This is a genomic window from Mesorhizobium sp. 01N446, assembly GCF_056399285.1.
Genome location: NZ_JBFTRA010000001.1, coordinates 56003 through 113127, shown reverse-complemented (window position 1 = coordinate 113127; position 57125 = coordinate 56003). Strand labels below are relative to the sequence as shown.

Here is a 57125-nt window from a genome sequence, read left to right as displayed (position 1 = left end):
TGAACTTGACCTCGCCGGTCGACAGCGCCATTCCCTTGCCGGGTTCGCCGAGCCAGCCGAGGTAGAAGCCGGTCAACTGCCACAAGGCGTCCAGACCGAGGCATCCTGGCATGATCGGATTGCCGATGAAATGGCAGGCAAAGAACCAAAGATCCGGCTTGATGTCGAACTCCGCACGGATAAAGCCCTTGTCGAAGGCACCGCCGGTCTCGCTGATCTCGGTGATACGGTCGAACATCAGCATCGGCGGGTAGGGCAGTTGGGCATTGCCCTCTCCGAACAACTCGCCGCGGGCGCAGGCCAGCAATTCTTCGTAGTCGTAGCTGGATTTACCCGCCATCAATCTCGTCCCCATATCGTCCGGGCGGTAGCGCGCCCTTGTCGTTGGTGTCCTAACACAATCTGTTTCAGGCCGGAAACCGGCGTTTGCGCTTAACCCGCAAGTCCGCCCGGGTCAATGCGCGCTATTGATCGCATTCGGCCGACAGAATATATGTCAACAGGGATCCGGTTTCGGCAGACATTCATTTTTTTGCCATTCTGGGCGTGTCTTGAAGCGGGACTGTTGGCTTGGAAGACCAGATGGACCGGGGCTGCCGGAAGGAAAATGTCGCTGTGGACAAGCGGGTGCGTGAAGCCGGCCTGAGGCCGACACGGCAGCGTATTGCGCTGGCCGACCTGCTTTTTGCCAAGGGCGATCGCCATCTCTCGGCCGAGGAACTGCACGAGGAAGCGCTGGCCGCCGGCGTGCCGGTGTCGCTGGCCACGGTCTACAACGCGCTCCACCAGTTCACCCAGGCAGGGCTGCTGCGCATCCTCGCCGTCGAAGGCGCCAAGACCTATTTCGACACCAACACCTCCGACCACCATCATTTCTACGTCGAAGGCGAAAACCGGATTTTCGACATCGCCAACGGTCCGGTGACGGTCACCAACCTGCCGGATCCGCCCGAGGGCATGGAAATCGCCAATGTCGACATCGTCGTGAGGCTGCGCCCCAAGCGGCAGGAATGACCGGCGAGAGCCCGGAATGGTCGGCAATGCCAGAATAATACATCAGGGATGAAGCCCCTCGACCTGATAGTCCGGCTCGAATGGGCTGTCGTAGCGGCCGCCGCGATCGTCTTCTACGCCTGGTCAGGCGGTTCCTGGTGGCTTTTCGGATTGCTCATCCTGGCGCCGGACCTGTCGATGTTCGGCTACCTCGGCGGGCCGCGCATCGGCGCCATCGCTTACAACGCCTTGCATATCCTCATCGTACCGGTGCTGCTGCTGCTCGTCGGGTATTTGTCAGGTCATGCGGTCGCGATCGCGGTCGCACTGATCTGGATCGCCCACATCGCCATAGACCGCGCACTGGGCTATGGGCTGAAGCTGTCAACCGGTTTTCAGGACACCCACCTTGGCCGTATCGGGCACAAGCGGGACGACCTCAGTCCTTGACCCGCTCGCCGGGATAGGCGCCCCAGACCGCGGCCTGGGCGAGCCAGCCGGTGTGGCCGTCAAGCGTCATTTCGCACCATTGGCCGTCACAGGACTTGATCGTGCCCATGACGCCCGGCTCGACGATCGCCACCACGTTGGCATCCTTGTTGGGGCTTTTCATAAGGTTGATCTGGGCGCCCTTGCCGCGCTGCCACGGCGCGATGATGGCGGTGCGCCGGCCTGAGAGCATCGACTGGTTGATCCAGCCTTCCGAACCGTCCGCATCGCGGACGCGGCGCCAGGTATCGAATTCCTGGATGACCTCCATCGGCAGGCCGGCCTTCACATACATCCAATTGACGGAGTAGTTGGCGCCCGGACCGACGCGCGAGTTGACGCGCGCCGGCTTCAGGCTGACGAATCGCGGCAGCGGCAGGCCGCTTGGGCCGAGCGTGACGACACCCTGGGCGGGTGCGGCCGCGCCCTGCGCCGCGGCGAGCGGGGAATAGAGGAGAGCGCCGAGAAATGCTGCGCTGAGGGCCAGGCGAAGCGACGCGAAACCAGACACTTTCGTTCCTTTCGGCGCCGGCCCGGTGGCCTCGGCGCCCCTTTTTCTTTGTCTTCGGCGGCACCGCTTGTTACATGGGTAAAATCGGCTACCGCGACCGGCTTTCAGTTTCGCCGGTCTTGGTTAAAGAGGTCTCAACGAGGGAAACAATGGCAGGCAAAAAGAAGCCTCTCGTGGTCATCACGCGAAAGCTGCCCGACCCGGTCGAGACCCGCATGCGCGAGTTGTTCGACGCCAGGCTGAATGTCGAGGACCGGCCGATGACGCAGCCGGAACTGGTCGCCGCGGTCAAGGAAGCCGACGTGCTGGTGCCGACGGTGACCGATCACATCGACGCGGCGCTGATCGCCCAGGCCGGCGAAAATCTCAAGCTGATCGCCAATTTCGGCAACGGCGTCGACAAGATCGACGTGGAGGCGGCGGCCAAGAAGGGCATCACCGTCACCAACACGCCCAATGTGCTGACCGAAGACACCGCCGACATGACCATGGCGCTGATGCTGGCGGTGCCACGCCGGCTGGCGGAAGGCGCCAACGTGCTCACCGGCGACAAGAAATGGGCCGGCTGGTCGCCGACCTGGATGCTTGGCCGCCGCATCTGGGGCAAACGGCTCGGCATTGTCGGCATGGGCCGCATCGGCACGGCCGTCGCCAGGCGAGCCAAGGCCTTCGGCCTTTCCATCCACTATCACAACCGCCATCGCGTTCTGCCGGCGGTCGAGGACGGGCTGGAGGCGACCTATTGGGAGAGCCTCGACCAGATGCTGGCCCGCATGGACATCATCTCCGTCAATTGTCCGTCGACGCCCGCGACCTTCCATCTTCTGTCGGCGCGGCGGTTGGCGCTGCTGCAGCCGACGGCCTATGTCGTCAACACCGCGCGTGGCGACATCATCGACGAGGAAGCGCTGGTCAAGCTGATCCAGGACGGCAAGATCGCCGGCGCCGGCCTCGACGTCTACGAGCACGAGCCGGCGCTCAATGCCAAGCTGCTCAAGCTCGCCGCCAGGCATAAGGTCGTGCTTTTGCCGCATATGGGCTCGGCGACGCTCGAGGGCCGCATCGATATGGGCGAGAAGGTCATCATCAACATCAGGGCCTTCGTCGACGGTCACCGCCCGCCGGACCGCGTGCTGCCGCTCAGAACCTGACCGCATCGCGGCGGCGCTTCCCGTTCATTCTTCAAATGCAAGCCAAGGCTTACGAAAGAGCCTTGCGCATGGTGATCGATGTCGGCCTGGCGTAGCCTTCATGCGCCGTCCGCCCGGTCTCCTGAAAGCCGAGACGGGCAAAGGCGGCGTGATTGGCGGTGAGCTCGATCCGTGTCTGCAGTTCCAGCGCCGCCTTGCCGCGGTCGAGCGCGAGAATTTCGACCGCCCGCATCAGCCTTCGGCCGATGCCTTGCCCTTGGCAGTCCGGGGCGACGGCGAGCTTGCCGACGTAGAGATCGTCAGCCCTCTCCTGGGCAAAGACGCAGCCGACGATCCTGTCGCCGTCGAGAGCCACGAAACCGGTCTCGCGCCGGGCCTTGTCGTGCAATGTGTCTGGCGTGAGCAGGTGAGCCGAGGACGGCGGGTCGATGACGCCGTCCATGAAGGCGAAGGCATGCATGATCAGGGCGAGCACCTCATCCCAGCGGCCGAAATCGGCAGGAATGCGGTCGATCGAGAGGGGCATGGTCCGCTCCAAGATCAGCGCCTGGCGTAGCGGATCGTCTCGAAGCGCGCGGCGAGCGCGTCATAGAGCAGCAGCCGGCCGACCAGCGGCTCGCCGATGCCGGTGATCAGCTTGATCGCCTCCATCGCCTGCAGCGTGCCGACGACACCGGTCAGCGCGCCAAGTACCCCAGCCTCGGCACAGGACGGCACCAGGCCCGGCGGTGGCGCTTCGGGAAAGAGATCGCGATAGCTAGGGTTCGGCTTGCCATCCTTGCCGACCTCGAAAGGCTTCAGCACCGTCACCGAGCCGTCGAAGCGGCCGACGGCGGCATGCACAAGGGGTTTACGCGCGCTCGCGCAGGCGTCAGCCACCGTATAACGGGTTTCGAAATTGTCGGAACCGTCGACCACCATGTCATAGCGGGCGACGAGGGCAGGGGCGTTGTCCGCGCTCAGCCGGAAGGTGTGCGTCTCGACCGCGGTGTTGGGATTGATGCGGGCGATTGCCGCCCTGGCGCTTTCGGTTTTCAGCGTGCCGACCGTATCGGTGGCGTGGATGACCTGGCGCTGCAAATTGGAAAGCGACACGGTGTCGTCGTCGACAATGCCGAGCGTGCCGACGCCGGCCGCCGCAAGATATTCGAGCACCGGCGCACCCAACCCGCCGGCGCCGATCACCAGGACGCGCGCCTGCTTGAGCTTCTGCTGGCCCGCGCCGCCAACCTCCGGCAGCACGATGTGGCGGGCATAGCGTTCGATCTCGTCGGCGGTGAGCGCAGTGGTCATGTCGCGACCATACAGCGGCCGAAAAACCTTGTCAGGCGTCTTCGGTTGGCCCAACCGTGCCGTGGTCGACGGTCAGGAATTGCGCACGCCCCTTCAGGCTGGAGAACAGCGCGGCATCGGTTCCCGTCATGAAGGCCTGGCAGTTCAACTCCTCGAGGATCGAAAACAGTGCCGCCCGCCGGCCGCCGTCTAGGTGTGCTGCGATTTCGTCAAGCAGCAGGATCGGCGTCAGGCCGGACATCTCGCCGGTCAGCCGCGCGTGCGAGAGCACGATGCCCACCAGCAAGGCCTTCTGCTCGCCGGTCGAGCAGAGCTCGGCCGGCATCGCCTTGGGCCGGTGCCGCACCAGGAGATCGGAACGATGCGGACCTTCGAGCGTTCGTCCGGCGGCGCGATCGCGATCACGGCCAGAGGCAAGCGCGCGGCGGAACCGCTCTTCGACATCGACTGCCGGTGCATTGGAAACCTCGGCTTCCAGATCGCCCGAAAGGCTGATGTCGGCCTGCGGGAACGGTCCCGTGTCGGGCAACCTGTCGATCATGGCGGCGAGCAGACGCACAAGTTCGGCGCGCGCCGCCGCAATGGCGACGCCGGTTTCGGCCATCTGCGTCTCGATCGCCTCGAACCAGCGATCATCGCGAGTCCCATCCGTAAGCAGGCGATTACGGCCACGCATCGCCTTCTCATAATCGAGGGCACGTTGGCCGTGGCCGGGATCGATCGCCAGCACCAGCCGGTCGAGAAAGCGCCGACGATCCGCGGCCGGCCCGGTGAACAGCGCGTCCATGGCCGGCGTCAGCCACACCACGCGCAGCCATTCCAGCATGTCTTCAGCCGATCGGGCAGTCGCGCCGTTGATGCGAACCCGCCGGCCGCCTTCGCCCTCGCCAACCGAAATGCCGGTGCCGATCTCGACCTGGCCGTCGGGTCCGTCAAGCCGGGCATGCAGGGCAAAGCCGCCATCGCCGCCTTCGCGCGCGACATCGGCGTAAGGGGCACGGCGCAGGCCACGCCCGGGCGTCAGAAAGGAAATGGCTTCGAGGAGGTTGGTCTTGCCGGCGCCATTGTCGCCGGAAAACACCACGGCGCCCGGCGCAAGATCGATCGCCAGCGCCGCATAGTTGCGGAAATTAGTAAGTGTTAGCTTACTTATATGCGTCTGTGCCGGCAACCGCTATCCGCCTGTAGAAGTGCCGCAACCATCGCTTCGTAGCCGGCCGGTCCTGTCACGGGCCTGATCGATACCCGCGCGGGCTATACTCGCATCGGCATCAGCACGTAAAGCGCGGTCTCGTCGGCCATGTCGTGGATCAGCGTCGGCGAACCGGCATCGGCCAGCATGAATTTGGCTTCCGTGCCGGTCAGTTGCGCGGCGACGTCGAGCAGATACTTGGCATTGAAGCCGATCTCGATCGGGTCAGACGAATAGTCGGCCGCCAGTTCCTCGGTGGCGCTGCCGGAATCCGGATTGTTGACCGCAAGCGTCACCTGGCCTTCGCTGATCGAAAGCTTCACAGCGCGGCCGCGTTCGGAGGAAATGGTCGAGACGCGATCGACCGCCGCGGCAAAGCTCTGGCGGTCGAGGATCAGCTTCTTGTCGTTGCCGGTGGGAATGACCCGCTGGTAATCGGGGAAGGTGCCGTCGATCAGCTTCGAGGTCAGGACCACGCTGCCGATGGTGAAGCGGATCTTGGTATCGGACAGTTCGGTGGTCACGGCGACATCCGGATCGTCGACCAGCTTCTGCAGTTCGCTCACCGTCTTGCGCGGAATGATGATGCCCGGCATGCCCTCGGAGCCCGCTGGCGCGTCGATTTCGGCGCGCGCCAGGCGGTGGCCGTCGGTCGCCACCGAGCGCAGCTTCAGCTTGCCGCCGACTTCATGCGTGTGCAGGTAGATACCGTTGAGATAATAGCGCGTCTCCTCGGTGGAAATGGCGAACTGCGTCTTCTCGATCAGGCCCTTGAGGGCAACCGAGTCGAGCCGGAAAATATGCGAGAAGGATCCGGCTGAAAGCTCGGGGAAGTCGGATTGCGGCAGACACTGCAGCCGGAAGCTCGAGCGGCCCGACGTCACCGTCATGGCGTTGCCGTCCTCATCGGTCTTCAGCATCACCTCGGCGCCGTCCGAGAGCTTGCGCACGATGTCGTAGAGCAGATGCGCTGGAACCGTCGTTGCCCCGCCACGCTCCACCTTGGCGGGCGTCGCTTCCGTCACCTCCAGGTCGAGGTCGGTCGCCTTCATTTCGAGGCTGGCGCCCTCGGCGCTCAGCAGCACATTGGACAGGATCGGTATCGTGTTGCGCCGTTCGACCACTCGGTGGACGTGGTTGAGCGACTTCAGGAGATTTGACCGTTCCAGGATAACACGCATGACGAAACAGGCTCGCTTGAAAGGATGAGCGGGTCTCCGGCTGGCGGCGCCCCGCGAAAGGTCTGAACAGGCTCAGAATCTGCGTAAACTGACAGGAAAAAGCCAGCAAACGCAAGCCCGCGCCACCGGTTCGGGCCGGCTGCGCAGGCTTTCTGGGGATAAAGGCTGCGAAGACCGCCGGCCAGGGTGCCGAATCCGGAATCCGGACCGTCACGAGGCTTGGTTTTGACGCAATTTCCAAGGGAAAGCGCTACGCGCTCTCCCCTGAAAACCGTTTCACGCTTTTCGCGGAATTCCATGCCGCGAGCCCATTTCGAGCTCACGGCCGGGTAGGCAAGCCATTGAATTCCAGTGCGGTTCCGGCTTGCCTGTACCTGACCGGTCAGGCCTGGTCGTTGATCAGCCGTCGCAGCAGCTCAAGTTCCTGTGCCAGCGTGTTGTCGTTGCCGGAGAGATCCTCGATCTTGCGCACGGCGTGCAGCACCGTGGTGTGGTCACGACCGCCGAAACGCCGTCCGATTTCGGGCAGGGAACGCGGCGTCATCACCTTCGACAGATACATGGCGACCTGCCGTGGCTTGACGATGGTGCGCGTGCGCCGATTGGACAGCAATTCCGTCTTCGACACGTTGTAGTGGCGCGCCACGATGCGCTGGATATCCTCGATGCGGACCCGCTTCGGCTCACCCGTGCGATAGATGTGGCCGAGGATCTCGTCGATGCGGTCGATGGTGATCTGCGGCTCGAACGACTGCCGGAACAGCAGCTGGTTGAACGCGCCCTCCAGTTCGCGTCCGCTGCCGGTCACGGTGCGGGCGACGTGATTGAGGATCTCGTCGGAGATGTCGAGCGATGCATCGTCGATCCTGGCCGTGGCCAGGCGCAGTTTGAGCATGCCGAGACGCATGGCGAAATCAGGCGCCGACATTTCAAGCGCGACGCCGCCATTGAGGCGCGAGCGGACGCGCGGCTCGAGCGATTCCAGCTCGGACGGCGGCCGATCGGCGGCGACGACGACCTGCTTGGCGCTGTCGAGCAGCATGTTGATCAAATGGCAGAATTCATGCTGGATCGACTTGCCCTGCAGGAACTGCATGTCGTCGATGATCAACAGGTCGATATCGCGCAGCTGTTCCTTGAGCGTCAGCGCGTTGTTGTCGCGGATCGCCGTGGCGAAGCGCCACATGAAATATTCCGCGGTGAGATAGACGACGCGGGATTTGGGGTTCTGCTTCAGCGATTCCGCCGCGATGGCCTGCAGCAGGTGGGTCTTGCCGAGCCCGACGGTCGCGTGCAGGAAAAGCGGATTGAAGCGCACGGCGCTTGACTGCGATTCCGCCACGGCCTTGGCGGCGGCGAAGGCCACCCGGTTCGACGGCCCCTCGATGAAGGAGCCGAACGTGTAGCGCGGGTCAAGCGGTGAACCCAGCACATTGTGGCGGAACTCGCTCTCGACCGCCGCACCCGGGCGCGGCACTGGGGGGCGTTCCACCCTGCCGGGGCTCACGGTGCCGGCGGCCAGCGCCGTCTGCGTCTGTCGTGTCATCTTGCGCGCCGGCGCCAACTCCGGCTCGGCATGGCTGCGCCCCTGACGGGTGGCCGTGCGCACCACGATCTCGATCTTGAGGAGATCGGCATCCTCCTGCTTCCACAGTTCGGAGATGAGATCGAGATAATGGCCATTGATCCACGAGCGCAGGAACGCGGTGGGCACCGAGATGCGGACAATGCCCTTGGACGCTTCCGCGACCTTCATGCGGCCGAACCAGCTCGAATAGACTTCAGCCCCCAGACGCGCCTTCAACTGGGTCTTGACCCGGTCGAACTTCTGTTCCGCGTCGCTGGAGACCGCCATCTCGTTCGCTCCGATCAAAGTTCCAGGAAATGGGAGGTCGCCCGTAAGCTCCCTTTCGATGCCGCTCTGCATGATCGAGTTCCTTGTCTTTCTGTACCTGTTTTTCCGCCGGGGATGCGCCTCCTGCATCCTTGTTTCCAGCGACTGTGTCTTCGCCACGATGCCCGTTGCCGCCGCCGGCAATGAACGTCGCCCACTATTCGGAGGGAACCGGTGCCGGCCCATGGAAGCCAGTCCGCGTTGGGTATGTCAGGGCAATACAACATCGTCCGGCGAAAAACGCCGGCGCGCTGTCAACCTGCCATGTGTCGTTACGCCAGTCCCCTACCGTATCGAAAAAGAGCAAACCAAAGCCGTCCGCGAACTTGATCCGCGTCGCAAATCCCGCCAATTTAAGCTGGCTGCGTCAGGCTGGGTTAGGGCCAGAGACCCGTCCCTTTCGATAGATCGACATTACCGAAATCGCTGTGGATAGGGCAAGGCCACGTCTAACGGATTTTTAAGGAATCTGGTTACCTCGCGCCCCTTCGGACGTCATGCCGTTACGGCATATTTTGACAAAGCCATTGTGATTCAAACCCTTTTCCGGCGAATATGAAAAAGCCGGGCCGGCGCGAAATATTCTGAAATAATTCGCTTGACAGGCAGTTGTCCTCCCGTCCTCTCGGGGGTCTGTGGACAGGCTGTGGATGACCATGGCTAAGTGGCTGAAAAATATCGCTTATTTGTGATAGTTGAGAATTTCTGAGGCGGCATTTTTTGAGCATATCAACCGTCAGCGGGCATGCATGTGCCGGCAAAGCATTTCGAAGCTTGGAATCCGCCTTGGGCGCCGTTTCCGAGCATTCTTTTTAAGTACTTGCCGGCAAACGAAAAAAACCCGGCACGATCGGCCGGGTTTTAGAGAAGCTAGTCTGTAAAGGCGATGTCAGGCCGACAGCACCTTGAGCCGTGCGGCCAGACGCGACACCTTGCGGGACGCTGTGTTCTTGTGGATGACGCCCTTGGTCGCGGCGCGCATCAATTCCGGCTCGGCGGCCTTGAAGGCGGCCTGCGCGGCAGCCTTGTCACCGGAGGCGAGCGCCTCCTCGACCTGGCGGACGTAGGTGCGCACGCGCGAGCGGCGGTTCTTGTTGATCGCCGCGCGGCGGGCGATCTTGCGCGTTGCCTTTTTGGCCGAGGATGTGTTGGCCATGATGCCTCTCTTCTGATCTGGTCGGCGCATGCGGCGTGCCGCAGGGCGCAAAAAACAAACGGGCAGCCACAGGGCCGCCTCGGTTGGTGCGGCTTATAGTTCAGCTTTTCCGGCGCGTCAACGCTGCCTGGCGTTCTTTTTGGCCGACGCCACAGGGTTTCGGTCGCGTGCCGGCAACGCCCTACCGATTGGCGAAATTCGGCTTCCGCTTTTCGGCGAAGGCGGCCATGCCTTCCTTCTGGTCTTCGAGCGCGAAAAGCGAGTGGAACAGACGACGTTCGAACCGCAATCCCTCGGCCAGCGTCGTCTCGTAGGAACGGTTGACGGCTTCCTTCGCCATCATCACCGATGGCAGCGAGAAATCGGCGATCTTGGCCGCTGCCTTGACCGCCTCTTCGACAAGCTCGGCGGCAGGCACGACCCGCGACACCAGGCCCGAGCGCTCGGCTTCCGCTGCATCCATCATCCGTCCGGTCAGGCACATGTCCATCGCCTTCGACTTGCCGACGAACCGGGTCAGGCGTTGCGACCCGCCCATGCCGGGAATGACGCCGAGTGTGATTTCGGGCTGGCCGAATTTGGCGGTGTCGGCGGCAATGATGAAGTCGCACATCATCGCCAGCTCGCATCCGCCGCCCAGCGCATAGCCAGCCACCGCCGCAATGATCGGCTTTCGAGTGCGTGTGAACTCTTCCCAACCTGCGAAGAAGTCTTGGCTATAGGCGTCCACATAGGAGATCGCCTGCATCTCCTTGATGTCGGCACCAGCGGCGAAGGCCTTGTCGGAACCGGTAAGAACCATGGCGCCGATGCCGGGATCAGCGCCGAAACCGTTCACGGCTGCGACGAGTTCAGCAAGGATCTGGGAATTCAGCGCATTGAGCGCCTTTGGCCGGTTCAGCGTGACCAGCCCGACCTTGCCGCGCGTCTCGGTGATGATCGTTTCATAAGCCATGGCTGCTTCTCCTCGCTCGACCCCGGTCCATCTTTTTGTTTTGACGCAATTCCCAAGGGAAAGCGTTATGCGCTTTTCCCGGGAAAACCGTTCCCACTTTTCCTGGAATTGCTCTAACTCAGCTCTGACAGGTCCGGCAATAGAAGGTGGAGCGTCCGCTCTGCACGACGCGCTCGATATGGCCGCCGCAGCCGGGCTTCGGGCAGGGCTCGCCCTCGCGGTCGTAGACGGCGAAGGAATGCTGGAAATAGCCCAGCGATCCGTCGGTGTGCACGTAGTCACGCAGCGACGACCCGCCGGCGGCGATGGCATCCGATATGACCGAGCGGATCGCCTCGGCCAGGCGTTCGCTTTGTTGTCTGGCCTTCTTGCCGGGCTTGGCGATGGTGCCCGCCTCGCGCAGGGGCGACAGGCCGGCGCGCCAAAGCGCCTCCGACACATAAATATTGCCAAGCCCCGCGATCAGCTTCTGGTCAAGCAGCGCTGCCTTCAGCGGCGATCCGCGGCCTTTCAGCAACGAGGCGAGCAGCACGCCGTCCAGCGTGTTGCCCGTGGGCTCGACGCCCAGTCCGGCCAGCATCGGATGCGTTTCCGGCGATCCTTCCGCAAACAGCATGAAACCGAAGCGGCGCGGGTCGTTGAAGATCACGCGGGACCGGGCGCCGTTAGCGGCGACGACATCGAACACGACATGGTCGTGCGCCGTGCTTTTCGAGCGCTCGTGGTGGAACACGCCGGGTGTCCCGCCGTCGTCGTCGGTCTCGATGCGAAACGAGCCCGACATGCCGAGATGGCAGATCAGCGCCGGGCCGTCCTGCACATGCATGGTCAGATATTTGGCCCGGCGGCCAAGCGCCGTTATGGTCCTGCCGGTCAGCCTTTCCGAAAAGCGTTCGGGAAAGGGAAACCGGAGGTCTGGACGTCGCGCCTCGACCTTGGCCAGACGGGCACCTTCCAGGACCGGCTGCAGGCCACGCCGGACCGTTTCGACTTCGGGCAATTCAGGCATGGCCGCCAATCATCGCATGGAAAGAAGTACCGTGGCGGCCGGGCGCCAGCCCGAGGTGTTCGGCGACGGTTTCGCCGATATCGGCGAATGTCGTTCTCAGTCCGATATCGCCACCTGCCAGACCCGGTCCCATGCCGATCACCGGGATGCGCTCACGCGTGTGATCGGTCCCTCGCCAGGTCGGATCGTTGCCGTGGTCGGCCGTCAGCATGAGAAGGTCGCCCTGTCGCAGCTTCGCGAATGCTTCCGGCAGCCGCCGGTCGAAGGCCTCCAGCGCGGCGGCATAGCCGGCGACATCGCGGCGATGGCCGAATTCAGTGTCGAAATCGACGAAATTGGCGAAAACGAGATCGCCTTCGCCGGCATCGTCCATCGCACCGAGCGCCTTGTCGAACATGGCCATGTTGCCGGCGGCCTTGCGCACTTCCGAAATCCCGCGATGGGCGAAGATGTCGCCGATCTTGCCGACAGCGATGACGCGGCTTCCCCGCGCCGTCAGCCGGTCGAGCAAGGTTGGCTCCGGCGGCGGCACCGCATAGTCATGGCGATTGTAGGTCCGCTGGAAGGTGGCGGCGGTCTCGCCGACGAACGGCCGCGCGATCACGCGCCCGATTCTGAGCGGATCGACCAGCCGGCGCACCACCTGGCAGAATTCATATAGCCGCTCGAGCCCGAAATGGACTTCGTGGGCGGCGATCTGCAGGACCGAGTCGACGGAGGTGTAACAGATCGGCTTGCCGGTGCGGATGTGTTCCTCGCCGAACCGTTCGATGATCTCGGTGCCCGGCGCATGGCAGTTGCCGAGAATGCCTGGCACCTCGCCCTCGCGGATCATCGCCGCGGTCAGATCAGCCGGAAAGGCGGGAACCGTATCGGGAAAGTAACCCCAGTCGAAAAGCACCGGCAGCCCCGCGATCTCCCAGTGGCCGGACGGGGTGTCCTTGCCGCTCGAAACTTCCTGCGCCGCGCCATGGAAGGCATTGGCGGCCAGATCCGTCCCGAAATGGGCAAAACCCAATCCTGTCGCCGTCTCGGCCGCCTTGCCAAGCCCGAGCGATGCCATGTGCGGGACGAACAGCGGCCCTTGTCGAAGCCGTTCGCGGTCCGCGCGCCCTTCGGCGCAAGCTTCGGCTATATGCGCGAGTGTGTTGGCGCCGGCGTCGCCATAGCGTTCGGCGTCGACCGCGCCACCGATGCCGAAAGAGTCCAGGACGAAGAGAAAAGCACGCGCCATCGGGTCATTGTTGCCAGTTTGGACGCCCAGACATAGGGTTCCATGGCGGCATTGGCAATTCGGAAACCAAACGGCAACGGCTTGGCGCGATAGTCCAGTGCATGTCGCCCAAAAGTGCGCAGCGGTTTTGGGGCAACGACACGCACAAGCCAAGAGTGCATGTCGCCCAAAAGTGCGCAGCGGTTTTGGGGCAACGAGATGCACGAGCTGAGAGCCCCATGTCGTCTAGAATTGCGTAGCGGCTTTGGGACAACGACAGGCACAATCAGAGATACAAAGCGTCACGAAGCACCGGGCTTGGGCATGGATCGAAGGAAACGCAGGACGGTCTTGTCATGAACGCCACGCTGAAGGCCTGTGCTGCCCTTGTGGTCATGCACGGCGCGCTCTTCTGTGATCCGGCGCGGGCCGACTGGCGCGATGATATCGGCACATTCCGCATCGGCATCGTCGCCGAGCCTGGCGCCGGCAACACCGTTCCGGGGCTGGCGCTGTTGACGCAGTCCTTTACCAATGCGCTTGGCATGAAGGTGGAGTTCGTCGTTGCGCGCGATTACGCTGCACTGATCGAGGCGCAGGCCAACGCCCGGATCGAGTACGCCATCTATTCGGCCACGGCCTATGCGACGGCGCTGCAGCGTTGTGGATGCATCGAGCCGCTTGTCGCTCCCGTCGATTCCGATGGTGCGGCCGGCATCCGCTCCGTGCTGTTGACCCGGGACGGCAAGTTGTCCGGCCTGGCGGCGATGGAGACGCACCGGATCGCCATGCCGCCGCCGGACAGCGTCGGAGGCTCGCTCTTGCCTCTGGCGGAACTGGCCGCCGAACACGTCAAGATCGCCGAAGATGCGCCGTTTCTGATCCATGCCGGCTCGGCATCCGCGGCGGAAACCATGCTCGTCGACGGTCAGGCCGACGCCTCGTTCGGCTGGGTGAGGGCCGCGGCCGACGGCCAGTCGCTGCTATCCGGCGGCACGCAGGCCAGGCTTGAAGCGGCCGGCCTTTCGCCGTCTGCCGTCCAAGTGGTCTGGATGTCGAGCTTGCTGAGATACGGTCCCCATGCCGTGCGCAGCGATCTCGACCCGGAAGCCAAACGCCGGCTGAGCGTGTTCCTCACCAATCTCAAATCGACGACGCCGGACGTCTACGATCTGCTGGAATCGAAACACTCCGGCGGCTTTCTGACCGTGGGCCTAAAGGACTATGCGACGGCGGTGGCTATCGTGCGCCTGCTGTCCGCCGATGGTGGCCAGAGGTAGAAGTCTTCAGCAATCGCTGCAGGGGATGGTCAGGCTTCTGCGCGGGCGCAGATAGTAGGTCTCACCCATCGGGATCGTGGCGGTGAGGGATTTGGTCAGTCCAAGCTTTTGTTGGGTGTCCGTCGTCCAGCCGATAATCGGCGCGTAGGCCAGATTGCTCTCGACACGGATAAGGAAGGTGCCGGCGACCCTCAGCGTTGCCGGAACCGTGGTGGTTGCGGGCAGGGTGGTGGCGATGCTGTAGACGCCATTGACCACCTTGCGCGACCAAACCACGTTCACCCTGGGCGGCGTATCGGTGGTGACCTGTATTGCCGTGATGGTGATGTTCGGCGTCGAGCGATTGTAGGGCTGAATGGTCGAGGTGCCGATTTTCATGATGGCGTCGAGATCCGCCTTGACGATGGTCGGCTGCTGGGTGACGAGATCGGCAACCATGCTGCCGATGCGGCTGACCTTCTTGCTGGTCTCGATGGCCTGCGAAGCCTCCATGGTCATGAAGTACATGACCAGCAGGATCGGAACGATAAGCGCGAACTCGACCGCCGCGACCCCCTTGCGATTGGACCAGAATCCGATCGTCCTGCTCCAGGACTCCGCAATTTTCAGATGTGCCCCCGCACGCATCATGGCATTTGCCTTTTTTCTTGCTGGTCGTTGCGAACTCAATTGTCGAACGGCTCGTTCTGCCAGGTCACCGATGCAAAATGCAGCGTCCTGCCGCCATTCAGATTGGCCATCGACTTGGCCATCAGATCGGTCATGACAGGCCATGCGTAGAAGACCCGCAGCATATTCTTCGATTCCGCCAGGCCAGGCGTGTTTGCGAAATCCTGTGAGTTCGTGCCTTGCATCAGCACGACTTTGCCGCCCTGGATCTTGAAGGTCGCGGTGGCCGCGTCCGCGAAAGTCGGATACTCGCGAAGATCCACGAGCAGTTGTTGCGGGCAATCCGTGGAGGAGACGATGATCTGCAGCCTGCCGCAGATCAGGGTCGTCAATTTGCCCCCCGCGACATCGGCCGGCCGCAACTGGCCGGTGCGCAACTGGCGAGCGACGTCGTCGGTGATGTTGGCCATCACCTCCTGCCCGGCAAACGAGATGCAGCTTTCAAGGATGGCGAATACGAGGAGGGCGAACGGCAATGCAAGTATCGCGAATTCGATGGCCGTGCTGCCACGGCGATTGCGAACGAAGCGCGTCAGAAACCCGGTGCGCTCCGCCTTGTGCTGACCTGTCGACCTGACTTCGTTGCCCATGCCCTGTTCCTGCCACCCCTGGACGGTTCCGACAGGGTGTATTAGCGCAAACCAATTGAGGCCCGGTTTGAATGATCGTTAAAGTCGGCGCCGGCGCCTTAACCGGCCGGTAACCTGGACGGCCGCCGGGGGCGCAGCCTATTTGCTTGCGCTCATCTCGGCCTCGGAGGATTTTTCAGCCTCGCTCTTGTAGGAGCTTTCGCAATAGGGCGTGCAGGACATGGTCTGCACCTCGGCACGCCGGTAAATGCGAACCGTCGAGGCAGCCTGCCGCACGACGGTAACCTGCGCGTCGACGATCGGGCTGCCCTCCTGGTCGAGGACGACGAGATTGGTGACACCGAAACCCTTGCCGGTGAGCACGATCGTCGAGGCGTCCTGGACGGAGGCATCGGCGATTGCCGGGTTGCCGACGACGATCGTATCTGCCGGGCGCGACAATTTAACGATCTTGGCCTGATTCATCGTGACTTCGATATCGGCGGCGGCCATGGCCGGCGTGATCACGCTCGTGGCGGCAAGAAGCACGGCAATCAGGATTGAAGATCTCTGCACGGCCATCGATGCGCTCCCGCAAGCAAACTGTTCAACGGAACATGAACGAGATTGGTGAACCAACGGTTAAGTCGGCTTGCCTGCGCCGGATGTAGCAGTCGGCGTGGCCGCCCGCATGGCCGGATCCGGGCCGGTCGCAGGCTTTCCTGAGGCCCTTGCCTTTTGCCGCATCGGCTTGCGAAACAGTACATTAGCCAGCGCTTAGCGTCGAGTTAACCACGCATTCCGTTCGAGCCGGGAAAGGAATCGGTAAGGCTGTTTATTAAGCCGATCGAAAGAGCTTCTCCCTAGATTGGCAGCATCCGATCAACCATCACAGAAGTTGACGGAAGTGCTGTAACACGTGGAGTAGGAGCTCTCGAATGTCTAACCTTTTTGCACGTTTCGTGAAGGACGAATCCGGCGCGACCGCTATCGAATATGGTCTGATCGCCGCCCTCATCGCGCTCGCCATCATCACCGGCGCCGGCGCTCTCGGCAATGCAATCAACGCCAAGTTCTCCACCATCGGAAACACCCTGAACTCAAGCGGCAGCTAATCGGCTTACTGCTGAACGTTCAGATTGTCTTTCGGACAGGGGCCGCCTCACGGGCGGCCCCTGTTTATTGTTGCCTGTCGATGTCGCGGCTGACAGAGCCGTATGTCCTTTTCAGGCCTCATCAATCGTTAATCGATCCATCCTAGATTGAGCCAGTAAACAATAGGCACGGCGCCGATGCTTGAAGCCCTGATCTTCGTCGTCTTTCCGTTTTGCATGCTGTTTGCAGCGATCTCCGACATGCTGTCGATGACAATCGCCAACCGCGTGTCGGTGCTGCTTGTCTTCGTCTTCGCGCTGGTCGCGCCGCTGACGGGTATGGAATGGGCAGCCTATGGTTGGCATTTCGCCGCCGGCGCCCTGGTCCTTGCCGTGACGTTCGGCCTGTTCGCAATGGGTGGTATGGGTGGCGGCGACGCCAAGCTGCTGGCGGCAACGGCCGTGTGGATGGGGTTGAACATCCACCTCGTCGAATACCTTGTCGTCTCCACACTCATCGGCGGCCTGCTGACGATCGCCATTCTGCTTTACCGGAAGTCGCCGCTGGCGGTTATCACCGGCCGCAATCCGTTCCTGCGCCATTTCGCGGAAGAGTCGGTCGGAATTCCCTACGGGATCGCGCTCGGCCTTGGCGGGCTGTTGACCTATCCGGATTCGCCTTTGATGGTGTGGGCACTGGCCAGGCTTGCCGGCTGAACACGATCTGATTTCCGTTTCCCTGACCGCATTGCCCGACCGGTTTGAAAGAGCCTCGGCAAGGTCTCTTTAGCCTGTGCGGCGCGATCCGTCTAATTTATGTAAACCTTAAATTAATCACGATCGTAAGCATTACATTAACCTTGTTTTGACGATTGCCGCTGCAAAGTCCGGCCTGGCTACGTGGTTTGCCAAGGGCGAGGTTCGGACAGATGCCAGCATCCCGACTTATTATTCTGAGCGTGGCGGTGGCCGCGGCGGGTGGCGCTGGCTATGTGGCGAAAAACATGGTCGCCGCGCCACCGCCCCAGATCGTGGTCGATTCCGGCCCCCAGGCTCCCGCCGTGCCCCTGCAGGACGTGCTTGTGCTCTCGGGCGATGTCGCGATGGGCAACGCACTTCAAAACAACATTTCCTGGCAATCCTGGCCGGCCGACGGCGTCAACCCGAATTTCATCACCAAGGCCAACGCTCCCGACGCCCTGGAGAAATTGAAGGCGTCGATCGCTCGTGTGCCGATGTATGCGGGTGAGCCCGTGCGGCGTTCCAAGCTGATCGGCGAGGGGCAGAGCTTCATGTCGTCCATCCTGCCTTCCGGGATGCGGGCTGTCGCCACGACCATATCGGCTGACACTTCGGCCGGCGGCTTCATCCTTCCAAACGATTTCGTCGACGTCATCATGACCCGCAGGGCGGATGCCAACAGCGGCAGCACCGGTTTCAACACCGAGACCATCCTCAAGAACATCCGCGTCCTGGCGATCGACCAGACGATCCAGGAAGACGAGGAGGGCAAGAAGACCAGGGTAGGCCAGACCGCCACGCTGGAGCTGACGCCCAAGCAGGCGGAGATCATCACCGTCGCACAGCAGATGGCGGATCGCCTGACGCTGGCGTTGCGCGCGGTCGCGGATACCCAGGAAAAGAATCTAGGCGAGGCCGACTATCTCGTTTCCGGCAATGGTCGCAAGGGAACGGTGAGACTGATCAAGTCGGGCGAAGTTTCCGAAGTAGGGGCAAGGAAATGAGGCTAAGCGGTAAACTGCCGGCAATCGTGGCCGCGGCATTCGGCCTGCTGCTCGTCGGAACGAATGTGCAGGGCGTTGTCGAGGCGAAGAGCACGCAGGTGACGGCCACGACAGCCAACCAGCGCGTCAAGCTTGGCCTCAACAAATCGGTGGTCATAGATCTGCCGAGCGATGCCTATGACATTCTCGTCGCCAACCCGAGCGTCGCCGATGCGGTAACCCGCACCGCAAGGCGCATCTATCTGTTCGGCAAGTCGGTCGGCGAGACCAACATTTTCGTCTTCGGTCCGAACGGCGAACAGATCGCCAGTCTGGATCTGGCCGTCGAACGCGATGTCGCCGGCCTGGAGGACTATATCAGGCGCTTCCTGCCGACCTCCGCCGTCAAGGTGGAACTGCTGAACGACAACGTCGTCTTGACCGGAACGGTCGATACGCCGCTGGACGCAAAGCGGGCGGTCGACTTGGCGACGATCTTCGTCTCCGGCGGTGAAGCAACGACCGGGCAGTATTCGCAGACCGCGGCTGGCGGCTCGGCTCAAGGCGGCGTCGACATCAACAACCCCGACCAGGAACGCCGCGTCTCGAAGATCGTCAATCTTCTGCAGATCATCGGCGACGACCAGGTCACGCTCAAGGTGACGGTCGCCGAAGTCAGCCGCTCGGTGATGAAGCAGCTCGCCGTCAACATGGTCGGCACCGGCGGCAGCAATGGCATCAGCTACGGCGCGCTCAGCGACCCTTTCACCGGCCTCGGCAAGCCGTTGTCGAATGCCGGCTTCAATATCAGCGCGTCGGGGCTGCAGGCCTATATCAACGCAATGGAGCAGTCGGGAGTCATGAAGACCTTGGCCGAGCCGACCTTGACCGCCGTGTCTGGGGAGAAGGCGACCTTCAAGGTCGGCGGCGAATACAATATGGTGACCTCGGTCAGCGCCAACGTGTCCACCGGCAATCAGACCGGCCTGAAGAACTATTCCGTTGACAAGATCGAGTACGGCATCGGCCTGGAATTCCAGCCGGTGGTTTTGTCGCCCGGTCGCATAAGCCTGAAAGTCAGAACCTCGGTTTCCGAACCGACAACCGAGGGATCCACCTCGGCATCCACGTCAAACACCAGTATCGGCATGAATGCCCTGTCACTGCGCAAGCGTCTTGCGGACACGACAGTCGAACTGCCCTCGGGCGGCTCCATGATGATCGCCGGCCTGGTTCGCGACGATGTCAGGCAAGCCGTCAATGGGTTACCCGGGTTGACGAAGATCCCGGTGCTCGGCGCGCTCTTCCGCAGCAGGGATTTCGTGCGCAACGAGACCGAACTCGTCATCATCATCACGCCCTATCTGGTGAAGCCGGTGGCGCGCAACGATCTCGCCAAGCCGGACGACAATTTCAACGCTGCCAGCGACGGCGCCGCCATGTTCCTTGGCAAGGTCAATCGCGTCTACGGCACCATGCAGACCGACAAGCCCAACGGCCGGTACCACGGCGTTGTCGGCTACATCTACAAGTGAATGGGGAAGCGGACATGTCTCAGTCAGCGTTGAAGACCAGGACCATCGCCACGACGATGCGCGCCAGCCACTTGCGGGCTGGCCTGCGGATGCTGCCGGTTCTGGCGGTCGCGATGACCGCGCTGCTGGCCGGCTGTGCCCAGCGCGACAGCGTCACAGTCGGCGCCATTCCGGACGACTATCGCACCAACCATCCGATCGTCATTGCCGAGAAGAACCAGAAGATCGACCTGCCCGTCGGCGCCGGCGACCGCGGCATGACCGGTTCGCAGCGCGACACGCTGCTCGGTTTCCTCGACGGCTATGACAAGAGTGCCGCGCCGACATTGACGATCCAGATTCCGAGCGGGTCGGCCAACGAGGTCGCCGCGGCGGCGGCCGGCCGTGACTTCGCCAGGCTCGCGGTCGCCAGCGGCATCAAGCGCAACCGGATCGTCGTGGTCTCCTATCAGGCTGGATCTGGCGAGGCCTCGGCCCCGATCCGCGTCTCCTATATCGCAGTAAGAGCCCAGACCGACAAATGCGGACGCTGGCCCGCGGATCTGGTCGAGACGTCGGAAAACAAGCACTATGCCGACTTCGGCTGCTCCTATCAGAACAATCTCGCCGCCCAGATGGCGAACCCGGCCGACCTGCTCGGACCGCGTAAACAGACCACCATCGACGCGGAAAATCGCGGCGCGGTGATCGATGTCTATCGCAGCAGGGGCATTTCGACTGAATTCCTCGGCAGTTCGGAAGTGACGTACTGAGCCGAGCCCTCGAGGAAAGAGAAGCCACGGAAAAGAGCATGACCATGAGCAATCTTGCCTATGACGCCACCGTGGACGGCGGTGATACATCACCGCAGGACATCGCCGCGATGCAGGCGTTGCGGCCGGTTCCGCGCATCTCGATCCAGGCATTCTGCGAGACCGAGGGCGTTGCCAATCCGGTCGAGCGCGCCGGCGAGGACCGCCGTATGACCAAGGCGCATCTCAAGGTCCATATGGGCGGCGTTCCCACGGCAATCGAGTTCTATCAGTCGGCGCCGACGCCGAACCTGATCCTATTGGAGTCGCGCAGCGAACCCAAGCAATTGCTGGAGCAACTCGCCCAGCTCTCCGAATACTGCGATCCGTCCTCGAAAGTGGTGGTGATCGGCCATTACAACGATGTCGGTCTCTATCGCGAGCTCATCCGCTCGGGCATCTCCGAATATGTCATCGCGCCAGTGTCGATGGCCGACATCGTCAGTGTCGTGTCGTCGATTTTCGTCGATCCGGAGGCTGAACCGATTGGCCGTTCGATCGCCTTTGTCGGCGCCAAGGGCGGCGTCGGCTCTTCCACCATCGCCCACAATGTCGCCTGGGCAATGTCTTCCTTGTTCAAATCCGAGGTCGTCGTCGCCGACCTCGATCTCGCCTTCGGCACGGCCAACATCAATTTCGACCAGGATCCGGCACAGGGCATCGCCGAGGCGGTGTTCTCGCCCGAGCGCGTCGACGAGGTCTATCTCGACCGGCTGCTGACGCAGTGCGCCGAGCATCTGTCGTTGCTCGCGGCGCCCTCGACGCTGGAACGCGTCTACGACTTCGACCCCGATGCCTTTGCGCAGCTCGTCGATACTGCGCAGCGCAGCGTGCCGCTTCTGGTGCTGGACGTCCCCCATGTCTGGACCGGCTGGGCCAAGAACACGCTGGTCAAGGCCGACGAGATCGTCATCACCGCGACGCCGGAACTGGCCAATCTGCGCAACACCAAGAACATGGTCGACATGCTCAAGCGGCTTCGTCCCAACGACCCGCCGCCGAAGCTGATCATCAACCAGGCCGGCGTTCCCAAGCGGCCGGAAATTTCGCCGTCCGATTTCGCCGAGCCGCTCGGCCTGACGCCGATGTCGGTCATCGGCTTCGATCCATTGCTGTTCGGCAATGCCGCCAACAACGGGCGTATGCTCGGCGAGATGGATGCCAAGAACCCGGTTGTCGCGATCATCAACGAGATTGCCCATGTGCTGACCGGGCGAAGCGAAATCCGCTCGAAGAAGAAGGCTGGCCTGGGCAGCCTCCTCGGCAAGCTCTCGCGCAACAAGAAGTGACGCTTTTGGAACCGGTAGTCGATCATGTTCGGTAAAAGAGGCAACGACGACGGCAACCGGTTTACGCCGGAATTCCGCCAGCCAGCACCGGCGCCGGCCGCGCCGCCGCCGGCGGGTTCGGCGGATACGGCGGTTCTGGCCCGGCCCGCGGCACCGCTGCAGCCAAGCGCACCTGTGGCGCCGCCGGCTCGCCGCACCGTCGAGGCGCCGCCCATCGCGCCGGAGGCCAAGCGGCCCCAGCGCGAAAAAAGCGAAACTTACTACGACACCAAGAGCCAGGTTTTCTCGGCGCTCATCGACACGATCGACCTGTCGCAGCTCGCCAAGCTCGACCCGGAGACCGCGCGCGAGGAAATCCGCGACATAGTCAACGACATCATCGCGATCAAGAATTTCGCGATGTCGATCGCGGAGCAGGAGGAACTGCTCGAGGACATCTGCAACGACGTGCTTGGTTATGGGCCGCTCGAGCCGTTGCTCGCCCGCGACGACATCGCCGACATCATGGTCAATGGTTCCAAGAACGTCTACATCGAAGTCAACGGCAAGGTCGAGCAGACCGGCATTCGCTTTCGTGACAATCAGCAGCTTCTCAACATCTGCCAGCGCATTGTCAGTCAGGTCGGTCGCCGCGTCGATGAATCCAGCCCGATCTGCGATGCCCGCCTGCCCGACGGCTCCCGCGTCAACGTCATCGCGCCGCCGCTCGCCATCGACGGCACCGCACTCACCATCCGCAAATTCAAGAAGGACAAGCTGACGCTCGACCAGCTGGTCAGGTTCGGCGCCATCTCGCCGCAGGGCGCCGAAGTCCTCAAGATCATCGGTCGCGTTCGCTGCAACATCGTCATCTCGGGCGGCACCGGCTCGGGCAAGACGACATTGCTCAACTGCCTGACCAACTACATCGACCGCGACGAGCGCGTCATCACCTGCGAGGACTCGGCCGAACTGCAACTGCAGCAGCCGCATGTCGTGCGCCTGGAAACCCGTCCGCCCAACCTTGAAGGCGAAGGCGAGGTGACGATGCGCGACCTGGTCAAGAACTGCCTGCGCATGCGGCCCGAGCGCATCATCGTCGGCGAAGTGCGCGGACCCGAAGTGTTCGACCTTCTGCAAGCGATGAACACCGGCCATGACGGCTCGATGGGAACGATCCACTCGAACAGCCCGCGCGAATGCCTGAACCGTATCGAATCCATGATCGCCATGGGCGGCTATTCGCTGCCGCAGAAAACCGTGCGTGAAATCGTCGTCGGTTCCATCGACGTGATCATCCAGGCGGCGCGTCTGCGCGACGGATCGCGTCGCATCACCCACATCACCGAGGTGATCGGGATGGAAGGCGACGTCATCATCACGCAGGACATCGTCCTCTACAACATCAAGGGCGAGGACGCCAACGGCAGGCTGCTGGGCGAGCATGTCTCGACCGGCATCGGCCGCCCGCATTTCTGGGACCGGGCTCGCTACTACGGCGAGGAGCAGCGCCTCGCCGTTGCGCTAGAGGCAATGGAGAAACGCGCTGACTGACGCGGCGTTGAGGGTTCTGGTCGATGTTTGGAATTGACGGCACCGTATTGGCGTTTGTCGTACTCGCCGGCTTCAGCGCCGGCGCGGTCGCCTATGCATTCCTGTTCAACCAGATCAGCAATGAGAGACAGGCTGGCAAGCGGCTGGAAACGATCAAGGCCGCCGAGACGGACCGGTCCATCGTCAAGGCCACCCGCGACCGCGCGACGGATGCGGCCAAACGCCGGAAATCCGTGCAGGATTCGCTGAAGGAACTCGATGAGAAGCAGAAGACCAAGGACAGCGCGGTCAAGAAGCCGCCGCTGAAGGCGCAACTTCGGCAGGCCGGGATGAAGGTCTCGATCGAGCGTTTCTACATCTATTCCGCCATATGCGGTCTCGCCCTGACGGTGGTCGCATTCGTGGCCGGCGCGCCGATGCTTGTCTTGCCAGGCGTGCTGTTGGCCGGCGCGCTCGGCCTGCCGCGCTGGTTCGTATCGTTTCGCCGCACGCGCCGGGTCAAGGCGTTCCTCAACGAATTTCCAAACGCGCTCGACATCATCGTGCGCGCGGTCAAGTCCGGCCTGCCGCTGAACGACGCCGTGCGCCTGATCGCCAACGAATCTCCCGAGCCGGTGAAGATGGAATTTCGCCGCATCGTCGATTCGCAGCAGATGGGCCTGTCGATCCCCGATGCCGCCTTGCGTATGCCCGAAACCATGCCATGCACCGAGGCGAGTTTCTTCGGCATCGTCATCCAGATCCAGTCGCAGGCAGGCGGCAATCTTTCCGAGGCCCTGGGCAACCTTTCACGCGTGCTTCGTGATCGCAAGAAGATGAAGGCCAAGGTGCAGGCGCTGTCCATGGAGGCGAAGGCGTCCGCCGCCATCATCGGCGCACTGCCCTTCATCGTTGCCTTTCTCGTCTATCTTTCCAGCCCCGACTATCTGATGCCGCTGTTCACCACCAGCGTCGGCAATCTGATACTGGGTTGTGCCGCTGTCTGGATGTCGATCGGCATCCTGGTCATGCGCAAGATGATGAACTTCGAAGTCTAGGGCCGCGGCATGACCGAACAAGTCATCAAATCTCTGACAGACCCCAGCCTGCTGATAGCGCTGCTGGTCGGCATCGCCGTGTTCGCGACGGTCTTTACATTGCTGCCGGCATTCGGCGGAAACCAGCTCAAGTCGCGCATGAAGTCGGTCGCGCTGGAGCGCGACGAGCTTCGCGCCAAGCAGCGCGCACGGCTTGCGACCGAGGCTGATCGCCGCCGCAAGGGCCTGCGCGAGCAACAGTCGGTCGGCATGCGCAACATCGTCGATAGACTCGACCTGCGGCGCGCATTGGCCGACGAGAGCACCTTGCAGAAGCTCAAGGTCGCCGGCTTTCGCGGACAGAACCCGCTGACGCGGTTTCTCTTCTTCCGCCTCGTGCTGCCTTTTGTCGGCTTCGCGCTGGGTCTGGTCTACATATTCGTGCTCGGAGGATTGCCCGACAAACCCCTGGTCATCCGGATGTTCGTCTGCATCCTTGTCGCCTATGGCGGCTTCTACGCACCGGTTCTCTATGTCAACAATCGCGCCACCAAGCGCAAGCAGTCGATCCAGATGGCGTGGCCGGATGCGCTGGACCTGATGCTGATCTGCGTTGAGTCGGGCATGTCGGTGGAAGCCGCGTTGCGCAAGGTCGCCGACGAGATCGGCGCGCAGTCTGTGGCTCTGGCGGAGGAATTCATCCTGACCAACGCCGAGCTCTCCTATCTGCAGGAACGCAAGCAGGCCTATGAGAATCTTGCGAACCGTACCGGTCTGGAATCGGTCAAATCAGTGTCGCAGGCGCTCGTCCAGGCCGAACGCTACGGCACACCGGTGGCGCATGCGTTGCGCGTGCTTGCCGCCGAAAGCCGCGACATGCGCATGAACGCCGCCGAGAAGAAGGCGGCCGCCTTGCCACCCAAGCTCACCGTGCCGATGATCCTGTTCTTCCTGCCGGTGCTTTTCGCCATCATCCTGGGTCCTGCCGGCATCCAGGTCAGCCAGCGCGGCATATTCGGCGATCATTCGGGATCGTCATCGGCCAAGTAGCGCGAGGCACGCCAACCTGAACGAAAAGCCGCGCTGAATTCAGCGCGGCTTTTCGTTCAATCGGGGCCTTTGTAGCTCGCCGCCTCAGTTGGTTGCCGTCTTCGACTTGTCCTGATCCTTGAGCTGTCTCCAGGCATTCTGCTGCGCCAGCATTTGCCTGAGATAGGCGACATTGGCCTGCGCCTGCTCGGGCGAGAGCTCCTGCGAGGCGATCTTTTCGGCTTCGTCGAAGCGGCCCTGCAGGCCGACGACCAATGCCAGGTTCTGGCGTACACGGCTGTCGGCGTTGGGCTGCTGGGCGGCCGAACGCATGTAGGTTTCCGCAGTGCGCAGATCCCCTTCCAGCACATAGGACATGCCGAGATTGGAGAGAACCGAGGGCTCGTTCGGCTTCAGTTCGAGGGCCTTGCGGTAAAGCTGGCGTGCATCGTCCTTCTGGCCGAGCTGGTCAAGGATGGCCGCTTCCGCCGACACCAGCCTCCAGTCCGGATATTCCGGTGTCTGTGCGCGGCGCACGGCGTCGAGCGCTGCGTCGAACTGGCCATTGGCGGCCAGCGCCTTGCCATAGGCGGCGAGCACGTCGCGATCCTTGGGATAGGCGATCGCCAGCTTGCGCATCACGGCAAGCGACTGGTCGGCATCGCCGTCCATCTGCAGCGCGGCGGCGAAGTTGGTTGCAATTCGCTTGTCGTTGGGATTCTTGGCGTAGGACTGGCCAAGCGCCGCCGTGGCATTGTGCACTTCTCCCGCCGACATGGTCTCCAGCGGCTTGCCGCCGCTGCGGCCGATCGACCCGGTGGTCATCCTGCTGGTTCCGCACCCGGCGACCCCCGCCGCGAGCGCCAGCATGAGGGCTGTGGTGACGAGCCGTTTTCCCCTGGCATTCACTGTGCGGTTGGTCGGCATCGGCACCTAGCCTCCATTCATGCGCGCGGCCATTGCGTGGCCATCTTCCCTCCCGCAGAAATATTCTGTTAACCCTAACGGAGAGTTAAGAAACGCCGACTCGGGGCTCGGGTCGGCAGGAGAACATCGAATGCCTGTCGAACTCGTGGAGACGAAATTGCAAGGTGCGCTGCCGGTGCATCTGGTGGCCCGAGACGGTCTGGAGGCCGCGGGCCTTGCGCCATCTGTTGTCAGCTGGGCCAGGGTAAACGGCTTTTCCGGCGAGGCAGGCAGGACGCTCGCCCTGCCCGGCGAAAACGGTGCGCTTGCCGGCGCGCTGTTCGGCGTCGGCGATGGCGAAGGCGCGCTGGCGCTCGGCGCGCTGTCGAAAACCCTGCCGGAAGGCGACTGGCATTTCGCCTCGGCGCCGGCCGAGCCGGAACTCGCGGCAATCGCGCTGGCGCTCGGCGGTTATGTCTTTGCCCGTTACGGCAAGAAGCCGGGCAAGGCGCTGCGTTTCCACGTGCCGGCCGGTGTCGACGCGGCGCGCGTTCGCCGCATCGCCGATGGCGTCTTCCTGGCCCGTGACCTGGTCAACACGCCGACCAGCGACATGGGGCCGGATGATCTGGAGAAGGCGGTGCGCACCCTGGCCGCGACTCACAAGGCCGAAGTCTCCGTCATCAAGGGCGACGAGTTGCTGACGGGGAACTTCCCGATGATCCACGCCGTCGGCCGCGCCTCGTCGGGCGCGCCGCGCCTGATCGACATGGTCTGGGGGCAAGAGGGCGCGCCGAAGGTGACGCTGGTCGGCAAGGGCGTCTGCTTTGACACTGGCGGTCTCGACATCAAGCCGTCGTCCGGCATGCTGTTGATGAAGAAGGACATGGGCGGTGCGGCCAATGTGCTTGGCCTGGCCTCGATGATCATGGCCGCCGGGCTGAACGTGCGGCTGCGCGTGCTGATCCCCGCGGTCGAGAATTCGATCGCCGGCAATGCTTTTCGGCCCGGTGACGTGCTGGCGAGCCGCAAGGGCATCACGGTCGAGATCGGCAACACGGATGCTGAAGGCAGGCTGGTGCTCGGCGACGCGCTGGCGCTGGCCGATGACGAGGAACCGCAGCTGCTGGTCGACATGGCGACGCTGACCGGGGCCGCCCGTGTCGCGCTTGGCCCCGATCTGCCGCCTTTCTACACCGGCGACGAGGCGCTGGCCTCGGATCTGGCGGCGGCCTCGCTGGCGGTCGAGGATCCGCTGTGGCGCATGCCGCTTTGGCGGCCTTACGACGCGAAATTGTCGTCGAAGATCGCTGACATCAACAATGTCACCACGGACGGTTTTGCCGGTTCGATCACGGCGGCGCTGTTCCTCAAGCGTTTTGTTGAGAAGACGGCTAACTGGGCGCATTTCGACATCTTTGCCTGGAACCCAGTCGATCGTGCGCATGGTCCCGCGGGTGGCGAGGCGCAAGGCATTCGCGCGCTTGAGCGGATCATCTCGACACGCTTTGGCTGACGGCAGGCACAGCCGGCAAATCGCTAAAACTGAAACGGAACCGAAACAATTTGCCGTCATGCTGGCGCGATGTCGATTGCGATGCGCCCGAGCCAGGCCTTGCGACTGTGGCAGCAGGTGATGCTGTCGCAGGTGCGCGACGACGCGCCTGACCTGACCATGCGCCAGACGGCGATCCTGTTCACCATCTATCTCGATCCGCCGCCGCACACGGTGCGCGGGCTGGCCGCCCGCCTCAACGTCACCAAGCCGGTGATCACCCGCGCGCTCGACACGATGGGCGCGCTGAAGCTGGTGTCGCGYCATCGCGACGAACTCGACAAGCGCAACGTGCTGATCAAGCGCACGGTCGAGGGCGCGCTCTTTGTCGAGCGCTTCGGCGATGGTATCATCGCCAGGGCCCACGAACTGCCCATCTGACCGCTTTGCCCATACAACAGGGTTGCCGATTTTGACTGCTCACGATGCCCGCCTCCACGCCTTCCGTTCCGACCTTGCCGACGCGAGGCTGAAAGGCGAGGTTACTGCCGACCGTTTTGTCACTGGCCGGCCGGCGCGGATTTCGGCAGCGGTGGCCGACATCCGCAAGGCGCCACGTGCGGATGCGGGCATCAACACACAAGCCGTGTTCGGCGATGACGTGCTGGTTTTCGAGGATGCCGAGGGCTGGGCCTGGATCCAGGCCGAGCGCGACGGCTATGTCGGCTATGTCGGCGCAACGCAGTTGAGCGGGCGGATCCACGCGCCCACCCATATCGTCTCGGTGCCCCGCACTTTTCTCTATCCCGGTCCCGACCTGCGCTTTCCGATCGCGGGACAACTGTCGATGGGGTCGACGGTGACAGTGACGGGCGCTGCCGAGACACGCGGCACGCACTATGCCGTCCTACCCTCCGGCGAGGCGATCATCGCCGGCCACCTCAGGCCAATCGGAGAAACTGCCGCAGACTATGTCGCGGTTGCCGAGACGTTTCTCGGCACACCTTATCTCTGGGGCGGCGTGTCCGGCTTCGGCATCGACTGTTCCGGCCTGGTGCAACTGGCGATGCGCATGGCGGGCAAGAACGTGCTGCGCGATTCCGACATGCAGGCGGCCAGCATCGGCGAACCGCTCGAACCTGGCCCTGATTTCTCGGGATTGCGGCGCGGCGATCTGGTGTTCTGGAAAGGCCATGTCGCTGTCATGACCGACGCCGAGACCATGATCCACGCCAATGGCCACACCATGCTGGTCTCGCGCGAAGGGCTGAAAGAGGCGATCGCCCGCATCGGCTATCTCTATGGCGGCCCGACGGGGTTTCGCAGGCCGTAAGCCTGTTCCTTCTCCCCGTAAACGGGGCGGGGAACGCTGCGATCCCCTTTTGTTCCGATTCTCCTTGGCGATTGCCTGTGACCGCGCTACCTCTGGCGCGTGACAGTTGAGCCGCGCCTTGCCGAGCAGAATGCCACCATGGCCCTGCCCGAACCATTCATCAGATGGTTCGGCGAGAAAGGCTGGTCGCCGCGCGCCCATCAGATCGAATTGCTGGCGAAGGCTCAAAGCGGCCAATCGGTGCTGCTGATCGCCCCGACCGGGGCCGGCAAGACTCTGGCCGGTTTCCTGCCATCGCTGACCGAACTGGCGGTGAGGCCGAGGCGCAAGCCCGGCCAGGCGCATCGCGGCATCCATACGCTCTACATCTCGCCGCTCAAGGCGCTGGCCGTCGACATCGAGCGCAATCTCGGCAAGCCGGTCGAAGAGATCGGGTTGCCGATCAGCATCGAGACACGCACCGGCGACACGCCTTCCCATAAGCGCCAGCGACAGAAGCTGGCGCCGCCCGACATCCTGCTCACCACGCCGGAGCAGCTCGCCCTGCTGATCGCGGCCGGCGATGCCAGACGCTTCTTCGAGGATCTGCGCTATGTCGTGCTTGATGAGCTGCATTCGCTGGTGACCTCGAAACGCGGCCATCTCTTGGCGCTCGGTCTGGCGCGGCTGCGCAGTTTTGTCCCCGACCTGCAGACAATCGGCCTGTCGGCGACGGTGGCCGAACCGGACGAGTTGCGGCGCTGGCTGGTCAGCCAGAACCCACCCGGCGACATGTCCGAATTGATCGTCGTCACCGGCGGCGCGAAGCCTGATATTTCCATCCTCGATTCCGAGGAGCGCGTCCCCTGGGCAGGACATTCGGCGCGCTACGCCACGCCGGAGATCTATCGCGAGATCAAGCGCCACAAGACGACCCTGCTGTTCGTCAACACCCGCAGCCAGGCGGAGCTGTTGTTCCAGGAATTGTGGCGGGTCAACGAGGACACCTTGCCGATCGCCTTGCATCATGGCTCGCTGGATGTCGGTCAGCGTCGCCGAGTGGAAAAGGCGATGGGTGAGAATGCTCTGCGTGCCATCGTCGCCACCTCAACGCTCGACCTCGGCATTGACTGGGGCGATGTCGACCTGGTGGTCCATGTAGGCGCACCGAAAGGCGCCAGCCGGCTGGCGCAGCGCATCGGCCGCGCCAATCACCGCATGGACGAGCCGTCCAAGGCGATCCTTATCCCGGCCAATCGCTTCGAAGTGCTGGAGTGCCGGGCAGCGCTCGACGCCAACTATCTCGGTGCGCAGGACACGCCGCCGCTGGTCAATGGCGGTCTCGATGTGCTGGCGCAACATGTGCTCGGCTGTGCCTGCGGCGCACCGTTCCGCGCCGATGATCTATTCGAGGAAGTGCGAACGGCGGCACCCTATGCCAGCCTCGATCGGCCGACCTTCGACCGCGTCATCGATTTCGTCGCCACCGGCGGTTATGCGCTGAAGAATTACGAGCGCTACGCCCGCATCCGCTTGAACAAGGACGGACTGTGGCGCGTCTCCAATCCGCGCATTGCCCAGCAATACAGGCTGAATGTCGGCACCATCATCGAAGTGCCGGCGCTCAACGTGCGTTACGTCAAAGCTGGCAGCAAGGGCGCCGCTTCGCGTGGCGGCGCCGTTCTCGGCAAGATCGAGGAGGCCTTCCTCGAAACGCTCACCCATGGCGACACCTTCATGTTCGCCGGCAAGGTGCTGCGCTTCGAAGGCATTCGCGAGAATGAATGCTTCGTGTCGAATGCGCCCGGCAGCGACGCCAAGGTGCCCTACTATGGCGGCGGCAAGTTCCCGCTTTCGACCTACCTTGCCGAGCAGGTTCGCATGATGCTGGACGATCCGCAGCGCTGGAAGAAGCTGCCGGAGCAGGTGGCTGACTGGCTGCGATACCAGGCCGAGAAATCGGTATTGCCGAAGCGCGATGATCTGCTGATCGAGACCTTTCCACGCGGCAACCGCTATTATCTGGTCGCCTATCCCTTCGAAGGCAGGCTGGCGCACCAGACGCTGGGCATGCTGCTCACCCGCCGTCTCGACAGAGCGGGCGCCAGGCCGCTCGGCTTTGTCGCCACCGACTATGCCTTGGCCATATGGTCGCTGGGCGATATGGGCGCGATGTTCAAAGCCCGGAAGCCGTCGCTCGGCGCGCTGTTCGACGAGGACATGCTGGGCGACGACCTCGAAGCCTGGCTGGCCGACAGCTGGCTTCTCAAGCGGACCTTCCGCAATTGCGCGCTGATTTCGGGACTGATCGAGAAACGCCATCCGGGCCAGGAGAAAAGCGGCCGCCAGGTCACCGTGTCGACCGACCTGATCTACGACGTGCTGCGCAGCCATGAGCCTGACCATATCCTGCTGCAGGCGACGCGTGCCGATGCGGCGGCCGGTCTGCTCGATGTCAGCAGACTTGCCGACATGCTCTCGCGCGTCCGGGGTCGAATCATGCATAAGAATCTCGAGCAGATTTCGCCGTTAGCCGTGCCGATCATGCTGGAGATCGGCAAGATGCCGGTGAATGGCGAAGCCGATGAAACACTGCTGATGGATGCGGCGACACTCGTCGAGGAGGCCATGGGGCCGGGAATGGTAGAGGAATGAATTTCTCGCTGACACGAGCATCGCTGGTTGCCGAGGCCGACATGATCGGCATCGCTGGCGAGCGCGCGGTCTGCGATCCGCGCGGCGTGCTCTTTTTCCCGGAACTCAGGCTTTTGGCGGTCTCCGACCTGCATCTGGAAAAAGGCTCGTCGCTGGCAAGGCGCGGCACGCTGATCCCGCCTTATGACACCGGCGCGACCTTGCTCAGGCTGCAGGCGGTCATATCGGACTACCAGCCGTCGATCGTCATCAGCCTGGGCGACTCCTTTCACGATGGCGGCGGCGCCGAGCGCATGCATGCGAGTTTTCGCGAGCGGCTGGAAGCGCTGATGGCGGGCCGCGACTGGTTCTGGGTCGCCGGCAATCATGATCCGGAAGCGCCGGCGGATCTGCCCGGCGAAACGGTGCGGGAACTCGCCATCGGCTCACTGCTGTTCCGGCATGAGCCATCGAAAGTGCGCGTCGAGGGCGAGATCGCGGGCCATCTTCATCCCTGCGCGCGCATCGTCCAGCGTGGCCGTTCGGTGCGGCGGCGCTGCTTTGCCGGCGATGGAGGCCGCATGATCATGCCGGCCTTCGGCGCCTATACCGGTTCGCTCAACGTGCTCGACCGCGCCTATACCGGGCTGTTCCGGCTGGAGTCGCTGATGGCCTATATGCTTGGCGCCGACCGCATCTTCGCCATCTCCCGCTCGATGCTGCGGCCGGGCTGAGGATAGTCGCCGGGTCTTGGGTGGGAACTCAAGTCTTCTTAAGCGCAGCTTGGATGCGATCAAGAGCTTCTTCCGCGCCACGGTATCCCTGGGCTGCCGAGCGTTTCAGCCATTGGACCGCAACGTCTGCATTCTGCTCAACTCCAACGCCTTTGAGATACATCAATCCCACGTTGAATTGGGCCTTGCCATTGTTCAGTTGCGCAGCCTTTTCGTACCAATGAAAGGCCAGCTTGGGGTTTTTATCCACAATTTCGCCGGTCAGATAAGCGGCGCCGAGATTAATTTGCGCGTCGACGTTACCCTGCTCCGCTGCTCTGGTTAACCAAAGAGTCGCGTCCGCCCCACTTTGGGGCACTCCCTTCCCGACGGAATACACATATCCAAGATATTGCTGAGCTTCTGACAAACCTTGCATCGCCGCCCTGCGCCATAGCTCCGCCGCTTTGGTATCATCCAGTTGAACGCCCTTACCCCAGGAATATAAAAGTCCAAGTTTCAACTCAGCTACTGCCATGTTCTGATCCGCCGCCTTGTCCCACCACTCGGCAGCCTTGGAATAATCCAATGGAACACCAAGTCCGCTAGAATACAGAAATCCGACATTAAATTGCGCGGCAGCATCGCCCTTTTGCGCAAGAGCCATCCATTCTTTGTACGCTTCCGTATAATTCTTCGCCTGAAAGGCAGCTTCGGCATCGAGCGCGCCCGCCATCAAAACCTGAGGCTGGCAGATAAATATACAGGCAACGAAAAATGCTCGTGCGAGACAAGTCGGAAGGTACTTAGCAGTGAGGTTCATCGCCTTGATCGACCAGTGAGAGCAGAAACATGCTAGGGCACTAAGTTCGCCCCGCACCGTAATATTGGATCGTACGGCCGTCCAGAAACTTGGCTGAAGGTAATTTCAGGTGCTTATCGTCAGTAATATAGCGTGACCGTGTGCTTCGCCTCGGAGAAGAACAGCCAGCGCTCTACCAGAATGCCGCCGAATTGCACGATCGCCGCCAGCACGGATGCTCCTATCGCCAAAGGCCATGGCGCCACGAAGACCAGGATGAGCAGGGCGATTGGCGCCGCGAAAGCGAGCGCCTGCGTGATCCGCCGCAGCTTCGCGCTGTGCTTGCGGGCGATGCGAAAACCCATTTCCTTGAGCAGGTAATTTTCCTCGGTATGCGGCCATTCCAGCGAGCGCACCGTGCCGCCGGCGAGCCCGGTGGCGGTGTTCGCGTTGGTGGGGATTTCAAGCCTATCGTTGTGGCGCCAGGTCGCCAGCTTCCAGGCCCAGCCGAGCAAGGTCAGCAATATCGCTGCCACAAGCAGGATCGTCGAGCCGCGCGCGAAACCCTGCAGCAGCGCGTTCAGAAGCACGCCGCCGCTCATCGCCGAGAAGATGAGATAGCCGGGCAAAGTATAGCGGCTGTGCCACTGGGCAATCGGCTTCAGCGAGGCATAGATCATCCCTGTTGTGCAGACGGTGACGATCGCACCAATGGCGGCCAGCAGTCCGGCAATGGCCACCCAGCTATCCGTGCGGCCAAAGAACACCCAGCCGATGCCGAAGAGTCCCGTCGGGATGAAGGTGACGACCGACGACACGCCTTCGCGCGACAGCCACGAACTGCGCCATTGCGAGAACGCCCGCCAGGCGCGCTCCGGCCTGCCGAGATGGCCGGTCGAGGACAACAGTCCCGCCGCGATCAGGCCGAGCGCCAGGCCCAGGCCGACGAGGCCCAGCCAAAAGTCGGCGGGGATGATCTGCAACCCGCCGAGCGCGCCAAGCAGCGCCAGCAGGCCGTAGCCGGCCCCGGTGGCGGTGGTGAAGAAGACGACGGAAAAGGCTGGATGCATGGTCAGTTCGAAAGCATGCGGTCGACCCAGCCGAGGAATCCGCCTTCGGCCCGCACCGGCTCCAGCGCCTTCGCGGGCACCGATGCGGCGCGCTGCGTATGGGCGCGCGGCGGCAGGTACTTGTTGGTCGGCTGATAGCCGAGTTCCGGCATCAGGTCGACACCGCCGCGCTCCGCCACCAGCTGCGAGACGGCGGACAGCGGATCGCCGAGATCGCCGAAATGCCGGGCACTGGTCGGGCAGGCGGCGACGCAGGCCGGCACGCGGTCTTCCTCGGCCAGATTGTCGTTGTAGATGCGGTCGACGCAGAGCGTGCATTTCTTCATCACGCCGACATCGGTGTCGAATTCGCGCGCGCCATAGGGGCAGGCCCAGCTGCACAATTTGCAGCCGATGCATTTGTCCTCGTCTATCAGCACGATGCCGTCCGAGGCTCGCTTGTAGGAGGCGCCGGTCGGGCAGACGGTGACGCAGGCCGGTGTTTCGCAATGCAGGCAGGAGCGCGGAAAGTTGACCGTGCGCCCGCCCAGCTCGGTGGTGTGCTCATAGCTGTGCACGCGGTTGAACCAGACGCCGTCGACATGGCCGCCATAGGGGTCGATGTCGGTCAGCGGCGCCATGTGGCCGCCGGTGTTCCATTCCTTGCAGGCGGTAACACAGGCCTGGCAGCCGACGCAGGTGTCGAGGTCGATGACAAGACCGAGTTTCTTGCCGCTTTGGCTTGGCAGGCAGGTCATTCCGCGGCCTCTCTTGCCCGACGGAATTCGGCGCCGAAGCTCAGCTTGTCGGGCGAGGGCCCGAAATGCGGCGGCTGGTGGAAACGCTCGAATTGCGGCTCGGTGAAGCCGGCTTCCTCCGCCTCGCATTTGACGATGCGTACGCGCAGGTCGAACCATGCCGCCTGGCCGGTGACCGGATCGGAGTTTGAATAGCGTTTGCCCTGCGCGTCGGCCGAGGTCTGGTCGCCGATGATGTGGTTGAGCAGGAAGCCGCGATTGCTCTCGGCGGCATCGTCCTTCAGCCCCCAACTGCCGCGCCTCTTGCCGATCGCGTTCCAGGTCCAGACCGTGCTTTCGTTCACCCCGTCGACCAGCTTGATCTGCCCCTTCACCCGGCCATTGATGCTTTCGATCCACACCCAGTCGTCGTCGGCGAGACCGAGGCCGGCGGCGGTGCGGTGATGCACGAACAGCCGGTTCTGGCTGGTGATCTGCCGCAGCCACGCATTCTGCGAACCCCAGGAATGATACATGTGCATCGGCCGCTGCGTCAGCGCGTGCAGTGGATATCTTTCGAGGTCGACCGCCGCTTCCTCGAAGGGCATGTACCAGAACGGCAGCGGGTCCATATAAGTCTCGATGCGCTGACGCTCGGCCTCCGGCGGCAGCACGCGTCCATGGCCACGCGCGGCAAGCCGAAAGCGTTGCAACGGCTCGGAATAGAGCTGGAAGATGATCGGCTCCGCCTTCGGGATGAAACCCATCTGCACCGCGAAATCGAGATAGGAGCGGTTGGCCATCTTGTAGTAGCGCTGGTCGTCGGCGAAGTCGTGATGCCAGAAGCCGCCATTGTCGATGTAGCGCTGCAACTGGTCCGGATTGGCCTCGCCCTTGCCGATCGACGTCCCATCCTTGCCGCGCCAGCCGGCCAGCGGGCCGATGCCCGGTGTGCGCTCGTGATTGACGATGTAGTCAGCATAGTCGGCATATCTGGCCGATCCGTCCTCGTTGACGAAGCAGGGCAGGCCAAGCCGCGCCCCCAGTTCGATCAGCACCGACTGGAATGGCCTGACGTCGCGGTCCGGCTCGACGACGGGATGGCGGATGGCATCACCCGGCCCGTCGGCATGGCTGATCGGCCGGTCGAGCAGGCTGATGCAGTCATGCCGCTCGAGATAGGTGGTGTCGGGCAGCACGAGGTCGGCGAACGGCACCGTCTCGGAATAGTAGGCGTCGGAATAGATGATGAAGGGGATCTTGTAGTCGCCCGCCTCATCATGGTCGGTCAGCATGGCCACGGTCTCGACGGTGTTCATCGAGGAATTCCAGGCCATGTTCGACATGTACATCATCAGCGTGTCGATCTTGTAGGGATCGCCGGCCCAGGCATTGCGGATGACGGTGTGCATCAGGCCGTGCGCGGCCAACGGCGCGTCCCATGAATAGGCCTTGTCGATGCGGGTCGGCGTGCCGTCTTCATCGACCAGCAGGTCGTCAGGCCCGCAGACGAAGCCGAGCGGCATGCCGTCCAGCGGCGTCATCGGTTTGACCGTCTTGCCGGCGGGCTTCGGCCCCGGCGGCGCCGATCGGGGGTAGGGCGGCTTGAAGCGGAAGCCCCCGGGAACATCCACAGTGCCCAGAAGCACCTGCAGCAGGTGGATGGCGCGACAGGTGTGAAAACCGTTTGAATGGGCTGATATACCGCGCATGGCATGCATTGAGATCGGCCGGCCCCTGATCGTCTCGTGCCGGCGTCCGGCCCAGTCTGTCCATGCGATCGGCAGTTCGATCGTCTGTTCGAAGGCGACATGGGCCAGTTCGGCGGCGATCCGGCGGATCGTATCGGCTGGAATGCCGCAGCGCTCCGCCACCGCATCCGGCGCATAGCTGCCATCGAGGTAGCGGTCGGCGATTAATTGGAACACCGGTGTGCAGCGGCTGCCTCCGACTTCGAAGCTGCCGGTCAGCGCCGGCTTTGCCTCCGGGTCGGTTGCCTTGATTGCGGTTTTCGCCACTCTGTCCCAGGCCAGCGGATTGCCGTCGGCATCCCTGACGAACAGCCCGTCGTCGGAGGCGCCCGGCTCCTGCACGACGAGGACATGGGCGTTGGTGTAGCGCAGCAGATAGTCGAGATCGACGCGGCCGGCTTTCAGCAGTTCATGGATGAGCGCGAACACGAACAGGCCGTCAGTGCCTGGCCGGATGCCGATCCAGTCGTCGGCAATCGCATTGTAGCCGGTGCGGCACGGATTGATCGACACCACCTTGGCCCCGCGCGCCTTGAGCTTGCCCAGCCCGATCTTGATCGGATTGGAATCATGGTCCTCGGCGACGCCGAACAGCATGAAATATCGTGTGTTGTCCCAGTCGGGCTCGCCGAACTCCCAGAACGAGCCGCCGATCGAATAGAGCCCGCCGGCCGCCATGTTGACCGAACAGAAGCCGCCATGGGCGGCGAAGTTCGGCGTGCCGAACTGGCTCGCCCACCAACCGGTCAGTGATTGCGACTGGTCGCGTCCGGTAAAGAAGGCAAGCTTCTTCGGATCGGTGAGGCGGATCGCGGAGAGCCGCTCCTTCGCGATCGAAAAAGCTTCTTCCCACTCGATCTCGCGGAACTCGCCTGAGCCGCGCGGCCCGCTGCGCAGCAGCGGCTTCTTAAGCCTTGCCGGGCTGTAGTGCTGCATGATGCCGGAACTGCCCTTGCCGCAGATCACGCCGCGATTGACCGGATGGTCCTTGTTGCCGTTGATGTAGCGGACCTTGCCGTCCTTGATGTGCACGTCGATGCCGCAGCGGCAGGCGCACATATAGCAGGTGGTCTTGGCGATGCTGTCCGAAACGCTTGGCGAGGTGTCGACGCCGTCGCCTTCGTCGGGTGCGCGCGTGTCGGCAAGCGGGCGTTGCGATGGTGCCGAATTCGCGCCGCGCGGCGGTGGATGCGTCATGATCCGGATGTGCCCGCGCGGCCGGCCGCTTTGGCTCGCGTCTTCGGCCCGGGGCCGCGCATGTAATGCTCTTCCGGGTGGTAGCGATCGCCGGCCAGCCGTCTGCGGATGCCGCGGGTCCAATGCGCGAGAAGGGACTTGAACCGCCCGATCATTTTAGTCTCTGCCATCCGCTGGCGAATTTTTTCTAACTTCGCGCGAAAATGTAGAATGAAGCTATCGATCCGTCTAATCAGTTGTTCTTGTAAATTCGATCGATATTGGTTCTTAATGGGCCTATGACCCTGGATCAGTTGCGCATTTTCGTCGCCGTCGCCGAGCGCGGCCACATGACCAAGGCGGCGGAGCTTCTGGGCATTTCACAGTCGGCCGCGTCGGCCGCCATCCGTGCGCTTGAAGAGCAGCACGGCGTCCATCTGTTCAACCGCGTCGGTCGCAACATCGAGCTTGCCCAGACCGGCCACCGGTTCCTGCCGGAGGCAAAGGCCGTTCTGGAGCGGGCCGCTGCCGCGCGCAATGTGCTGGAACATGTCTCGCAGACGGTCGCCGGCAGCCTCTCCATCGCCGCCAGCCTGACCATCGCCAGCTACTGGCTGCCGCGCCGGCTGGCGTCCTTCCACGAAGCCTACCCCGCGGTGCGGCTGAGCGTCAGCATCGGCAACACAAGGCAGGTCGAGGCCAGCGTACTGGATGGAACCGCCGATCTCGGCCTGGTCGAGGGGCGCACCGAGTCCGACATATTGCGTCGCGCCAAGGTCGACACCGACCGGCTGATGCTGGTGGTTGCCGCGTCACATCCCGAGATCGTCGAAACCGCACCGGGCCGTCCCGACATCAAGGGCCTGCGGTGGATCATCCGCGAGGGCGGTTCGGGCACGCGCGAGGTGCTGGAGGATCTGGCGCGGCGCGAGGGGATTTCGCTTGCCGATTTGCAGGTGTTCCTGGTGCTGCCCAGCAACGAGGCGGTTCGCCAGGCGGTCGAGGCGGGCGCCGGCGCCACCATCATTTCGGAACTCGTCGTCGGACGCGCCGTCGCCGAAGGCAGCCTGCGCTCCGTGCCGATCGAATTGCCCAAGCGCGACTTCGCCATGATCACGCATCGCGATCGCCAGGCAAGCCTGGCCCAGATGGCGCTCAAGGCGCATCTCGGCGCGTCAGCAGACCACGGGTGAGGTTCGCTGAGATCCAGGTCAGGCCGTGCCGAAAATGGTTGGTTCCGAGAACCGGAACGGAGCGTACGTTCGGGTACGCGAGTACCGGAAGCACAGGAAACGGCCATTTGCAGGCCGGCATCACCTGAATATCAACGGACCGGTCAGCCGAACTTGCGCTGGGCGTCCAGCGCCAGGCCAAGCCCGACCGAGCCGAACATGTCGCCGTCGATGACGGAAGCCTGCGGCACCAGCGACAGGATTTCCCGTCTTGCCAGCGGGATCGCGGTCGAGCCGCCGGTCAGGAACACCGCCGTGATGTCGGACGGCTTGACCACGGCGTCGCGGATGGTGTCAGCCACCGTTGAGGTGACCCGCTCGATGTCCCTGGCGATGGTGGCGTCCAGCCCGTCGCGCGTGATCGCGGCGGCGAACGCCACGTCCGATAGGCTCACCGCGACTTCGGCCGATGATTGGTCGGTAAGCTCGATCTTGGCTTTTTCGACCAATGCCGCCAGCGCATGCCCGTAACGATGCTCGACGATGTGGATGAAGCGGTCGACCAGGTCGGCGCGCGCGGCCTCGTAGCGGATCTGGCGCAGATGCGTCATCGCCTTGGCGGTGTAGACCAGGTTGATGCGCTGCCATGTCGCGAGATCGATGAAGTAGCTGGCCGGCAGATTGCGCTTGCCGTCCTTGGTCGGGGTCAAATAGCCGAGCTGCGGCATGACATGGGCGATGCTGAGCAGCCGGTCGAAATCCGTACCGCCGATGTGAACACCCCGGCTGGCCAGGATATCGTCCTTTCGGTCGAGGGATCGGGCGCGCTCCGGTGAGACGCGCACGACCGAAAAGTCGGACGTGCCGCCGCCCATGTCGATGATAAGCGCCAGTTCCTCGCGCGTCACCCTCTGCTCATAATCGAGCGCCGCGGCAATCGGCTCGAACTGGAAGGCAATGTGCTTGAAGCCCTGGGCGTGCGCCGCCTTTTCCAGGTCGTTCTGCGCGTTCGCGTCGGCTTGCGGGTCGTCATCGACGAACTGCACCGGACGGCCGAGCACCACGGTCTCGACCAGATCGCCGCCGTCCTCTTCGAGCTTCTTCCTGAGATGCCCGAGGAACAGGCCGATGATTTCCATGAAGCCGATCGAGCGCGCCTTTATGCGCGTCTTCTCATGCGCCAGCGAGCTGCCCAGCACGCTCTTCAGCGAGCGCATCAGCCGGCCCTCGACGCTGTCGGTGTAGTTGGCGATGGCCTGGCGGCCAAAACAGATGCGGCCGTCCTCGAAATTGAAGAACACTGCGCTGGGCAGCGTGACCTGGCCGCCTTCAAGCGCGACGAGGTGGGGCTGCCCATTGCGGACCACGCCGACCGTGGAGTTCGAAGTGCCGAAATCGATACCGGCGAATGCTGGTCGCAAAGCAGCCTCCTGTCATTGGCGGCAGACAACGGATCGGCGCTCGCGGGAGAAGCGTGCGCTGTGGTTCCGGGCGACCGGACCGCTCTGCCGAATTGAATTGTGCGTGCTTGCCCGTTGGGCGGGGAGGTGCGGTCTATAGCATGGCGCGGGAAAGGGAAACCCCCTTTGGACGTCTCAGTCCTTGCGGAAGATCAGCCTGCCGAGCCAGCCCGTCAGCATGGCCAGCGATATGGCGAAGACGCCATAGAGGAAGGAGTAGTCGTGGGCGACGCGGAAGATCGACTGTTCGAAGCCGGACTTGCGGATTTCGAGTTGGGCCGAGCTCTCCTTGATGAACAGGCCGCTCTTGAACAGGAACGCGCGGGCCTTGTGGGTGCCAACCGGCACGTTCGGCGCCAGCCTGACAGTGGCGCGGAACAGGTTCTGCGACAGGAACTGCACGCCGCCGACATTCTCGCTGTAGAGGCCAGCCGCGCCCTTGCGCTCACGCAATGCAGCGGTGAATTCCTCGATCGTCGCCGGGCTGTCGCCGGCGTCGGCGGGCTGCATGTAGAGGTTGGAGGCGCCGAGCGACAGTTGCTTGTAGCTGTTGGGTTCGGTGATGTCCTGCAGCGGCCGCGTCGTCGCCACCGAATAGGACACGGGCACGTTCTCGAAGGTTTCGGAATCCAGATTGACCCACACGCCGAGCACCCGGTCCTTGCGCCGCACCACGACCGGCTTGGGTGGCCCTTCGAGCACGACGATGACGTCGTAGCGGCCCTGGCGGGCAACCAGCGGGTCGGGATTTTCCAGCGAACCGAAGATGGTCAGGTCGGCGCCGGAAAAACCGGCGGTGATCGAGACGTTGTCGGTGGAGAGACCGATCTGGATGCCTTCCGTCAGTGGCGTCTGTGCCTTCGCCGGCGCGGTGGCCGCAAGCAGTGACAGGAGGATGGCGGCTGCGAATGCTTTCGGGCCCGCCATCAGTTGAGGCCCACGCTGGACAGCGAATAGAGATTGGGCGGGGTGACGAAGAGATCGATGGCGAGCCGGATCGCCACGGCCAGCACCAGCAAGGCCAGCAGCGCCCTGAGCTGCTCGCCGCGCAGCCTCTGGCCGGCCTTGGCGCCATATTGCGCGCCGGCCACCCCACCTGCCATCAGCAGGAAGGCCAGCACGACATCGACGGTCTGGTTGGTGGTGGCGTGAACCAGCGTGGTGTAGGCGGAGGTGAAGATGATCTGGAACAGCGAGGTGCCGATAACGACATTGGTCGGCACCTTCAGCAGATAGATCAGCGCCGGCACCATGATGAAGCCGCCGCCGACGCCCATGATCGACGACAGGAAGCCGATGCCGGCGCCAAGGCCCAGCACCGGGATGACGCTGACGAACAGTTTCGACGCCCTGAAGCGCATCTTCAGCGGCAGCCGGTGGATCCAGTTGTGCTGGCCGGATTTCTTCAGCACCGGGGCGGCGCCGCTGCGTGTGGCGCGCAGCGCATTGATGCTTTCGACCAGCATCAGCCCGCCGACCGTGCCGAGCAGCACGACATAAAGCAGCGAGATGAACAGGTCGAGCTGACCGAGCCGGCGCAGGAAGGCAAAGACGTAGATGCCGGCGGTGGAGCCGATGATGCCGCCGGCCAGGAGCACGCCGCCGAGCTTGAAGTCGAGTGTGCCCCGCTTCATGTGCGACAGCACGCCGGAGACGGAAGAGGCGATGACCTGGTTGGCGCCGGTGGCGACCGCGATCGCCGGGGGGATGTTGTAGAAGATCAGAAGCGGGGTGATGAGGAAGCCGCCGCCAACGCCGAACATGCCCGACAGGAAGCCCACCGCCGCGCCCATGGCCAGCAGCACGAAGACGTTGACGGAAATTTCCGCAATCGGGAGATAGATGCCCACCCGTCAGTCTCGATCAGTTTGCCTGTCGGCGAATACAGCCATTCTCGGCAGTCTCGCACCGAAAAGCCAATTTTTCCTTGCGCCGACGCGGCGGCGGGGTCAAACCCCGTCGCCGCGCCGAAACAAAAAATATCTCAATCAGTTAACAGGCAAATGTGTGGCAACAGCGTCGTGGAAACGACGCTTCTTCTTGTTATTTGCGCGCCAGCAGCGCTCTGACCAGTTTTTCATCGACGGCGCCGGTCGCCGGCAGCTTGTTGTCGGTCTGGAAAGCGATGATCGCGTTCTTGGTCTTGTCGCCCATGACGCCGTCGGCGCCGCCGGCGTCATAGCCATTCTTGTTGAGGATGAGCTGGATGTTCTTGACCGCCTTCTTCATGTCGATGCCGGCGGTCGTCTGCGGCGTGCCTTCCTGCCAGGATTCGGGAATGTCGGCCGAATTGCTCGCCGCGTTGAGCGGCTTGGCCTTCCACAGTTCGGTCGCCGCGCGCGCCCGCTCGAGCTGCTCGGGCCGTAGCGCATTAGCGATCTCGTCGCGCTTGGCGGCGGCGTCCTTGTCGCCAGTCTTGGCGACGAGCGCGAACCATTTGTAGGACTCCTCCAGGTTCTGCTTCATGCCGACGCCCTTGGCGGCGAGGATGCCGAGATTGAACTGGCTGTCCTTGACGCCGAGGTCGGCGGCCTCCTGGAACCAGCGCGCGGCCGATTCATTGTCGGTCACGCCATCGGCGGCCATGGCGAACAGCACGGCCAGATTGTGCATGGCGCTGGCATTGCCCTGTTCGGCGGCGAGTTGGTACCAGGTCTTCGACTTCTTGATGTCGCGGCCGACGCCGATGCCCTTCTCATAGAAATTGCCGATGCGGTATTCGGCCGGCGCGAAACCGAGTTCCGCCGATTTCTCGTACCATTTGGCGGCTGCCGCCATGTCTTCCTTGACGCCGCGCGATTCGGCGTAGCGCGAGCCGATCTCGAACAGCGCCTTGGCGTCGCCACCAGCGGCGGCATCGCGCAGCGCGGCCGGGCCGGCATCGGCCGGAATGTCGAACTTGGCCGCGGCTGCCGTCGCGGTGGCACCTGCCGGTGCTACTGCGCCGGTGGTGTCCTTGGCGATACCGTCGTTGGCCGCCGTTGGAGCAGCCGCTGCCGGCTGGGTATCGGTGGTCGTCGCTTGCGCACCGCCGGCGACAGCGGCCGGCTCTGAAGCCGTCGCATCCATCGGAGTCGTGGCAATGGGCGCAGCCGGCGCCGGAGCGGCCGAAGCCATTGCGTCTGAAGCGGCAGAGGTCGGGCCGGAAGCGGCAGTGGAAGCAGCAGGCTCCGCGACCGGCGCCGTATTCGCCATTGCGTCCGTGTCCGACGGCATCGCCAGGGCGGTCTGCGCCACCATGTCGTCCTTCACCGGGGGAGCGGATTGCTCGGCCTGCCTGACAGCACGGGCCGGCGCGCTGTCTGTCGCCGCCGGCTGGGCTTCCATCTTCGGCTGACTCGCCGTGTCGACGGATGCCGTCTGCACCGGCTGTGCGGCGACGATCGGTGCGGCGTCGTTGCTGGCCACCTGGGCGGGATCCGAGAGGAACGCCTTGCCGAGTTGCAGGCCGGCAAGCGCCAGCATGATCGCTGCCGCCGCCATCAGGATCGGCTTGCGCCGCGCCTTGAGCAGGTCGCCGATCCGGAGCGCCTTTACCGGCCCTTTCACCGTCGACTGGCGCTTCAAGGCGTCGGCCTCGGCGGCGGCGGCCTGCGCCGCGCGCCGCGCGGCTGCGATGAAATCCGATTTCGCGGCATCGCCTTCGCCGGGCTTTGCCGGCTGACCGCGTTCGTCGCGCACGCGCTTCATGATGGCATTGAGGTCGGGCGCGCCGGAGCCGGGCTCCAGCGGGCGGTTGGCCACCTTCGGATCGAGCGGCTCGTCGAGATCGACCGTCGGAATGTCGCTGCTCGGCGCCGAGCCGGCCAGCGGCGGAACATCAGTGGCTTTCTTGCCCTTGAAGGCGCGGGCCAGCCCGCCGAACATCGATTTGCGGCCTGCCGGCTGATCCTTCTCGGCGATGGTGTCGGACCCGAGGGCGGCCATCGCTGCGGCAGCGGCGGCTTCCGCCGGCGAGCGCGTGCCCAGGTCGCTGCGTACGCCCTGTTCGTTGCGCATTATGGCGGCGGCGCGGCCGTCGAGATCGGCCATGTCGCCGGTCAGCGGCATCGGCTCGTCAATATCCAGGGACGGCGCCGCGACAGCCATCTTGGCGGTCCGCGCGCGGCGCTTGCCGAAGGCCTCGTCCTGATGCGTGTCCAGAAGCTCGCTCACCGCTTCGGACGGGTCGCTGGTCTCCAGCGAACCCAGCCTGTCGACGATCTTGAGCAGCGTGTCGTGGATGGCTTCGAAGGTTCTCGAATTGCGCTCGTCGGAACGCCGCGTCAGCGTCTCCAGAGTCTTGAGGTCCTGCGCGAGACCGGAAACAGCCGACGCGTTGGCGTCCGACCCGGCCAGCGAACGCACCGCGTTCTCGGCCGCGTCGCGTGCCGCGCCGAGGATGGAATCGCGGGTGCCGGCCAGCGCCTTCTCGATCTCGTCGAGGCGCGGGCTGATATCCTCGAATTCCGGCAGCGGCGTGCTGGGCTTGGAAAGATGGGCGGACAGGCCGGCGACCTGCGCCTCCAGGCTGCGGATCAGCGCCGGATCAATGCCGGCCACCTGGGCCGCCGATGCGTCGAGCCGGCTGGAAATGTCCTCGAGCCGGCTTTCCAGTCCGCGGATTGCCGCTTCGCCTGCAGGATCGGCGGCGCGTGTCTCCATGCGCGTGGCAAGTGCGGTGAAGCGGGCGTCGATGGCTTCCATGATGCCGGCGCTGTCGATCTGCGGCACGAGGCGCTGGTCGAGCCGGTCGGCAACCTCGTCGAGACGGCGCTCGAGATCGCGAAACAGCATGTTGCCCTGTTCAATGGCGTCGCCCTGGCGGCGTTCCATCATGCTGGACAGCACGTCGAAGCGCTGCTCGAGCCCGTGGAAGATGTAGTCGGCGTCGGGCATGGCCGGCGCCTGGTCGATCTTGTCGGCGATAAGGGTGATCTGCTTGGCCAGCCGTTCCATCGCCTGTTCGGGCAAATTGGCGCGGCCAGCGAGTTCATCAACCCGGCTCGACAGCGTGCTCAGGCGATCCATGACCGCGTTGCCGGGGCGATCCTGCGCCACTTCCTCGATCTGCCGGGCGAGCGAGTCGATGCGCTTCTCGATACGGTCGAAGGCTTCGTGGTCGACGGTATTGGCCTGTGCCGCCACGGTCGAGGCGACGATGGCGCGCGAAATCTCGTCCAGCCGCTCGTCGATCATGGCAAGCGTGTCGCCACCGCGATTGTCCTGCTGGCCCGCGAAATGCTCGACGGCGCCGGCCAGCGTGCGGACCTTTTCCTCCAGCGAGCGCAGCGACAGCGATTCCGGCAGATTGTTGACGGCGTTGCTGATCTGCTCCAGCCGATCGGTCAGGCCCGCAAGGGCGGGATCGTCGGAACGTTTGCGGTGATCGGCGTCGACACGATCCTCGAAAGCCGACCAGCGGCGGTCGAAATCGTCCCAGCGGCGGTCGACCTTCTGCACGCTTTCCTCGCGCGCCAGCGTGTCAAGCGCGGCCTTCACCTGCTCGAGCTCCAGCCGCAGCATGTTGACGCTTCTGTCGTCGCTCTTTTCCGACAGCGACTTGATGGCGCCGGAAAGCCGTTCGAATTCGACACCGAGTTCGGCGCTGCCCTTGCCTGCCGCGCCGGGCCTGGCGTTGGCCTGGAAGGCGCGGTCGATATCCTTGCGCAGCGCATCGAATTCGCGCTGCAGGCCCGATGTCATCTGGTGGCGCAGTTCCTCGCGCATGCCGCGCAATTCGCCGGCGATCTTGCCGACCATGGCGACGCTGTCTTCCTGGCCGCGCACGCGGTCGATGTCACGGGCGATGGCCTGGTAGTTCTGGTCGAAGCTGGGCGCCGGCGCCGGGTTCTGCGGGCGTGCCGCCGGCCTCGGATCCTCATACCAGCGCTGCTGGCCGGCTGGCTGGGCGGCGGGATAACGCGGGTCGACGGCGGGATAGCGCGGCTCGGTGGCTGGATAGCGCGGGTCGGTGGCTGGATAGCGCGGGTCGGCACCGTATTGGCGCGGAGCCGGACGTGCCGTCACCTCCTCACGGGACTGCCCCAGCCGCTGTTCCAGCGTCTCCAGCGAGCGGTTCAACTGCTCGAGCGTGGTCTGCGGCCTGCGCTGCCTGCCGGCGTTGAGTGTATCGAGATAGGACCGCTTGCTGTTCATCGGTGCGTCCGTCTTTCAGATTGGCCGGCTTGCGACCAGCTCCCCAAGTCCCTGCCGGAACGAAGGCGACCGCGCTTTCACGGTGGAAGGCAAGCCTCCCGGGTTTTCACCCGCGCTCCGAAAAACCGTGAAAAATTCGATACAGGATAAACACGGGTAGCCGACGCGCCCACATTTCCCCCAACGTGGTAAACAACGCGTTAACCAAGCTTAAGAAGTTGGAAGGAAGTTCGCTGTCGCCGCCACGGTGCGGCATAAAGCACCTTCACAGAACGCCCCTTGCGTCATGAGGCGGCTATCGGTATAGAATTGACGTAAACGTAAAAGGCGCATTTGAGTGTGCTGTTTGCGATTTTGTTTGTCGAAACCACGGCCGGAAGCACGCCCCCGCTTCCAGTCAGGCGACGCATGGTCCAGGACCGCGACGCCACCAGACGGGGAAAGCCAGTGACCATGAAGCTTATCTCGGCCGGCGAGACCGCGGCCAATACCAATAATGTATCTGTCGAAGCCGGTGAGGACCTCGCCCGCATCGGCGAAATGGCCAAGAAATACGGTGTGACGCTGCGCACGCTGCGTTTCTACGAAGACAAGGGCCTGCTCAACCCGCAGCGCGACGGTTCCACCCGTCTCTACACGCGCCGTGACAAGGCCCGGCTGAAGCTGATCCTGCTCGGCCGCAAGGTCGGGTTCTCGCTGCGCGACGTCAAGCAGATGATGGATCTCTACGATCCGACCGGCTCCAACACCAAGCAGCTGCGGCTGGCGCTGGACAAGTCGGAGAAGCAGCTTGCCCGCCTGCAGAAGCAGCGAGCCCTGATCGACGATGCCATCAACGAGCTCTCGGGCTCGATGTCGGCGGTGCGCCAGATGCTGACCGAACGCACGGCGCAGGCGAGCGTCGCGAGCTAGGCAAGTCTGCCGAATTTCTGACGATCAAAAGCCGCGTGGCTCTGCCGTGCGGCTTTTTTGTTGCCTGCACCTGCCTGATGGTCCCTCGGTGCTGGTCCGCATGACGTTGCGCCGCTAGCGTCACCAAGCAGGAGTTGGGCCGGAAATCTTGTCGCAGCGAAAAAATTGACGTTTACGCAAACGTCAATTTTTGCTATCCCGGCTTCAACACGGGTCCGTACGCTGCCCTGACATGAATTCGGGGGCTTTCGAGACCAGGTTCGCAGGGTGGAGAAAAAGCATGCCGACATACAGGGCTCCGGTCCAGGATACGCTGTTCGTACTCAACGAGGTGCTGGGCTATCAGCGCTACTCGAACCTTCCCGGATTTGCCGACGCCACGCCCGATGTGCTGGAGGCGATCCTGGCCGAAGGCGCCAAGCTCGCCGAAAACGTCATGCATCCGCTCAACCGTGTCGGCGACATGGAAGGCTGCGTGCGTCACGACGACGGCTCGGTGACGACGCCCAAAGGCTTCAAGGAGGCTTTCGACCAATATCGCGAAGGCGGCTGGATGGGGCTGGCCGCACCGGTTGAGTTCGGCGGCCAGGGCCTGCCCTATGCCGTGCACACCGCCGTCGCCGAATACATGGTCTCGGCCAACATGTCGCTGATGATGTATCCTGGCCTGACCCAGGGCGCGATCGCTGCGATCATCACCCACGGCACCGACGAACAGAAGGCAAAATGGCTGCCGAAGATGGTCGAGGGTTCCTGGACCGGCACCATGAACCTGACCGAGCCGCATTGCGGCACCGATCTCGGCCTGCTGCGCACCAAGGCAGTGCCGAACGGCAACGGCACCTACAAGATCTCAGGCCAGAAGATCTTCATCTCGGCCGGCGAGCACGACATGTCGGACAACATCGTCCATCTCGTGCTGGCCCGCATCGAGGGCGCGCCGGAAGGCGTCAAGGGCATCTCGCTGTTCATCGTGCCGAAGCTCAAGCTCGACGCATCGGGCAATCCGGGCGAGCGCAACACGCTCTCCTGCGGTTCGATCGAGGAGAAGATGGGCATCCACGGCAATTCGACCTGCGTCATGAATTATGACGAGGCCGAAGGCATGCTGCTCGGCGAGGAGAATGGCGGCCTCAAGGCGATGTTCACGATGATGAACGAGGCGCGTCTCGGCGTCGGCCTGCAAGGCCTGTCGCTGTCGGAGATCGCCTACCAGAACGCCGTCGCCTACGCCAAGGACCGCTTGCAGGGCCGTTCGCTCTCGGGCGCCAAGGCGCCAGACAAGAAGGCCGACCCGATCATCGTCCATCCCGATATCCGCCGCTCGCTGATGACCATGAAGGCCTTCAACGAGGCCGGCCGCGCGCTGGCGCTGTGGACGGCGATCAAGTCCGACATCGCCCATCGCTCCGCCGACGACAAGGATCGCCAGGCCGCCGACGACTACACCGGGCTGATGACGCCCGTGGTCAAGGGCGTGCTCACCGACAAGGGTTTTGATCACGCCGTCATGGCCCAGCAGGTGTTCGGCGGTCACGGCTACATCGAAGAGCACGGCATGAGCCAGTTCGTGCGCGATGCCCGCATCGCCATGATCTATGAAGGCGCCAACGGCATCCAGGCGCTCGACCTCGTCGGCCGCAAGCTCGGCCTGAATGGCGGCCGCGCCATCCAGGCCTTCTTCAAGGAAGTCGGCGAATTCTGCGAGGAGAACCGCGCCGACGAGAAGATGGCGTCCTTCACCAAGGGGTTGAAGAAGGGCCTGAATGACTTGCAGGCGGCGACCATGTGGCTGGTGCAGAACGGCATGGCCAAACCAGACAACGCCGGTGCGGCCTCGACCGACTACATGCATCTCTTCGGCCTTGTCGCGCTGGGCTACATGTGGGCGCAGATGGCCAAGGCGGCGCAGGGCAAGACCGGCGCCAACGGCTCGCAGTCTTTCTACGACAACAAGGTGGTGACGGCGCGCTTCTTCATGGAGCGGATCATGCCGGAGACCTCGGCCCACCTCGCCCGCATTTCGAGTGGCGCGGACACGCTGATGGCCCTGCCCGCCGAAGCGTTCTAAAGATGGTTGCCCTCCCCATCGAGGGGAGGGTCGGTTGAGGCCAGCGTGACGTGCGTTGGCCTCAACTCCGACGATGCGCTCTGGGAGGAGTATCATATCCACATGACCAACCCCGCCGAAATCCTTGGCCTCCCCAAACCCGCCTGGGCGGCGGACGAGGTCGGCATGCTCTACGACATGGCGACCCGCTTCATGTCGGAGGAGATCGCACCGCGCTACGACGAGTTCGAGAAGAACGAGATGGTCGATCGCGAGAGCTGGCTGAAGGCGGGTGCTGCCGGTCTGCTCTGCGCCTCGATGCCGGAGGAATATGGCGGTTCCGGCGGCACCTTCGCGCATGAGAGCGCCATCATCGAGGCGATCGGCCATGTCGGTGTCGACGGTTTCGGCATCGGCCTGCACAATTCGATCGTCGCGCCTTACGTCCTTCACTACGGTTCTGAAGAGCAGAAGAAGAAGTGGCTGCCCAAGCTCGCCACCGGCGAACTGATCGGCGCCATCGCCATGACCGAGCCGGGTGCCGGCTCCGACCTGCAAGGCGTCAAGACGCGGGCGCAGAAGGACGGCAACCAGTACAAGATCAATGGCTCCAAGACCTTCATCACCAACGGCCAGCTCGCCAACTTCATCATCGTCGTTACCAAGACCGATCCGGAAAAGGGCGCCAAGGGCACCTCGCTGATCGTCGTCGAGACCGACGAGGTCGAGGGTTTTGAGCGCGGCCGCAACCTCGACAAGATCGGGCTCAAGGCCAACGACACGTCCGAACTGTTCTTCAACGACGTGCGCGTGCCGACCTCCAATTTGCTCGGCCACGAGGAAGGCCAGGGCTTCATCCAGCTGATGCAGCAATTGCCGCAGGAGCGGCTGCAGATCGGCACCGGCGCCATCGCCATGATCGAGCGGGCGCTGGCGTTGACCATCGATTACGTCAAGGAACGCAAGGCCTTCGGCAAGGCGATCATCGACTTCCAGAACACCCAGTTCAAGCTGGCCGAACTCAAGACCGAGGCGACCATCGGCCGTGTCTTCTACAATGATTGCGTCACCCGCCACATCAATGGCGGGCTCGATCCGGTGACGGCCTCGATGGCGAAATACTGGCTCTCCGACCTGCAGGGCAAAGTCGTCGACGAATGCCTTCAATTGCATGGCGGCTATGGCTACATGAATGAATATCCGATCGCCCGCATGTTCCGCGACGCCCGCGTCCAGCGAATCTACGGCGGCACCAACGAGATCATGAAATTGCTGATCGGACGCTCGCTCTGAGAGCGGCGACCGGCAAACCCAAGGAGCACGAAAATGGCTGAGGCTTATGTCTATGACGCCGTGCGCACGCCGCGCGGCAAGGGCAAGAAGGACGGATCGCTGCACGAGGTGCCGGCGGTGCGGCTCGCCGCCAAGACGCTGGAAGCGCTGCGCGACCGCAACGGGCTGGACACCGGCACCGTCGACGACATCATCTTCGGCTGCGTCGATCCCGTCGGCGAGGCGGGTTCGGTCATTCCGCGCGCCGCCGCTTTCGAGGCAGGCTACGACACCAAGGCGCCCGGCATGCAGATCTCGCGCTTCTGCGCCTCGGGTCTCGACGCCATCAATTTCGGCGCCGCCAAGATCGCACAGGGCGCCGACGAGATCGTCATCGCCGGTGGCGTCGAATCCATGTCGCGCGTCGGCATGGGCATGTCCGGCGGCGCTTGGTTCATGGACCCTTCGGTCGGCCTGCCCGGCTGGTTCGTGCCGCAAGGCATCTCGGCCGACCTGATCGCCACCAAATACGGCTTCAGCAGGGACGACGTCGACGCCTATGCGGTCGAGAGCCAGAAGCGCGCCGCCAAATCCTGGGCCGACGGCCGCTTCAAGAATTCGGTCATTCCGATCAAGGATCAGAACGGCCTGACCATCCTCGATCATGACGAGCACATGCGGCCTTCGACCGACATGCAGTCGCTGGCTTCGCTCAACCCGTCCTTCGTCATGCCCGGCGAAATGGGCGGCTTCGACGCGGTCGCGGTGCAGAAGCACCCCGAGGTGGAAGAGGTCAACCACGTCCATCACGCCGGCAATTCGTCGGGCATCGTCGACGGCGCGGCGGCCGTGCTGCTCGGCTCGAAGAAGGCCGGCAAGGCGATGGGGCTTAAGCCTCGCGCCCGCATCCGCACCTTCGCCAATATCGGCTCCGAGCCGGTGCTGATGCTGACCGGCCCGGTCGACGTTACCGAGAAGCTGCTGAAGCGCGCCAAGATGAAGCTGTCGGACATCGACCTGTTCGAGCTCAACGAGGCCTTTGCCTCGGTGGTGCTGCGCTACATGCAGGCTTTCGAGATCCCGCACGACAAGATCAACGTCAATGGCGGCGCCATCGCCATGGGCCATCCGCTCGGCGCTACCGGCGCGATGATCTTCGGCACGGTGCTGGACGAACTCGAGCGCCGCGACCTCAACACCGCTCTGGTGACGCTGTGCATCGGCGCCGGCATGGGCACCGCAACGATCATCGAACGCGTCTGACGGGGAGAGAACAATGAACTACACCAATTTCACCCTCGACACCGACGCCGACGGCATTGCGCTCGTCACCTGGAACATGCCGGATCGCTCGATGAACGTGTTCACCGAGGAGGTGATGGGCGAACTCGACAAGATCATCGACCAGGTGGTGGCCGACGCCGGCATCAAGGGTGCGGTGATCACCTCGGGCAAGGACAGCTTCTCCGGCGGCGCTGATCTCACCATGCTGCAGAAGATGCTTGCCGTGTTCGCCAAGGAAAAGACCAAGGATCCGGAGAAGGCGGCAAAACTGCTGTTCGACAATGCCGGCCGCATGGGCGGCCTGTGGCGCAAGCTCGAAACGTCAGGCAAGCCCTGGGTATCGGCGATCAACGGCACCTGCATGGGCGGCGCCTTCGAATTGTCGCTGGCCTGCCACGGTCGCGTCGCCGCGGATTCAGACAAGGTCAAAATGGCCTTGCCGGAAGTCAAGGTCGGCATCTTCCCCGGCGCTGGCGGCACCCAGCGCGTGCCGCGGCTGACCGATCAGCAGCAGGCGCTGCAGATGCTGACCTCCGGCCAGAATCTGTCGCCGCAGAAGGCGAAGGCCATGGGCCTGATCCACGAGATCGCCGAGCCGGCCAAATTGGTCGAGACGGCAAAGGCCATGATCAGGAACGGCCTGAAAGCCGTCCAGCCCTGGGACGAGAAGGGCTTCAAGCTGCCCGGCGGCCCGGTCTACTCGGCCGCGGGCGCCAATCTCTGGCCGCCGGCCATCGCCATCCTGCGTCGCGAGACCTATGGCAATTATCCAGCGGCCGCCGCCATCCTGAAATGCGTCTATGAAGGCCTGCTCGTGCCGTTCGACACCGCGCTCAGGATCGAACAGCGCTATTTCACCGAGATCATGCGGACCAAGGAAGCGGCGGCGATGATCCGCTCGCTGTTCGTGTCGCTGCAGGAACTGAACAAGGGTGCCCGCCGCCCGGCCGGCGTGCCGGAAACCAAATTCAAGAAGATCGGCATTCTCGGCGCCGGCTTCATGGGCGCCGGCATTGCCTATGTGACGGCAAAGGCCGGTATTCCCGTGGTGCTGCTCGACCGCGACATGGAGTCGGCCGAAAAGGGCAAGGCGCATTCGGACAGCCTGGTCTCGGATCAGGTCAAGAAGGGCCGCGCCAAGCCGGAGGAGAAGGACAAGCTCCTGTCGCTGATCACGCCGACAGCCGACTATGCCGACCTTGCCGGCTGCGACCTCGTGGTCGAGGCGGTGTTCGAGGATTCGGCCGTCAAGAAGGCAGCCACCGAACAGGCGGAGGCCGTGCTGAAGTCGTCCGCGATCTTCGCGTCGAACACCTCGACCATTCCGATCACCTCGCTGGCGAAGAATTCGGCCCGGCCGAAGAATTTCGTCGGCATCCACTTCTTCTCGCCGGTCGACAAGATGATGCTGGTCGAGATCATCCTCGGCAAGAAGACCGGCGACAAGGCGCTGGCCACCGCGATCGATTTCGTCCGCGCCATCAAGAAGACGCCGATCGTCGTCAACGACACGCGCGGCTTCTACGTCAACCGCTGCGTGCTGCGCTACATGTCGGAAGCTTACAAGATGCTGATCGAGGGCGTACCCGCTCCGATGATCGAGAATGCGGCGAAGGCCGCCGGCATGCCGGTTGGCCCGCTGGCGCTGACCGACGAGACGGCGATCGACCTTGCCCAGAAGATCATGAAGCAGACCATCAGGGATCTCGGCGACAAGGCCGTCGACCCCAGGCAGATGGCGCTGATCAACACCATGGTCGACGACCATGGCCGCTTCGGCCGCAAGAACGGCAAGGGTTTCTACGATTATCCGGCCAAGCCCGCGAAGAAGAAGCTGTGGTCGGGTCTGAAGGACCTCTACCCGCAGCTTGCGCCCGAGAAGGTCGATTATGAGGAACTGCAGCAGCGCCTGCTGGTCACCATCGCGCTGGAAGCGGCGCGCGTGATGGAGGAAGGCATCGTCACCGATCCACGTGAGGCCGATGTCGGCTCGATCCTGGCCTTCGGCTTCGCGCCTTATACGGGCGGCGCGCTGTCCTATATCGACGGCATCGGCGCCAAGGAATTCGTCAAGATCGCCAAGGGGCTGCAGAAGAAATACGGCGCCGAATTCAAGGCGCCCAAGCTGCTCATCGACATGGCCGAAAAGGGCGAAACCTTCTACCAGCGCTTCGACCCCTACGCCAAGGGCGACGTGAAGCAGGCCGCCTGACGAAAGGCCATGTACGTCTGGGCGCGCATGGCGCGCATGCTGGCCACGGCGCGCAGCCGTGGCCCCTATTTGATGGGCGGTGAAAGCCGGCTGGCCTTTCGCTGCCTGCCGACCGACATCGATTTCAACGTCCATCTCAACAATGCGCGCTACATGATGCTGGCCGATCTCGGCCGCATCGACCTGTTCGTCCGCGCCGGGCTGATCTCGCTGGCGCGCAAAAATGGCTGGGCGCCGATGATGGGCGGGTTGCAGGCGGTCTATGCGCGCGAGATCAGGCTATGGCGCCGCTTCGAAGTGGTCTCCTCGATCGAGACCTGGGAAGGCAGCCAGGTCATCGGCAAGCATCGTTTCGTCCTCGACAATGGCGAGACGGCCGCCTTGATCCTGACGACGGCCGGCGTCTACGATCGCAAGGCGCGCCGCTTCCTCGATATCGACGAGGTCGTCGCCGCGCTTGGTCGCTCGGTGAATCCGCGTCCGCCGACCGAGGCCGAGCGGATTTTCATGACGTCGCATCAGGGGCTGCGCGGCCTGACCAAAGGGGCCGGCTGAGCAGCGGAGATCATCATTCCCGCAGCCTTCACGAAGGGTGTGCCGTCAGAGTACGTCCGGTGGACAAACCGGGATGCAGAGACTAGAAGGGAAAGGCATTTTTTCCTGTCTCGAAGGAGAGCACGACATGCTCTCGCACGACCGCGTCTGGGCCGCCATCGATGCTCTTGCCGAGCGTTATTCGCTTTCGGCGTCAGGTCTGGCAAGGCGCGCGGGCCTCGATTCGACTGCCTTCAACAAGTCCAAGCGCCTATCCTCGGACGGCCGGCCGCGCTGGCCCTCGACCGAATCACTGGCCAAGATCATCGAGGCGACGGGTGCCTCGCTCGACGAATTCACCGGGCTGATCGAAGGCCGCATCGGTACGGCACCCGCTTACCGGAGATCCGTGCCGCTTCTCGGCTTTGCCCAGGCCGGCGCCGGCGGCTTCTTTGACGATGCCGGCTTTCCCGCCGGGCAGGGCTGGGATCTGGTCGAACTGCCGGCGCAATCGACCGAGAGCTCCTATGCGCTGCAGGTGCAAGGCGATTCCATGCTGCCGCTCTACCGCAATGGCGATGTGCTCATCGTCGAGCCGGGCGCTATCACCCGCAAGGGCGATCGCGTCGTCGTCAAGACCACATCGGGCGAGGTGATGGCCAAGGTGCTCGAGCGCCAGACCGTCAAGTCGATCGCGCTGGTCTCGCTCAATCCCGATCACCCTGACCGCGACATTCCCATGCGCGAGGTCGAATGGGTGGCGCGGATCGTCTGGGCAAGCCAGTAGGTCGGGCTGGTGCGGTTTCCCTATCTCATTCTGGCGGTTGTGATGGTCCCGGTGATGGCAGCCCTGGTCATTGCCGGCGGCCGCACGCTGAAAGGAAGCGAAAGCACCGTCACCGTGGACCAGATCGATCCCGGCGTGGACACGATCTCTCAAGCCGGCGCCGATGCCGGGCCTGGCGAACCGGCCACGTCAGCCATTCCCGCGCCCGCAGCTCCGCCGCCGCCAAAGCCGGTGGTGCATTCGCGCGCGATCGATCCGGATGTCGTCGCTCCGCCGGAACTGCCCGCGGGCGAACTTGAGCGGGTCGAGCCGCGCGAGCCGCTGAGCAAGCTGGCGCTGGCCATGCCACCCAAGCCGAAGATGCCCGATGACTGGAATGGCACGAAGCTGTTCCAGCCGGTCGCGACAGCCGCTGGGCTGATCGAGGCGAAAGGTTATTCGGTCGCGATTTCCGGCATCGACGTGGTTCCTCAAGACGAAACCTGCACCACCGACGGCAAATCCTGGCCGTGCGGCATCCGCGCCCGCACGGCGTTCCGTGCCTTCCTGCGCGGCCGCGCGGTGGTCTGCACCGTGCCGCCCGAAGGCGGACGTGACCGCATCGCGGCGGAATGCCGGATCGGCAAGCAGGACGTCGGCCGATGGCTGGTCGACAATGGCTGGGCGCGTGCCGCCAAGGGCGGCCCCTATGTCGAGGCAGGCGAAAAGGCGCAAAGCGCCAAGAAGGGCATTTTCGGATCGGCGCCGAGCCTGGCCGGCATCTCGGCGGTGCCGGACGCGCAGGCCCCGGCGCCTCAGGCGCCGGGCTCGATCCTGGAAGAGGTCGACGGCGCCCTCAAGCCAGCTGACCAGCCAACGCCTGCTGAATGAGCGCGCGGGTCTCGGCCACGCCGTAGAGCGCGGCGAACGAGCCGAAGCGCGGGCCGCGTTCCTGGCCGATGAGTACCTGGTAGATCATCTGGAAGAAGGCGCCCGAAACGCCCGGGCCGCCCTCCGGGCTCTGCTTGGAGTGATCCTGGTAGCGTTCGATCTTGCGCGCGACGTTGAGCGAAGCGTTCTGGATCGCTTCGCCGCCGGCGTCAGCCGGAAGCGTGCCAAGTGCTGCGTCCAGGGCCTTGAGCGCCTCGCGCTCGACCTCGTCGGCCGGGCGGAAGGTTTTCGTC

Annotated in this window: 51 protein-coding genes (2 of these 51 running past the window's edge); 27 read left to right on the top strand and 24 right to left on the bottom strand. The window is 63.5% G+C overall.

Translation table 11 applies throughout. The features are described 5' to 3' along the window. Positions 1-340, bottom strand: partial view of a 3-hydroxyacyl-[acyl-carrier-protein] dehydratase FabA gene (fabA, locus tag AC1DPX_RS00515; protein WP_010913332.1) — the 5' portion only. The gene continues 176 nt to the left of window position 1, outside the view; 340 of the gene's 516 nt are visible here — the first part of the coding sequence; the start codon lies at positions 338-340; its stop codon lies beyond the left edge, outside the window. Between the two features lie 242 nt (positions 341-582). Here fabA and irrA point away from each other — a divergent pair, with 242 nt between their 5' ends. Further along, positions 583-1014: an iron response transcriptional regulator IrrA gene (irrA, locus tag AC1DPX_RS00510; RefSeq protein ID WP_202356325.1), complete on the top strand. Its 432-nt coding sequence runs from the start codon at positions 583-585 to the stop codon at positions 1012-1014. Positions 1015-1062: 48 nt separating this feature from the next. Further along, the gene (locus AC1DPX_RS00505; protein WP_477233850.1) at positions 1063-1443 is read left to right on the top strand and encodes a DUF4260 domain-containing protein; all 381 of its coding nucleotides are present in this window, start codon (positions 1063-1065) and stop codon (positions 1441-1443) included. Here AC1DPX_RS00505 and AC1DPX_RS00500 read toward each other — a convergent pair. Next, positions 1433-1993 carry an SH3 domain-containing protein gene (locus AC1DPX_RS00500; RefSeq protein WP_477233848.1) on the bottom strand — a complete coding sequence of 187 codons (561 nt, stop codon included), beginning with the start codon at positions 1991-1993 and terminating at the stop codon, positions 1433-1435. The two genes, AC1DPX_RS00505 and AC1DPX_RS00500, sit on opposite strands and share 11 nt — an antisense overlap. Positions 1994-2142: 149 nt before the next feature. Between AC1DPX_RS00500 and AC1DPX_RS00495 the strand changes: the two genes are divergently transcribed. Next, positions 2143-3144 (top strand): 2-hydroxyacid dehydrogenase, encoded by a 1002-nt coding sequence (locus AC1DPX_RS00495; protein ID WP_202356322.1) that lies wholly within the window; start codon positions 2143-2145, stop codon positions 3142-3144. A gap of 49 nt (positions 3145-3193) precedes the next feature. Here AC1DPX_RS00495 and AC1DPX_RS00490 read toward each other — a convergent pair whose 3' ends face one another. The 9 genes from AC1DPX_RS00490 to AC1DPX_RS00450 all read right to left on the bottom strand — a co-directional run bounded on the left by AC1DPX_RS00490 (position 3194) and on the right by AC1DPX_RS00450 (position 13058). Further along, complete coding sequence (locus AC1DPX_RS00490; RefSeq protein ID WP_477233846.1) at positions 3194-3670, bottom strand: GNAT family N-acetyltransferase; 477 nt, start codon at positions 3668-3670, stop codon at positions 3194-3196. A gap of 14 nt (positions 3671-3684) precedes the next feature. Further along, complete coding sequence (locus AC1DPX_RS00485) at positions 3685-4437, bottom strand: molybdopterin-synthase adenylyltransferase MoeB (RefSeq protein ID WP_477233844.1); 753 nt, start codon at positions 4435-4437, stop codon at positions 3685-3687. Positions 4438-4468: 31 nt separating this feature from the next. Then, complete coding sequence (recF, locus tag AC1DPX_RS00480; protein WP_202356319.1) at positions 4469-5608, bottom strand: DNA replication/repair protein RecF; 1140 nt, start codon at positions 5606-5608, stop codon at positions 4469-4471. A gap of 83 nt (positions 5609-5691) precedes the next feature. Further along, positions 5692-6810 carry a DNA polymerase III subunit beta gene (gene dnaN / locus AC1DPX_RS00475; RefSeq protein WP_010913340.1) on the bottom strand — a complete coding sequence of 373 codons (1119 nt, stop codon included), beginning with the start codon at positions 6808-6810 and terminating at the stop codon, positions 5692-5694. 382 nt (positions 6811-7192) lie between these two features. After that, positions 7193-8737, bottom strand: a complete 1545-nt coding sequence (gene dnaA, locus AC1DPX_RS00470; RefSeq protein ID WP_010913341.1) for a chromosomal replication initiator protein DnaA — start codon at positions 8735-8737, stop codon at positions 7193-7195. An 856-nt stretch (positions 8738-9593) separates the two neighbouring features. Next, positions 9594-9860: a 30S ribosomal protein S20 gene (rpsT, locus tag AC1DPX_RS00465; protein WP_010913342.1), complete on the bottom strand. Its 267-nt coding sequence runs from the start codon at positions 9858-9860 to the stop codon at positions 9594-9596. A 181-nt stretch (positions 9861-10041) separates the two neighbouring features. Continuing rightward, positions 10042-10815: an enoyl-CoA hydratase gene (locus AC1DPX_RS00460; RefSeq protein ID WP_477233842.1), complete on the bottom strand. Its 774-nt coding sequence runs from the start codon at positions 10813-10815 to the stop codon at positions 10042-10044. A gap of 118 nt (positions 10816-10933) precedes the next feature. Continuing rightward, positions 10934-11824, bottom strand: a complete 891-nt coding sequence (gene mutM, locus AC1DPX_RS00455) for a bifunctional DNA-formamidopyrimidine glycosylase/DNA-(apurinic or apyrimidinic site) lyase (protein WP_477233841.1) — start codon at positions 11822-11824, stop codon at positions 10934-10936. Continuing rightward, positions 11817-13058, bottom strand: coding sequence for a phosphopentomutase (locus AC1DPX_RS00450; RefSeq protein WP_477233839.1), 1242 nt, complete (start codon positions 13056-13058; stop codon positions 11817-11819). Before AC1DPX_RS00450 ends, mutM begins: the two co-directional genes overlap by 8 nt. A 335-nt stretch (positions 13059-13393) precedes the next feature. Between AC1DPX_RS00450 and AC1DPX_RS00445 the strand changes: the two genes are divergently transcribed. Continuing rightward, positions 13394-14317, top strand: a complete 924-nt coding sequence (locus AC1DPX_RS00445; RefSeq protein WP_477233837.1) for a phosphate/phosphite/phosphonate ABC transporter substrate-binding protein — start codon at positions 13394-13396, stop codon at positions 14315-14317. Positions 14318-14323: 6 nt separating this feature from the next. Here AC1DPX_RS00445 and AC1DPX_RS00440 read toward each other — a convergent pair whose 3' ends face one another. From AC1DPX_RS00440 to AC1DPX_RS00430, 3 genes are all read right to left on the bottom strand, one after another. Further along, the gene (locus AC1DPX_RS00440) at positions 14324-14947 is read right to left on the bottom strand and encodes a TadE/TadG family type IV pilus assembly protein (protein ID WP_477233835.1); all 624 of its coding nucleotides are present in this window, start codon (positions 14945-14947) and stop codon (positions 14324-14326) included. A 35-nt stretch (positions 14948-14982) separates the two neighbouring features. Further along, complete coding sequence (locus AC1DPX_RS00435; protein WP_477233833.1) at positions 14983-15576, bottom strand: TadE/TadG family type IV pilus assembly protein; 594 nt, start codon at positions 15574-15576, stop codon at positions 14983-14985. Between the two features lie 138 nt (positions 15577-15714). Then, positions 15715-16137 carry a pilus assembly protein N-terminal domain-containing protein gene (locus AC1DPX_RS00430; RefSeq protein WP_202356312.1) on the bottom strand — a complete coding sequence of 141 codons (423 nt, stop codon included), beginning with the start codon at positions 16135-16137 and terminating at the stop codon, positions 15715-15717. Between the two features lie 356 nt (positions 16138-16493). Between AC1DPX_RS00430 and AC1DPX_RS00425 the strand changes: the two genes are divergently transcribed. The 9 genes from AC1DPX_RS00425 to AC1DPX_RS00385 all read left to right on the top strand — a co-directional run bounded on the left by AC1DPX_RS00425 (position 16494) and on the right by AC1DPX_RS00385 (position 25587). Beyond that, entirely contained in the window at positions 16494-16670 is a 177-nt protein-coding gene (locus AC1DPX_RS00425; RefSeq protein WP_202356311.1) for a Flp family type IVb pilin, read from the top strand. Positions 16671-16847: 177 nt separating this feature from the next. After that, positions 16848-17366 carry an A24 family peptidase gene (locus tag AC1DPX_RS00420; RefSeq protein WP_477233831.1) on the top strand — a complete coding sequence of 173 codons (519 nt, stop codon included), beginning with the start codon at positions 16848-16850 and terminating at the stop codon, positions 17364-17366. A 212-nt stretch (positions 17367-17578) separates the two neighbouring features. Beyond that, positions 17579-18394: a Flp pilus assembly protein CpaB gene (gene cpaB / locus AC1DPX_RS00415; protein WP_477233829.1), complete on the top strand. Its 816-nt coding sequence runs from the start codon at positions 17579-17581 to the stop codon at positions 18392-18394. Further along, positions 18391-19908, top strand: coding sequence for a type II and III secretion system protein family protein (locus AC1DPX_RS00410; protein ID WP_202356308.1), 1518 nt, complete (start codon positions 18391-18393; stop codon positions 19906-19908). The genes cpaB and AC1DPX_RS00410 overlap by 4 nt, the downstream gene beginning before the upstream one ends. Positions 19909-19922: 14 nt before the next feature. Continuing rightward, positions 19923-20660 (top strand): CpaD family pilus assembly protein, encoded by a 738-nt coding sequence (locus AC1DPX_RS00405; protein WP_202356307.1) that lies wholly within the window; start codon positions 19923-19925, stop codon positions 20658-20660. Positions 20661-20698: 38 nt separating this feature from the next. Continuing rightward, entirely contained in the window at positions 20699-21988 is a 1290-nt protein-coding gene (locus tag AC1DPX_RS00400) for a CpaE/TadZ family protein (protein WP_202356306.1), read from the top strand. Positions 21989-22012: 24 nt separating this feature from the next. Further along, the gene (locus AC1DPX_RS00395; RefSeq protein ID WP_477233827.1) at positions 22013-23521 is read left to right on the top strand and encodes a CpaF family protein; all 1509 of its coding nucleotides are present in this window, start codon (positions 22013-22015) and stop codon (positions 23519-23521) included. Positions 23522-23544: 23 nt separating this feature from the next. Next, positions 23545-24558, top strand: a complete 1014-nt coding sequence (locus AC1DPX_RS00390) for a type II secretion system F family protein (protein WP_202356304.1) — start codon at positions 23545-23547, stop codon at positions 24556-24558. A gap of 9 nt (positions 24559-24567) precedes the next feature. Continuing rightward, positions 24568-25587, top strand: coding sequence for a type II secretion system F family protein (locus tag AC1DPX_RS00385; RefSeq protein WP_202356303.1), 1020 nt, complete (start codon positions 24568-24570; stop codon positions 25585-25587). 84 nt (positions 25588-25671) lie between these two features. Here AC1DPX_RS00385 and AC1DPX_RS00380 read toward each other — a convergent pair whose 3' ends face one another. After that, entirely contained in the window at positions 25672-26493 is an 822-nt protein-coding gene (locus AC1DPX_RS00380; RefSeq protein ID WP_477233825.1) for a tetratricopeptide repeat protein, read from the bottom strand. 130 nt (positions 26494-26623) lie between these two features. On the opposite strand from AC1DPX_RS00380, the gene AC1DPX_RS00375 reads away from it, so the two are divergent. The 5 genes from AC1DPX_RS00375 (at position 26624) to pdeM (ending at position 32647) form a co-directional block, all read left to right on the top strand. Then, the gene (locus AC1DPX_RS00375; RefSeq protein ID WP_477233823.1) at positions 26624-27988 is read left to right on the top strand and encodes a leucyl aminopeptidase family protein; all 1365 of its coding nucleotides are present in this window, start codon (positions 26624-26626) and stop codon (positions 27986-27988) included. A 69-nt stretch (positions 27989-28057) separates the two neighbouring features. Next, on the top strand, positions 28058-28408 hold the full coding sequence (locus AC1DPX_RS00370) for a MarR family winged helix-turn-helix transcriptional regulator (protein WP_010913361.1): 351 nt from the start codon (positions 28058-28060) through the stop codon (positions 28406-28408). Positions 28409-28439: 31 nt separating this feature from the next. Then, entirely contained in the window at positions 28440-29300 is an 861-nt protein-coding gene (locus AC1DPX_RS00365) for a C40 family peptidase (RefSeq protein ID WP_477233821.1), read from the top strand. A gap of 99 nt (positions 29301-29399) precedes the next feature. Beyond that, complete coding sequence (locus AC1DPX_RS00360) at positions 29400-31934, top strand: ligase-associated DNA damage response DEXH box helicase (protein ID WP_477233819.1); 2535 nt, start codon at positions 29400-29402, stop codon at positions 31932-31934. Further along, on the top strand, positions 31931-32647 hold the full coding sequence (pdeM, locus tag AC1DPX_RS00355; protein WP_202356298.1) for a ligase-associated DNA damage response endonuclease PdeM: 717 nt from the start codon (positions 31931-31933) through the stop codon (positions 32645-32647). Before AC1DPX_RS00360 ends, pdeM begins: the two co-directional genes overlap by 4 nt. 28 nt (positions 32648-32675) lie before the next feature. Here the strand turns inward: pdeM and AC1DPX_RS00350 are convergent, their stop codons facing one another. The 4 genes from AC1DPX_RS00350 to AC1DPX_RS00335 form a co-directional block, all read right to left on the bottom strand. Continuing rightward, complete coding sequence (locus tag AC1DPX_RS00350) at positions 32676-33449, bottom strand: tetratricopeptide repeat protein (RefSeq protein ID WP_202356297.1); 774 nt, start codon at positions 33447-33449, stop codon at positions 32676-32678. Positions 33450-33568: 119 nt separating this feature from the next. Continuing rightward, positions 33569-34498 carry a dimethyl sulfoxide reductase anchor subunit family protein gene (locus tag AC1DPX_RS00345; protein ID WP_477233817.1) on the bottom strand — a complete coding sequence of 310 codons (930 nt, stop codon included), beginning with the start codon at positions 34496-34498 and terminating at the stop codon, positions 33569-33571. Between the two features lie 2 nt (positions 34499-34500). After that, positions 34501-35235, bottom strand: a complete 735-nt coding sequence (locus tag AC1DPX_RS00340; protein ID WP_202356295.1) for a 4Fe-4S dicluster domain-containing protein — start codon at positions 35233-35235, stop codon at positions 34501-34503. Continuing rightward, positions 35232-38162 (bottom strand): molybdopterin oxidoreductase family protein, encoded by a 2931-nt coding sequence (locus AC1DPX_RS00335; RefSeq protein WP_477233815.1) that lies wholly within the window; start codon positions 38160-38162, stop codon positions 35232-35234. The genes AC1DPX_RS00340 and AC1DPX_RS00335 overlap by 4 nt, the downstream gene beginning before the upstream one ends. A 278-nt stretch (positions 38163-38440) precedes the next feature. Between AC1DPX_RS00335 and AC1DPX_RS00330 the strand changes: the two genes are divergently transcribed. Continuing rightward, a complete protein-coding gene (locus AC1DPX_RS00330; protein WP_477233814.1) occupies positions 38441-39334 on the top strand; it encodes a LysR substrate-binding domain-containing protein in 894 nt (297 codons plus the stop codon). 143 nt (positions 39335-39477) lie between these two features. On the opposite strand, the gene AC1DPX_RS00325 is transcribed toward AC1DPX_RS00330, so the two are convergent. The 4 genes from AC1DPX_RS00325 to AC1DPX_RS00310 all read right to left on the bottom strand — a co-directional run bounded on the left by AC1DPX_RS00325 (position 39478) and on the right by AC1DPX_RS00310 (position 46911). Further along, on the bottom strand, positions 39478-40734 hold the full coding sequence (locus AC1DPX_RS00325; RefSeq protein ID WP_477233812.1) for an Hsp70 family protein: 1257 nt from the start codon (positions 40732-40734) through the stop codon (positions 39478-39480). Between the two features lie 174 nt (positions 40735-40908). Then, positions 40909-41700 carry a TIGR02186 family protein gene (locus AC1DPX_RS00320; RefSeq protein ID WP_202356291.1) on the bottom strand — a complete coding sequence of 264 codons (792 nt, stop codon included), beginning with the start codon at positions 41698-41700 and terminating at the stop codon, positions 40909-40911. Then, positions 41700-42623 (bottom strand): sulfite exporter TauE/SafE family protein, encoded by a 924-nt coding sequence (locus AC1DPX_RS00315; protein ID WP_202356290.1) that lies wholly within the window; start codon positions 42621-42623, stop codon positions 41700-41702. The genes AC1DPX_RS00320 and AC1DPX_RS00315 overlap by 1 nt, the downstream gene beginning before the upstream one ends. Before the next feature lie 193 nt (positions 42624-42816). Continuing rightward, positions 42817-46911, bottom strand: a complete 4095-nt coding sequence (locus AC1DPX_RS00310) for a peptidoglycan-binding protein (protein WP_477233810.1) — start codon at positions 46909-46911, stop codon at positions 42817-42819. Positions 46912-47364: 453 nt separating this feature from the next. On the opposite strand from AC1DPX_RS00310, the gene AC1DPX_RS00305 reads away from it, so the two are divergent. The 8 genes from AC1DPX_RS00305 to AC1DPX_RS00270 all read left to right on the top strand — a co-directional run bounded on the left by AC1DPX_RS00305 (position 47365) and on the right by AC1DPX_RS00270 (position 56832). Further along, positions 47365-47823 (top strand): MerR family transcriptional regulator, encoded by a 459-nt coding sequence (locus AC1DPX_RS00305; protein ID WP_202359559.1) that lies wholly within the window; start codon positions 47365-47367, stop codon positions 47821-47823. 280 nt (positions 47824-48103) lie between these two features. Beyond that, the gene (locus AC1DPX_RS00300; protein ID WP_202356288.1) at positions 48104-49894 is read left to right on the top strand and encodes an acyl-CoA dehydrogenase; all 1791 of its coding nucleotides are present in this window, start codon (positions 48104-48106) and stop codon (positions 49892-49894) included. Positions 49895-49996: 102 nt separating this feature from the next. Further along, on the top strand, positions 49997-51166 hold the full coding sequence (locus AC1DPX_RS00295; protein WP_477235706.1) for an acyl-CoA dehydrogenase family protein: 1170 nt from the start codon (positions 49997-49999) through the stop codon (positions 51164-51166). A gap of 33 nt (positions 51167-51199) precedes the next feature. After that, the gene (locus AC1DPX_RS00290; protein ID WP_477233808.1) at positions 51200-52408 is read left to right on the top strand and encodes an acetyl-CoA C-acetyltransferase; all 1209 of its coding nucleotides are present in this window, start codon (positions 51200-51202) and stop codon (positions 52406-52408) included. A gap of 13 nt (positions 52409-52421) precedes the next feature. Further along, positions 52422-54641 (top strand): 3-hydroxyacyl-CoA dehydrogenase NAD-binding domain-containing protein, encoded by a 2220-nt coding sequence (locus tag AC1DPX_RS00285; RefSeq protein ID WP_477233806.1) that lies wholly within the window; start codon positions 52422-52424, stop codon positions 54639-54641. A gap of 9 nt (positions 54642-54650) precedes the next feature. Then, positions 54651-55196, top strand: a complete 546-nt coding sequence (locus AC1DPX_RS00280; protein ID WP_202356285.1) for a thioesterase family protein — start codon at positions 54651-54653, stop codon at positions 55194-55196. Between the two features lie 127 nt (positions 55197-55323). Then, on the top strand, positions 55324-55962 hold the full coding sequence (locus AC1DPX_RS00275; RefSeq protein WP_202356284.1) for a S24 family peptidase: 639 nt from the start codon (positions 55324-55326) through the stop codon (positions 55960-55962). A gap of 42 nt (positions 55963-56004) precedes the next feature. Then, positions 56005-56832, top strand: coding sequence for a thermonuclease family protein (locus AC1DPX_RS00270; protein WP_477235704.1), 828 nt, complete (start codon positions 56005-56007; stop codon positions 56830-56832). Here the strand turns inward: AC1DPX_RS00270 and AC1DPX_RS00265 are convergent. Continuing rightward, positions 56798-57125, bottom strand: partial view of a lysine--tRNA ligase gene (locus AC1DPX_RS00265; RefSeq protein WP_477233804.1) — the final stretch only. It continues 1319 nt past the right edge of the window; only the last 328 of its 1647 coding nucleotides appear in the window; its start codon lies beyond the right edge, outside the window; it ends in the stop codon at positions 56798-56800. The genes AC1DPX_RS00270 and AC1DPX_RS00265 overlap by 35 nt on opposite strands.

Coding starts and splice junctions, on each gene's coding strand:
- irrA (WP_202356325.1), top strand. CDS start 583: ATGGACCGGGGCTGCCGGAAGGAAAATGTCGCTGTGGACAAGCGGGTG.
- AC1DPX_RS00505 (WP_477233850.1), top strand. CDS start 1,063: ATGAAGCCCCTCGACCTGATAGTCCGGCTCGAATGGGCTGTCGTAGCG.
- AC1DPX_RS00495 (WP_202356322.1), top strand. CDS start 2,143: ATGGCAGGCAAAAAGAAGCCTCTCGTGGTCATCACGCGAAAGCTGCCC.
- AC1DPX_RS00490 (WP_477233846.1), bottom strand. CDS start 3,670: ATGCCCCTCTCGATCGACCGCATTCCTGCCGATTTCGGCCGCTGGGAT.
- AC1DPX_RS00485 (WP_477233844.1), bottom strand. CDS start 4,437: ATGACCACTGCGCTCACCGCCGACGAGATCGAACGCTATGCCCGCCAC.
- dnaN (WP_010913340.1), bottom strand. CDS start 6,810: ATGCGTGTTATCCTGGAACGGTCAAATCTCCTGAAGTCGCTCAACCAC.
- dnaA (WP_010913341.1), bottom strand. CDS start 8,737: ATGCAGAGCGGCATCGAAAGGGAGCTTACGGGCGACCTCCCATTTCCT.
- rpsT (WP_010913342.1), bottom strand. CDS start 9,860: ATGGCCAACACATCCTCGGCCAAAAAGGCAACGCGCAAGATCGCCCGC.
- AC1DPX_RS00460 (WP_477233842.1), bottom strand. CDS start 10,815: ATGGCTTATGAAACGATCATCACCGAGACGCGCGGCAAGGTCGGGCTG.
- mutM (WP_477233841.1), bottom strand. CDS start 11,824: ATGCCTGAATTGCCCGAAGTCGAAACGGTCCGGCGTGGCCTGCAGCCG.
- AC1DPX_RS00450 (WP_477233839.1), bottom strand. CDS start 13,058: ATGGCGCGTGCTTTTCTCTTCGTCCTGGACTCTTTCGGCATCGGTGGC.
- AC1DPX_RS00445 (WP_477233837.1), top strand. CDS start 13,394: ATGAACGCCACGCTGAAGGCCTGTGCTGCCCTTGTGGTCATGCACGGC.
- AC1DPX_RS00440 (WP_477233835.1), bottom strand. CDS start 14,947: ATGATGCGTGCGGGGGCACATCTGAAAATTGCGGAGTCCTGGAGCAGG.
- AC1DPX_RS00435 (WP_477233833.1), bottom strand. CDS start 15,576: ATGGGCAACGAAGTCAGGTCGACAGGTCAGCACAAGGCGGAGCGCACC.
- AC1DPX_RS00430 (WP_202356312.1), bottom strand. CDS start 16,137: ATGGCCGTGCAGAGATCTTCAATCCTGATTGCCGTGCTTCTTGCCGCC.
- AC1DPX_RS00425 (WP_202356311.1), top strand. CDS start 16,494: ATGTCTAACCTTTTTGCACGTTTCGTGAAGGACGAATCCGGCGCGACC.
- AC1DPX_RS00420 (WP_477233831.1), top strand. CDS start 16,848: ATGCTTGAAGCCCTGATCTTCGTCGTCTTTCCGTTTTGCATGCTGTTT.
- cpaB (WP_477233829.1), top strand. CDS start 17,579: ATGCCAGCATCCCGACTTATTATTCTGAGCGTGGCGGTGGCCGCGGCG.
- AC1DPX_RS00410 (WP_202356308.1), top strand. CDS start 18,391: ATGAGGCTAAGCGGTAAACTGCCGGCAATCGTGGCCGCGGCATTCGGC.
- AC1DPX_RS00405 (WP_202356307.1), top strand. CDS start 19,923: ATGTCTCAGTCAGCGTTGAAGACCAGGACCATCGCCACGACGATGCGC.
- AC1DPX_RS00400 (WP_202356306.1), top strand. CDS start 20,699: ATGACCATGAGCAATCTTGCCTATGACGCCACCGTGGACGGCGGTGAT.
- AC1DPX_RS00395 (WP_477233827.1), top strand. CDS start 22,013: ATGTTCGGTAAAAGAGGCAACGACGACGGCAACCGGTTTACGCCGGAA.
- AC1DPX_RS00390 (WP_202356304.1), top strand. CDS start 23,545: ATGTTTGGAATTGACGGCACCGTATTGGCGTTTGTCGTACTCGCCGGC.
- AC1DPX_RS00385 (WP_202356303.1), top strand. CDS start 24,568: ATGACCGAACAAGTCATCAAATCTCTGACAGACCCCAGCCTGCTGATA.
- AC1DPX_RS00380 (WP_477233825.1), bottom strand. CDS start 26,493: ATGCCGACCAACCGCACAGTGAATGCCAGGGGAAAACGGCTCGTCACC.
- AC1DPX_RS00375 (WP_477233823.1), top strand. CDS start 26,624: ATGCCTGTCGAACTCGTGGAGACGAAATTGCAAGGTGCGCTGCCGGTG.
- pdeM (WP_202356298.1), top strand. CDS start 31,931: ATGAATTTCTCGCTGACACGAGCATCGCTGGTTGCCGAGGCCGACATG.
- AC1DPX_RS00350 (WP_202356297.1), bottom strand. CDS start 33,449: ATGAACCTCACTGCTAAGTACCTTCCGACTTGTCTCGCACGAGCATTT.
- AC1DPX_RS00345 (WP_477233817.1), bottom strand. CDS start 34,498: ATGCATCCAGCCTTTTCCGTCGTCTTCTTCACCACCGCCACCGGGGCC.
- AC1DPX_RS00340 (WP_202356295.1), bottom strand. CDS start 35,235: ATGACCTGCCTGCCAAGCCAAAGCGGCAAGAAACTCGGTCTTGTCATC.
- AC1DPX_RS00335 (WP_477233815.1), bottom strand. CDS start 38,162: ATGACGCATCCACCGCCGCGCGGCGCGAATTCGGCACCATCGCAACGC.
- AC1DPX_RS00330 (WP_477233814.1), top strand. CDS start 38,441: ATGACCCTGGATCAGTTGCGCATTTTCGTCGCCGTCGCCGAGCGCGGC.
- AC1DPX_RS00320 (WP_202356291.1), bottom strand. CDS start 41,700: ATGGCGGGCCCGAAAGCATTCGCAGCCGCCATCCTCCTGTCACTGCTT.
- AC1DPX_RS00310 (WP_477233810.1), bottom strand. CDS start 46,911: ATGAACAGCAAGCGGTCCTATCTCGATACACTCAACGCCGGCAGGCAG.
- AC1DPX_RS00305 (WP_202359559.1), top strand. CDS start 47,365: ATGAAGCTTATCTCGGCCGGCGAGACCGCGGCCAATACCAATAATGTA.
- AC1DPX_RS00300 (WP_202356288.1), top strand. CDS start 48,104: ATGCCGACATACAGGGCTCCGGTCCAGGATACGCTGTTCGTACTCAAC.
- AC1DPX_RS00295 (WP_477235706.1), top strand. CDS start 49,997: ATGACCAACCCCGCCGAAATCCTTGGCCTCCCCAAACCCGCCTGGGCG.
- AC1DPX_RS00290 (WP_477233808.1), top strand. CDS start 51,200: ATGGCTGAGGCTTATGTCTATGACGCCGTGCGCACGCCGCGCGGCAAG.
- AC1DPX_RS00285 (WP_477233806.1), top strand. CDS start 52,422: ATGAACTACACCAATTTCACCCTCGACACCGACGCCGACGGCATTGCG.
- AC1DPX_RS00280 (WP_202356285.1), top strand. CDS start 54,651: ATGTACGTCTGGGCGCGCATGGCGCGCATGCTGGCCACGGCGCGCAGC.
- AC1DPX_RS00275 (WP_202356284.1), top strand. CDS start 55,324: ATGCTCTCGCACGACCGCGTCTGGGCCGCCATCGATGCTCTTGCCGAG.
- AC1DPX_RS00270 (WP_477235704.1), top strand. CDS start 56,005: ATGGTCCCGGTGATGGCAGCCCTGGTCATTGCCGGCGGCCGCACGCTG.